General features: G+C 40.8%; 45 protein-coding genes and 1 pseudogene (2 of these 46 cut by a window edge). 20 read left to right on the forward strand and 26 right to left on the reverse strand.

The window, feature by feature from the left end; all coding sequences use genetic code 11:
* Positions 1 to 191: the 3' portion of a hypothetical protein gene (locus tag A5888_RS12150; protein ID WP_086351118.1), read on the forward strand. 136 nt of this gene lie to the left of the window's left edge; only the last 191 of its 327 coding nucleotides appear in the window; its start codon lies off the left edge, out of view; its stop codon occupies positions 189 to 191.
* Between the two features lie 26 nt (positions 192 to 217).
* On the forward strand, positions 218 to 532 hold the full coding sequence (locus A5888_RS12155; RefSeq protein WP_086351117.1) for a YciI family protein: 315 nt from the start codon (positions 218 to 220) through the stop codon (positions 530 to 532).
* Between the two features lie 78 nt (positions 533 to 610).
* On the opposite strand, the gene A5888_RS12160 is transcribed toward A5888_RS12155, so the two are convergent.
* Positions 611 to 1,285 carry an ABC transporter ATP-binding protein gene (locus tag A5888_RS12160; protein WP_086351116.1) on the reverse strand — a complete coding sequence of 225 codons (675 nt, stop codon included), beginning with the start codon at positions 1,283 to 1,285 and terminating at the stop codon, positions 611 to 613.
* Between the two features lie 17 nt (positions 1,286 to 1,302).
* A pseudogene (locus A5888_RS12165) lies at positions 1,303 to 2,384 on the reverse strand (ABC transporter permease).
* Between the two features lie 169 nt (positions 2,385 to 2,553).
* On the opposite strand from A5888_RS12165, the gene A5888_RS12170 reads away from it, so the two are divergent.
* Both A5888_RS12170 and lepB read left to right on the forward strand, forming a co-directional pair.
* Complete coding sequence (locus A5888_RS12170) at positions 2,554 to 3,111, forward strand: biotin transporter BioY (RefSeq protein WP_086351115.1); 558 nt, start codon at positions 2,554 to 2,556, stop codon at positions 3,109 to 3,111.
* Between the two features lie 98 nt (positions 3,112 to 3,209).
* Positions 3,210 to 3,752: a signal peptidase I gene (gene lepB / locus A5888_RS12175; RefSeq protein WP_249274572.1), complete on the forward strand. Its 543-nt coding sequence runs from the start codon at positions 3,210 to 3,212 to the stop codon at positions 3,750 to 3,752.
* A gap of 312 nt (positions 3,753 to 4,064) precedes the next feature.
* Here lepB and A5888_RS12180 read toward each other — a convergent pair whose 3' ends face one another.
* From A5888_RS12180 to A5888_RS12195, 4 genes are all read right to left on the reverse strand, one after another.
* Complete coding sequence (locus A5888_RS12180) at positions 4,065 to 4,763, reverse strand: winged helix-turn-helix domain-containing protein (protein WP_086351114.1); 699 nt, start codon at positions 4,761 to 4,763, stop codon at positions 4,065 to 4,067.
* A 325-nt stretch (positions 4,764 to 5,088) separates the two neighbouring features.
* Positions 5,089 to 6,219 carry a tyrosine-type recombinase/integrase gene (locus tag A5888_RS12185; protein WP_422389723.1) on the reverse strand — a complete coding sequence of 377 codons (1,131 nt, stop codon included), beginning with the start codon at positions 6,217 to 6,219 and terminating at the stop codon, positions 5,089 to 5,091.
* An 874-nt stretch (positions 6,220 to 7,093) separates the two neighbouring features.
* Complete coding sequence (locus A5888_RS12190) at positions 7,094 to 7,708, reverse strand: DUF1054 domain-containing protein (RefSeq protein ID WP_086349853.1); 615 nt, start codon at positions 7,706 to 7,708, stop codon at positions 7,094 to 7,096.
* Between the two features lie 406 nt (positions 7,709 to 8,114).
* Entirely contained in the window at positions 8,115 to 8,891 is a 777-nt protein-coding gene (locus tag A5888_RS12195) for a helix-turn-helix domain-containing protein (protein ID WP_086349468.1), read from the reverse strand.
* A gap of 519 nt (positions 8,892 to 9,410) precedes the next feature.
* Between A5888_RS12195 and A5888_RS12200 the strand changes: the two genes are divergently transcribed.
* Positions 9,411 to 10,616 carry an argininosuccinate synthase gene (locus tag A5888_RS12200; RefSeq protein WP_086349467.1) on the forward strand — a complete coding sequence of 402 codons (1,206 nt, stop codon included), beginning with the start codon at positions 9,411 to 9,413 and terminating at the stop codon, positions 10,614 to 10,616.
* Between the two features lie 278 nt (positions 10,617 to 10,894).
* Complete coding sequence (gene argH, locus A5888_RS12205; protein ID WP_086349466.1) at positions 10,895 to 12,277, forward strand: argininosuccinate lyase; 1,383 nt, start codon at positions 10,895 to 10,897, stop codon at positions 12,275 to 12,277.
* 79 nt (positions 12,278 to 12,356) lie between these two features.
* Here the strand turns inward: argH and A5888_RS12210 are convergent, their stop codons facing one another.
* Both A5888_RS12210 and A5888_RS12215 read right to left on the reverse strand, forming a co-directional pair.
* On the reverse strand, positions 12,357 to 12,845 hold the full coding sequence (locus A5888_RS12210) for a Dps family protein (protein WP_086349465.1): 489 nt from the start codon (positions 12,843 to 12,845) through the stop codon (positions 12,357 to 12,359).
* A 117-nt stretch (positions 12,846 to 12,962) separates the two neighbouring features.
* The gene (locus tag A5888_RS12215) at positions 12,963 to 13,811 is read right to left on the reverse strand and encodes a DUF5105 domain-containing protein (RefSeq protein WP_170924796.1); all 849 of its coding nucleotides are present in this window, start codon (positions 13,809 to 13,811) and stop codon (positions 12,963 to 12,965) included.
* A gap of 156 nt (positions 13,812 to 13,967) precedes the next feature.
* Here A5888_RS12215 and A5888_RS21495 point away from each other — a divergent pair, with 156 nt between their 5' ends.
* Complete coding sequence (locus A5888_RS21495; protein ID WP_086349463.1) at positions 13,968 to 14,663, forward strand: prepilin peptidase; 696 nt, start codon at positions 13,968 to 13,970, stop codon at positions 14,661 to 14,663.
* A gap of 242 nt (positions 14,664 to 14,905) precedes the next feature.
* On the opposite strand, the gene msrA is transcribed toward A5888_RS21495, so the two are convergent.
* Together msrA and A5888_RS12230 are read right to left on the reverse strand one after the other, a co-directional pair.
* Positions 14,906 to 15,436: a peptide-methionine (S)-S-oxide reductase MsrA gene (msrA, locus tag A5888_RS12225; RefSeq protein ID WP_086349461.1), complete on the reverse strand. Its 531-nt coding sequence runs from the start codon at positions 15,434 to 15,436 to the stop codon at positions 14,906 to 14,908.
* A 315-nt stretch (positions 15,437 to 15,751) separates the two neighbouring features.
* A complete protein-coding gene (locus A5888_RS12230; protein WP_086349852.1) occupies positions 15,752 to 16,582 on the reverse strand; it encodes a MurR/RpiR family transcriptional regulator in 831 nt (276 codons plus the stop codon).
* A gap of 155 nt (positions 16,583 to 16,737) precedes the next feature.
* Between A5888_RS12230 and A5888_RS12235 the strand changes: the two genes are divergently transcribed.
* Both A5888_RS12235 and A5888_RS12240 read left to right on the forward strand, forming a co-directional pair.
* Positions 16,738 to 17,427: an N-acetylmannosamine-6-phosphate 2-epimerase gene (locus A5888_RS12235; protein ID WP_086349460.1), complete on the forward strand. Its 690-nt coding sequence runs from the start codon at positions 16,738 to 16,740 to the stop codon at positions 17,425 to 17,427.
* A gap of 29 nt (positions 17,428 to 17,456) precedes the next feature.
* Positions 17,457 to 18,959 carry a PTS transporter subunit EIIC gene (locus tag A5888_RS12240; protein ID WP_086349459.1) on the forward strand — a complete coding sequence of 501 codons (1,503 nt, stop codon included), beginning with the start codon at positions 17,457 to 17,459 and terminating at the stop codon, positions 18,957 to 18,959.
* Positions 18,960 to 19,027: 68 nt separating this feature from the next.
* Here A5888_RS12240 and A5888_RS12245 read toward each other — a convergent pair whose 3' ends face one another.
* Both A5888_RS12245 and A5888_RS12250 read right to left on the reverse strand, forming a co-directional pair.
* A complete protein-coding gene (locus tag A5888_RS12245) occupies positions 19,028 to 21,430 on the reverse strand; it encodes a DEAD/DEAH box helicase family protein (protein WP_086349458.1) in 2,403 nt (800 codons plus the stop codon).
* A gap of 42 nt (positions 21,431 to 21,472) precedes the next feature.
* Positions 21,473 to 22,588, reverse strand: a complete 1,116-nt coding sequence (locus A5888_RS12250; protein WP_086349457.1) for a glycerate kinase — start codon at positions 22,586 to 22,588, stop codon at positions 21,473 to 21,475.
* A gap of 227 nt (positions 22,589 to 22,815) precedes the next feature.
* On the opposite strand from A5888_RS12250, the gene A5888_RS12255 reads away from it, so the two are divergent.
* Positions 22,816 to 23,721, forward strand: a complete 906-nt coding sequence (locus A5888_RS12255) for a magnesium transporter CorA family protein (RefSeq protein WP_086349456.1) — start codon at positions 22,816 to 22,818, stop codon at positions 23,719 to 23,721.
* Positions 23,722 to 23,816: 95 nt separating this feature from the next.
* Here the strand turns inward: A5888_RS12255 and rpoC are convergent, their stop codons facing one another.
* Positions 23,817 to 27,470 carry a DNA-directed RNA polymerase subunit beta' gene (rpoC, locus tag A5888_RS12260; protein ID WP_086349455.1) on the reverse strand — a complete coding sequence of 1,218 codons (3,654 nt, stop codon included), beginning with the start codon at positions 27,468 to 27,470 and terminating at the stop codon, positions 23,817 to 23,819.
* Positions 27,471 to 27,917: 447 nt separating this feature from the next.
* The gene (gene rpoB, locus A5888_RS12265) at positions 27,918 to 31,535 is read right to left on the reverse strand and encodes a DNA-directed RNA polymerase subunit beta (protein ID WP_170924795.1); all 3,618 of its coding nucleotides are present in this window, start codon (positions 31,533 to 31,535) and stop codon (positions 27,918 to 27,920) included.
* Between the two features lie 784 nt (positions 31,536 to 32,319).
* On the opposite strand from rpoB, the gene A5888_RS12270 reads away from it, so the two are divergent.
* From A5888_RS12270 to A5888_RS12280, 3 genes are all read left to right on the forward strand, one after another.
* Positions 32,320 to 33,303, forward strand: a complete 984-nt coding sequence (locus A5888_RS12270; protein WP_249274487.1) for an ABC transporter substrate-binding protein — start codon at positions 32,320 to 32,322, stop codon at positions 33,301 to 33,303.
* A 155-nt stretch (positions 33,304 to 33,458) separates the two neighbouring features.
* Positions 33,459 to 34,397, forward strand: coding sequence for an ABC transporter permease (locus tag A5888_RS12275; RefSeq protein WP_249274486.1), 939 nt, complete (start codon positions 33,459 to 33,461; stop codon positions 34,395 to 34,397).
* On the forward strand, positions 34,397 to 35,200 hold the full coding sequence (locus A5888_RS12280) for an ABC transporter ATP-binding protein (RefSeq protein WP_086349451.1): 804 nt from the start codon (positions 34,397 to 34,399) through the stop codon (positions 35,198 to 35,200). Before A5888_RS12275 ends, A5888_RS12280 begins: the two co-directional genes overlap by 1 nt.
* An 81-nt stretch (positions 35,201 to 35,281) precedes the next feature.
* Here the strand turns inward: A5888_RS12280 and A5888_RS12285 are convergent, their stop codons facing one another.
* A complete protein-coding gene (locus A5888_RS12285; RefSeq protein ID WP_086349450.1) occupies positions 35,282 to 35,494 on the reverse strand; it encodes a zinc ribbon domain-containing protein in 213 nt (70 codons plus the stop codon).
* 200 nt (positions 35,495 to 35,694) lie between these two features.
* Between A5888_RS12285 and A5888_RS12290 the strand changes: the two genes are divergently transcribed.
* Positions 35,695 to 36,666, forward strand: a complete 972-nt coding sequence (locus A5888_RS12290; RefSeq protein WP_086349449.1) for a biotin--[acetyl-CoA-carboxylase] ligase — start codon at positions 35,695 to 35,697, stop codon at positions 36,664 to 36,666.
* Between the two features lie 116 nt (positions 36,667 to 36,782).
* Here A5888_RS12290 and menA read toward each other — a convergent pair whose 3' ends face one another.
* From menA to pplA, 3 genes are all read right to left on the reverse strand, one after another.
* Complete coding sequence (gene menA, locus A5888_RS12295) at positions 36,783 to 37,739, reverse strand: 1,4-dihydroxy-2-naphthoate polyprenyltransferase (RefSeq protein WP_086349448.1); 957 nt, start codon at positions 37,737 to 37,739, stop codon at positions 36,783 to 36,785.
* 12 nt (positions 37,740 to 37,751) lie between these two features.
* Positions 37,752 to 38,831 (reverse strand): FAD:protein FMN transferase, encoded by a 1,080-nt coding sequence (locus tag A5888_RS12300; RefSeq protein WP_086349447.1) that lies wholly within the window; start codon positions 38,829 to 38,831, stop codon positions 37,752 to 37,754.
* A gap of 309 nt (positions 38,832 to 39,140) precedes the next feature.
* Positions 39,141 to 40,076: an extracellular electron transfer flavoprotein PplA gene (gene pplA, locus A5888_RS12305; RefSeq protein WP_086349446.1), complete on the reverse strand. Its 936-nt coding sequence runs from the start codon at positions 40,074 to 40,076 to the stop codon at positions 39,141 to 39,143.
* 479 nt (positions 40,077 to 40,555) lie between these two features.
* On the opposite strand from pplA, the gene A5888_RS12310 reads away from it, so the two are divergent.
* The 4 genes from A5888_RS12310 to A5888_RS12325 all read left to right on the forward strand — a co-directional run bounded on the left by A5888_RS12310 (position 40,556) and on the right by A5888_RS12325 (position 44,775).
* Positions 40,556 to 42,484 (forward strand): NAD(P)/FAD-dependent oxidoreductase, encoded by a 1,929-nt coding sequence (locus A5888_RS12310; protein WP_086349445.1) that lies wholly within the window; start codon positions 40,556 to 40,558, stop codon positions 42,482 to 42,484.
* A gap of 293 nt (positions 42,485 to 42,777) precedes the next feature.
* Positions 42,778 to 43,194, forward strand: coding sequence for a NusG domain II-containing protein (locus A5888_RS12315; RefSeq protein WP_086349444.1), 417 nt, complete (start codon positions 42,778 to 42,780; stop codon positions 43,192 to 43,194).
* A gap of 17 nt (positions 43,195 to 43,211) precedes the next feature.
* Complete coding sequence (locus tag A5888_RS12320; protein ID WP_086349851.1) at positions 43,212 to 43,766, forward strand: Gx transporter family protein; 555 nt, start codon at positions 43,212 to 43,214, stop codon at positions 43,764 to 43,766.
* 22 nt (positions 43,767 to 43,788) lie between these two features.
* Positions 43,789 to 44,775, forward strand: coding sequence for a polyprenyl synthetase family protein (locus A5888_RS12325; RefSeq protein WP_086349443.1), 987 nt, complete (start codon positions 43,789 to 43,791; stop codon positions 44,773 to 44,775).
* A gap of 64 nt (positions 44,776 to 44,839) precedes the next feature.
* Here A5888_RS12325 and gor read toward each other — a convergent pair whose 3' ends face one another.
* The 5 genes from gor to A5888_RS12350 form a co-directional block, all read right to left on the reverse strand.
* Complete coding sequence (gene gor / locus A5888_RS12330; RefSeq protein ID WP_086349442.1) at positions 44,840 to 46,192, reverse strand: glutathione-disulfide reductase; 1,353 nt, start codon at positions 46,190 to 46,192, stop codon at positions 44,840 to 44,842.
* A 163-nt stretch (positions 46,193 to 46,355) separates the two neighbouring features.
* Positions 46,356 to 47,597: a peptidase U32 family protein gene (locus A5888_RS12335; protein WP_086349441.1), complete on the reverse strand. Its 1,242-nt coding sequence runs from the start codon at positions 47,595 to 47,597 to the stop codon at positions 46,356 to 46,358.
* A gap of 19 nt (positions 47,598 to 47,616) precedes the next feature.
* Positions 47,617 to 48,537 carry a peptidase U32 family protein gene (locus A5888_RS12340; protein ID WP_086349440.1) on the reverse strand — a complete coding sequence of 307 codons (921 nt, stop codon included), beginning with the start codon at positions 48,535 to 48,537 and terminating at the stop codon, positions 47,617 to 47,619.
* 376 nt (positions 48,538 to 48,913) lie between these two features.
* A complete protein-coding gene (locus A5888_RS12345) occupies positions 48,914 to 51,403 on the reverse strand; it encodes an ATP-dependent Clp protease ATP-binding subunit (protein WP_086349439.1) in 2,490 nt (829 codons plus the stop codon).
* A 2-nt stretch (positions 51,404 to 51,405) separates the two neighbouring features.
* Positions 51,406 to 51,873, reverse strand: coding sequence for a CtsR family transcriptional regulator (locus tag A5888_RS12350; protein WP_086349438.1), 468 nt, complete (start codon positions 51,871 to 51,873; stop codon positions 51,406 to 51,408).
* Between the two features lie 181 nt (positions 51,874 to 52,054).
* On the opposite strand from A5888_RS12350, the gene A5888_RS12355 reads away from it, so the two are divergent.
* Together A5888_RS12355 and A5888_RS12360 are read left to right on the forward strand one after the other, a co-directional pair.
* Positions 52,055 to 52,516, forward strand: a complete 462-nt coding sequence (locus tag A5888_RS12355) for a MerR family transcriptional regulator (protein WP_086349437.1) — start codon at positions 52,055 to 52,057, stop codon at positions 52,514 to 52,516.
* Positions 52,503 to 53,174 (forward strand): MBL fold metallo-hydrolase, encoded by a 672-nt coding sequence (locus A5888_RS12360; RefSeq protein ID WP_170924794.1) that lies wholly within the window; start codon positions 52,503 to 52,505, stop codon positions 53,172 to 53,174. The genes A5888_RS12355 and A5888_RS12360 overlap by 14 nt, the downstream gene beginning before the upstream one ends.
* Positions 53,175 to 53,470: 296 nt before the next feature.
* On the opposite strand, the gene A5888_RS12365 is transcribed toward A5888_RS12360, so the two are convergent.
* The 3 genes from A5888_RS12365 to A5888_RS12375 all read right to left on the reverse strand — a co-directional run.
* The gene (locus A5888_RS12365) at positions 53,471 to 55,216 is read right to left on the reverse strand and encodes an ABC transporter permease/substrate binding protein (RefSeq protein WP_086349435.1); all 1,746 of its coding nucleotides are present in this window, start codon (positions 55,214 to 55,216) and stop codon (positions 53,471 to 53,473) included.
* Positions 55,209 to 56,429, reverse strand: coding sequence for a quaternary amine ABC transporter ATP-binding protein (locus A5888_RS12370; protein ID WP_086349434.1), 1,221 nt, complete (start codon positions 56,427 to 56,429; stop codon positions 55,209 to 55,211). The genes A5888_RS12365 and A5888_RS12370 overlap by 8 nt, the downstream gene beginning before the upstream one ends.
* A 266-nt stretch (positions 56,430 to 56,695) precedes the next feature.
* Positions 56,696 to 56,848, reverse strand: partial view of a GntR family transcriptional regulator gene (locus tag A5888_RS12375; RefSeq protein ID WP_086349433.1) — the end only. It continues 489 nt past the right edge of the window; the window shows 153 of its 642 coding nt (coding positions 490-642); its start codon lies off the right edge, out of view; it ends in the stop codon at positions 56,696 to 56,698.

The following is a 56,848-nucleotide window of genomic DNA, read 5'->3' on the forward strand; positions in this document are numbered from 1 at the left end:
CCTATCTCCCATTAGATTACCTTAACAAGGACATACTGACTCGTGACTACAACCCTACTGAGCTTGTAGCATCTGAAAACAGCATCGTCGAATTACTTGAAGTCGTCTACGAATGGGCTTTAGTAAAAAATCAGGATGGATCGATTGGTTGGCTGCCTTTTGAAATCCTAAAGTCGTTGGATTTTACTTGAATCAAAATGGTAGGAGACACGAACCTATGAAAAAATATATTGGTTCTCTAAAGGAGAAAACACCCAACCTTTTGACAGAGGAGCTGTTAACTGCTCACGTCAGTCATCTTCAGTATTTAGAGCAGACTGGCGTACTGTTATTGTGTGGCCCTTTGAAGGATAGCGACCAAGCGTTTCAATTATTGCAGGCCGAGTCTCTTTTAGAAGCTCAGCTACTCTTTTTCAGCGATCCCTTCATCCAAAACGGTTACTATAGAAACTGTACAATTCATGAGCTGATCGAAGCCAATCCAAGCAATCATTTTCTACTTTCGGATTCAACAGTGACTAATCATCTTTGACATTTTCAGAAAAAATAAGAGAAGAGACACGGAAATTTATTAACTAATTTCCGTGTCTCTCATCTTATTTTCTAAGTGTCACCCTTCTTTTAGCTGTAACACGCCATCCTTCATCACAAAGACTTGATCGCATTGCTTAATCAATCGTTCATCATGCGTGACCATGATTGTTGCTTTGTTTTTTTCCTTTGTTTCTTTCGCTAAGATATCAACTACCTCAAACGCCTTCTCAGAATCTAAACTCGCTGTCGGCTCATCTGCTAAGATAATCGAAGGATCATTATACAAGGCTCTGGCAATCGCCACCCGTTGCCGTTCACCACCTGATACTTCATCCGGATATTTATTCTTCAGCTTATCTACACCTAATTGCTCCAACAACTCCTGAATCCCAGAAGATGTCCCTCTAGCCTTTTTTACCTTGTCCACCAGACGCAGCTGTTTTTCAATCGTCAGAAACGGTACCAAGTTAGAGGCTTGTAAAATGAACCCAATTTCAGAAAAGCGAAGCATAGAACGTTTCTTTTCACTCACTTTACTAAAGGGTTGCTCGTTGATTCGAACCTCCCCTTTTGTCGGCGTCTGCAAACCTCCGGCAATTGTCAAAAACGTACTCTTCCCTGAACCACTAGGCCCGATTACTGCCGCAAACTTTCCTTTCTCCAGAGAAAATTCGGTTGTCTTCAAAGCAGCGATCATCGCGTCTCCATCTAAAAAGCTTTTTTCAACTTGTTTAAACTCTATTGCTTTCATCCAATGCTCACCATCCTTTATCCAATCGCTTTGAGAGGATCGACCTTCACGATCGTCCGTACTGAAAACAATGCCCCCAGCACCGCAACTATCAACATCGCGCCACTAATCCCTGCAAAAAACAGCCAGTTTACTTGGAACGGAACAGCTGCCGGCAGAACGGCCGATGTCCCTACAGTTCCAATGAACCCTAAACCAATCCCAATAACTGCCAACAGGAAGGTCTGCATAATCACAGAAGTTGAAATATAGCCGCTTGATATCCCTTGCGCCTTCATCACACCGAAAATACTGATTTTCTGTAGTGTCAGCACATAAATAAAAATACCGATGACGATTGCAGCAATGACAATCAGAAAGCCAATCATAAAACCAAAGGTCAGAACCTGCGCATTATACCCAGGGAGTTCACTGATAAACTCCTGAATGCTGTACACGGATAAGTCATCACTAGTGGTTTTTACTTGCTTAATTTCATTCTCTTTCCCTCTCACGATAATTCCGTTGATTCGCGCCTGATCTATCGGTACACGCTTTTCAAATCGAAGCAGCTGGAAATCTTCGACCGATACATAAAGAACCGGTGCCACCGTATAGCGTGCGTTTTCCGTGAAACCTACGATTTTCAACGTCACATCACTACCCGATAAAGTCACAGTATCGTTCAGCTTTACACCGTCTTCCTCTTTTAGCGTAATATCTGCTACCGTTTCATTTTCATTTTCGAACATTCGACCTTCAATAATCGAAGGTGCTAAAAATTCATCTTTGTTTATTCCAAAAAAGCTAATATCCACCTTAGCCTTCGCTCCATCTGTCTTGATGATTCCTGCCGTTTGAGCAAACGCGGCCTTTTCTTCTGCCTTCACTTCATCCAATGACTTAATAGGCAGCATAGACATATTCAGATTTACATTCGATTCCTCTGACAAGACGATCCCATCCGCCTGCCATTTATCGATCGCCATCCGATAATCTTGAGATAACCCATACGCTAGACCCGTTAGAAAAAAACGAGATACGCGATCAAAAACATGACGCCCACAATCAAACTGTATCTTAATTTGGCATGTATAATTTCATTCCATGCTAAAAACATGCAATACCCTCCTCAATCTTCATCAAAACGAGTATAGCAAATGAAGGATTTTCTTACAAAATAACTGCCTCCTTCAAAATTTTTCAAATTTCTTCTTTACTTTTTTTCCGTTATCCTTTATATTTTTCGTTAACCAGTTTTAAAAATAAGTTTACGAAGAGGTGCACAAATGAACCATTCTCTACGATCAATGATTCTAGCTGCTGAATTTGCAGCCATTATCGCTGTTCTTTCGCAGTTAACGATTCCACTGGGGATCATTCCCTTAACCGGCCAGACATTAGCTGTTGGCCTTGCAGCAACCATTCTCGGTCGCAAAACCGGAACCAATGCAATTTTAATTTACTTACTTCTCGGTTTGATCGGGCTTCCCGTATTCGCTGGAATGAGCAGTGGATTTTCTGTCCTCTTTGGACCAACAGGTGGTTATTTGATTGGTTTCATTGTCAACGGATTAGTTACTGGCGGCATTTTGGAGCGTGCCGGTTTTACCTATAAATGGGCATTGTTCGCTAATCTAATCGGTGCTGTGCTTACTCTGTTGTTTGGTACGATCTGGCTAAAGCTATCCGGTAGCATGTCTTGGCCTGGTGCTTTTCAAGGTGGCTTCCTGCCTTTTCTTGCTCCCGGAGCAATCAAAGCTATAGCTGCAGCCTATCTAGGTATTTTATTGAGACAACGACTTCCATTTTTTTCAGAAAATTCTAAAAGTTCCGTTCAAAAATAAAGAAAAACAAGGTATACTTATCTATGAATGGGATAAAATGAATAGGGAGAAACACACCTATAATGGTTCCTATGAACAAAGAAATCGGAGGGGTAACGGTGAATAAAAATAAAAAGTTTATCCGTACTGTAGCAGAATTCGCACTCTTAATTGGTTTTGTTTTTCTTTTGAGACTCTTTGTTTTCAATCCTGTTGAAGTTTCCGGTACTTCAATGGAGCCAAATTATCACAATGCAGATCGCTTATGGCAAACGTCGATTGTTTCTCCTCGTCGTTTTGATGTCATCACATTCAAGAGTCCCAGAAATGGAAAATCCCTGGTTAAACGTGTGATTGGTCTATCTGGAGATACTATTCGCTACGAAAACGACCAACTCTATATTAATGATAAACCTTATGACGAGCCTTACTTAGACGAGTTTAAAGAGTCCAAGGAAACAGATGTACTAACTGATGATTTTACTATTGAAACAATAGTAGACAGCACTACAAAGACCGTTCCCGAAGGAAGCTACTTTGTTATGGGCGATAACCGACAAGAGACTGACGACAGCCGTTATTTCGGCTTTGTTCCTGAAGATGCTATCACTGGAGTAGTTTTCTTCCGATTTTTCCCACTCGAAAAAATCGGTGCTCCGTGATAAATAAAAATACAGCACACGTAGTATGAAACATACGGTTGCTGCTTTTTGTTTATCCATTTTCAATAGTAGCACAAATAACCCTCTTTCAAGATTATACCGAAAAGACAGGTACAGAGTTGCTTTTTCCTCAATTAACCCCCTATACTGAGAGAATAGGGTGGCGGTTTTCTATCATTATTTCCTATATGCAAATAAACGGCGGACCAGTTTTGTATGCTTTCATGCCTATTCATTCGCGGCTATGCGAAATGTGCATTCAAAAAGACCTCTTTATCAGAGTTACTCATATTTGGTCCAGCCTTTTGCAGATTATACATTCAATACATACCCTCTTGAACGTACTGTTTTGATATATTCTGGTTTCAATGGATCTTTTTCAATTTTTCTTCGTAAATGGAAAATTAAATTCGCTACACGAAACTTCAGATTTTCAGATTCTTCTTTATTGTTCCATACTTGTCGATAAATCGCTTGATACGGAATCGCTTCCGATTTTTTCCGATACAATAGTTCAATTGTCTTGAACTCAAGCTTTGTCAGTCCAACTTCTCTGTTCCCATCGACCATCACACTCAAGTTGCTCGGAATTAATTTGAAATCTTTTGGTCCTTCAACAGACTCACTTAGCGAATGTGACATATTTTGCACTGCACCATGCCGCAATGAATTTTTTAGCATCAATTGGTACTCTTCCGGATCAACCTTAGAGTTAATAATTCCATCTGCTCCTAGTTGTAAAAGAATAATCCGTGTCGTTTTAGGCAGTTCATCTGAAAAAATCCAGATTATTGCACTCGTCTGCTTTCTTATTTTTATCAGCAGTTCGCAAACTTTGCCAACTTCTCCTTCTGAATCACTTTGAATAATCAGTGCATCCATCTCTCCGATTTCTTCAATATCTTCTTTCAGCGACATTTCCAACAAATTAAATGTGTCATCGCCTTTCAGAGCTTCTACATGTTTATTGTCTGGAAGCCCATTATTTGAAACAAATCCGATTTGATACATAACTTCTCCTCCTCATATGAAAACAGTATTATTTTAAACCTTTTTCAAAGCATTATTCCCTATTTACTGCTATAATTACAGCAAAAGCTCGTTTTTTTAATCAGTAAAAAGCAGATTACAATCTTTCTCAACCATAAAAAAAATGCTTGTTTTAAGCGAATTTTCCTAGTTGCTTTTTTCATAAAATAATTAGTTCTAAGAAAAAAAGAGGAAAAAGTAGATAAATTAATGAAGTATTTTTAATTGACGGTTTAATTGACGGCTTTTTCAAATTTTGAAGTATTTTTAATAAGGTGAAAAATAACAAAAAAGCTTCATGAAAAAATCATGAAACTTCTTTTTTTGTACTATTTAAAATCAATTTAGCATCTAATTTAGATATGGCGATCTGTCTATTTTCCCACATTGAGTCTGTATATGTGTCCAAAGTCATTTTAACAGAAGAATGCCCAAGCAACCTACTTAATGTTGCTACATCAACCCCTTCTTCAATACAGCGGGTCGCAAAGGTATGGCGTAGAACATGAAAATGGATGTCTAGATCGGCTTTCCTGATAGTTTTTTTGAAACGATAATTAATGACACGAGGTTCTGCAAAACTGTTTTTACAGGAGATTAAAAACTCCGAATTTGCTTTGTTTCTATTTTCCAACAAATATTCCTTGAGGTTTTCCGCTAATGGGATGTCGCGTCTGGATGTTTCTGTTTTAGGTGTGCTCAAAATCAATTTTGTTTTCTGTATGGAGTCGTCACAATTAACTCTTAGAAGTGTTCGCCTGACCCGAATAATATTATTACCAAAATCAATATCTGTCCACTTTAGCCCACTAATCTCACCAATACGCATGCCCGTATACAAAGCAAGAATTACCGGAGAGCATGATTCTTCTTGAAGTGCCGCTTGTTCCAATCGCTTCTGCTGCTGAATGGTCATTGCACTCACTCGTTCATTTCTATTTTTCGGAAGCACAATATCTTCACATGGATTTTCCGAGAGATAGTGTTCCTTGCAGGCTTGATTCAAGGCATGCTTCAATACTGTTATAATTCCCTTGATTGTCGTCGGTGACAGTTCTTTATGCTGTAAGTAATGAACAAACTCATTAATATCCGCATGTCTTAGCTCACCCATTTTTTTGTTTCCTAAAAATGGCGTAATATGCTTCTCTACCCGTCCTGAATATGCAGCATATGTTGTGACTTTGACCCTTCTTTTTACTGTATATTCAAGCCAGTGATTCAGCCAGTCAGCAAGCCTACCTTGAAAAAGCAGTTGTGCTCGATTCGCTTGACTGTATTGTGATTTCAGCACAGTGAGCTTGTTTTTCACTGTATTATATTTTTTCCCATATACATATCCAAAAATTATTTTCCCATTTTCTGTTCTTTTTTTTATATAGCGGCCTTCATAACGACCATCTTTTCTTTTATAGATATTTTCGCCTTTTCTGGCCAAAAAGATCACATCCTACTGTTAGTTTTGACGGCTTTTGTGACGGCTTATTAATTATTAGAAACAAATTTGTTAAATTTGCCCATTATTTGCCATTTAGAAAGCTTTTCCAGTCTGTTTTTATCATTTTTTTCACTTTTTTATAAAAAGTATGAAAACAAAAAGACAAAAAAATGATAGACTACTGAACTGATTTCAGTTAAAATATTACTGAAATCATAATTTTGATCATATTTTTCAGTGAAAACAGACTTTTTCTCAAAACTAATTATTTTATGAAATATTTTTTTATTTTATGGTTAAAAATAATATATAATATTTATTCATTTAAAACAATAACATATATCTATCCTATCTGTAAATCATCGATAATAAACCGTTTTCTTATCCAATTCCGATCCCTTTCGTACCAAATCACTCTCTTTATCTGGTTTTGATTAAAAACCACAACAGTTCAATAATAATTATACGCTATTATTATTAATAGATACTATTAATTCTATTAATTTATATTATTTTTCTACAAAAAAAATCCATTTTTTTATGGATGATTATCGCTAATTCACTAAAAATAAAGTTCTTTTGGAAATGCACCCTCGCATTTCTCTAATAGTCCACCAATTGAATCTCCTCCCCTCCAATTGATTCACCTTCAGATAAGCATGAGAATATTAGCTTTTATAGTCGCTTAGGGACTCTTTCCATCTTTTGAAGCATGCATTTTTTTGTCAAAAATCAGAAAAATGAGTAGTATTTTTGATTCCATAGAAACTAAGCCAAACAATACGAAAATAGTTGCTCATATTTTCAGTATTGTTTGGCTTATTCATCCGTTCTATTCTCTTCGTCCAAGCCTTCCAATCCATTTATAATTCAGTTATTCTTGTGCTATTGCCAGCTTGTATAACGGAAGCAACTGTTGATATGTTTCCAACATATACGCTTTCGTTTTTTTCTTATCCTTTAGTATAGGAGCGTCTCTTTTGATTATTCTCCCTATTTGAAACTCACCCTTTTTTATATTACAAAACCGAAGCAAGCCTCTTTCTATATCTGCGTCGAGTAATTTTTCAACATCAGGGCGTGTATGATCCAATGACATATAGAAATCCTCTGGTAGTTGGTCAAACAGTTCTTGATTGTTTAAAAATGCTTCCGCAATTTTCTGTTCATTCTTAGGATTATCAATTAGTGACAACCACATAAAAATATAGTCCGGCCATATCCCTAACTGGAAATGAGGGTCCATTTTATAACCACGCTTTTTTTGGCTCAACGCTGACCATGTATTCTCCGGCGGATAGGTAGTTCGACGCCGATGTTGGGCAATATGAACAAAGAATTCTGTTTCAAGTTCCTTGCCTAACTCTAACGCAAAGTAATCATCTAACTCTTGAAATACCGGCTGAATCTGGTTGCGTATCCCTTCCATTCTGGGTTCCAAGCCTTCAATCTTAAATACGTCAAAACTTTTTTCTGTAAACATTAAAATAGTAGTTCCTCCTTTAGCGATACAGGCAACCTTTCTATTCAAGCAAGTCGAAAAAACTGCTGTATTTCTTCTTAGAGAACGATTGTTGCCAATTTTTTTAAACGGTATTCTTCTATTATATGTTTCCTTTCAATCGTATCTTTCGGGTAAAACCGATAGACCAACCAGTCAACTATCCATTTTTTCAAGATTAAGAGTAACACCTCTCCAAAAGAAATACAACTCCAATAATTATCATATTTTTCAAGATTTTAAGCTCTTTAAGAGAATTCGTTTTCTTATTAGTATAGGATCACAGCAAAACAAAGAGAATTGCTAGGTAAAGTAACAGATGTACTATCAAAAATAGGCAAAAAAAATTGCCAAAAAGCTTTTTCCACTTCTTGGCAACTGTACATATTTACTATTATGTTTTTCTATACCCAGCTAAAATCTTGTCCATTCGTCCCCCATCTATTTTCATCGTGCCACATACAATCAAGCCTACTAGAACAAAAACCTCGACTATGTTCTGAAGCATAAAATCTGTTGGAATAAATGTTGGTTTTGTCAAAACGATTGAAGCTGCTTCAACACCAAAGCTTAACATTAACGCCAATGCTGTCAACCACCAAAATCCAATTGATGTAAAACGCCACATCAGCACGATCAGCCAACTATAGCTCACCCAAACTGCGGTTACTACCAGAAGCTGCTTTAAATCAAGCTGTGTATGGTATCGCTGAATAACTACCATTAACAGCACCAATAAAATACTGACCAGAAATCCCGCTTTGACTACTCGTTCTCTTTCTGCATATCTCCACACTGAGAAAATCGCTCCTGCGATCATGCAACCTACAACGACTATTGGTGACCAGGTAAATCCCCGACTATAAATAAAATCGATTGTCAGACAAATCAATCCACTGACCGTCAATGTACTCATAAGCACCATATAAAGAACTTCCCATATATTTTTTCTTTTCAAACTGCTGACCATTTTTTTATCCCCTTTCAATAATGCATCTAAAGAGATTGAAAAAATTTCACTTAACTGGATCAGGCTTTCAATATCCGGATAGCTTCGTCCCACCTCCCAATTTGAAATCGTCTGTCTGGATACATGCATTTTTTCTGCCATTTCCTGTTGTGTAAAATGATATTCTTGTCTTTTCTCTTTTAGCTTTTCGCCTAAATTCATTTCGTTCTCCTTCTGTTTTCACTATAAGAAAATCATACCATTTTCACAAGAAAAGAAAATAAGCATTGACGAAAAACTAGTCGCAAAGATTCTAAGCATGTTGGTATAACAGGGTTTGTACCCTTTCTGCATTTTTTAAATTTCTGACGTGTATACTAAAAAATCTGCTCCTTAATCAACCTATAACCACTACTCTCAAGAAAAAGCTGAAGCGTCGTCAGTGCGAAATGAGAATGCTTCGACTGAAAATAAATACTTATACTTATTTTTTACACCTTAGCTAACAAACGCAGGAGCTCTAGTATTCAATTTTCTCCTAGCTTCTGAATCAACATCTGCTGCATGAGTACTAATCCTCCCTATCAACTATCATGGTTAAAACAGGCTATTTTTTGCATATTTTATTAAATAATAACCAATTAATGCATATTTATTTATAAAAATGGTTGATTTTTGCATTTTCAGGTGCTATGATAGATTCAATTCAATTTTTGAGATTAAACAAGGGGTGCATTGTAGATGAAAGAAAAAGTAGTATTAGCATATTCCGGAGGACTTGATACCTCTGTGGCAGTTAAATGGTTGGTGGACGAAGGCTATGACGTGATTGCCTGTTGTCTGGATATTGGCGAAAAGAAAGATTTGGATTTTATCAAAAATAAAGCATTATCTGTGGGAGCATCTGCTTCTTATACAATTGATGCCAAAGAAGAATTCGCTCAAGAGTTTGCCTTGATCGCTTTACAGGGTCATACATTCTACGAACAGTCCTATCCATTAGTTTCCGCATTGTCCAGACCTTTGATTGCAAAAAAACTGGTAGAGCTGGCAAAAGAAACCGGAGCAACAACAATCGCTCATGGCTGTACAGGAAAAGGCAACGACCAAGTTCGTTTTGAAGTAGCAATCAACGCATTGGCACCTGAAATCAACGTCATTGCACCCGTGCGTGAATGGAAATGGTCTCGTGAGGAAGAAATCAAATACGCGTTGGAAAAAGGGGTTCCTGTTCCGGCTGATTTAGATAATCCTTATTCTGTAGATCAAAACCTTTGGGGTAGAGCAAATGAGTGCGGTATTCTGGAAGATCCATGGGCAACACCACCAGAAGGCGCCTATGAGCTGACTGCAAGCTTAGAAACAGCACCTGATCAAGCAGATATCATTGAAATCACATTTAAAGAAGGGGTTCCAACAGCAATCAACGATGAAGAGATGCTGCTCTCTGAGCTGATTCTTCACCTAAATGATTTAGCCGGAAAACACGGTATTGGCCGGATCGACCATGTAGAAAATCGTTTAGTCGGAATCAAATCACGGGAAGTATATGAATGCCCGGCAGCAATTACATTGATGACTGCTCACAAAGAACTGGAAGATTTAACCTTTGTACGTGAGATGGCTCACTTTAAGCCAGTCATTGAAAATCAGTTGTCGCAAGTTATTTACGATGGCTTGTGGTTCAACCCACTGACAGATGCTTTAATTGCCTTCTTAAAATCCACACAGAAATACGTCAATGGTATCGTTCGGGTGAAACTGTTCAAAGGACACGCTATTGTCGAAGGTAGAAAATCTGCGAACAGCTTATATAATGAGGAGTTGGCAACTTATACCTCTGCCGATACATTCGATCAGGATGCAGCAATTGGTTTCATCAAACTGTGGGGACTGCCAACAAAAGTTCATGCAGAGGTACAGGCACAAGTAAAAACCAAAGAATAGAATGTGTCTCTTAGAGAGATGACTTTTGCAGTGTGCTGCAAATAAGGGAATCCGGCACGTTTTTTCGATACTTGCGTTAAGAGAGACTCCTTTTGCTCTGCGGAACGAAATAAGGAGTACCGCAAGACTTTCATCAATCATAGTCATTCTATAACAGGACGGTTATCTGAATGACTATGGTTACCCCTAATCTATACAGAGGCGGCTCGTCTATGAAACAGGAATAGATGGATCGCCTCTTTTCTTTAATGAAAATAAATCAAACTGAGGTGACAAGCATGAAAAAATTATGGGGTGGGCGTTTTGAAGGGAAGAGTGAGAGCTGGATCGATGAATTCGGCGCATCGATTTCTTTTGACCAGGCATTAGCCGTACAAGATATCCAAGGAAGCTTGGCGCATGTAAAAATGCTGGGGCATACTGGAATCATCAACGAAGAGGAAGCAGAAACCATCAAAAACGGGTTACTGGCTGTTCAGAAAAAATTAGCAGATAACGAGCTGGTATTCAGTGTTAAAAATGAAGATATTCATCTAAATATCGAAACCTTTCTTCACCAAGAAATTGGTGCAGTAGCTGGGAAGCTTCATACAGGTAGAAGTCGGAATGATCAGGTTGCCACTGACATGCACCTCTACTTGAAAACAATTGTTCAACAAACAATTGAAAAAATCCATACGTTTCGCCACGTACTTGTAGAAAAGGCCGGCAACCATATTGAAACAATCATGCCGGGGTACACACATCTACAGCATGCACAGCCCATTTCGTTTGCCCATCATCTAATGGCCTACTATGGAATGCTGACAAGGGATCAGGAACGTTTTTCAGAAAGCTTAAAGCGAATTGATATCTCGCCACTAGGCTGTGCGGCATTAGCCGGAACAACTTTTCCCATTGATCGAGAATATTCTGCCAAAGAGCTTGGCTTTTCAGCTATCTACGACAATAGCTTAGATGGGGTCAGTGACCGAGATTTCATTTTAGAATTTCTGAGCAACAGTTCAATCATGATGATGCACTTGACTCGGTTCTGTGAGGAACTGATTTTATGGTGTAGCCATGAATTTCAATTTATTGAACTGACGGATACTTTTTCTACCGGAAGCTCTATTATGCCCCAAAAAAAGAATCCGGATATGGCGGAACTGATTCGTGGGAAATCTGGGCGGGTCTTCGGAAATTTATTTGGTCTGTTGACGGTTCTTAAAGGGCTACCTCTTGCGTATAACAAGGATCTACAAGAGGACAAAGAAGGGATGATCGATACCGCCCACACGATTTTGACTAGTCTGGATATCATGGCCGGCATGATTGACACGATGAAAATCAATGAAGAAACCATGGAAAGCTCGACAGAAAAAGACTTTTCCAATGCCACTGAGCTGGCAGATTATCTTGCTGCAAAAGGCATGCCGTTCAGAGAAGCACATGAAGTTGTTGGAAAATTAGTATTGGCTTGTACAAAAAAGGGAATCTATCTGCAAGATATTGCTCTGAAGGACTATCAAGATGTTACGCCTCTTATTGAAAAAGATATCTATGAAGCGTTGAAATCTCGAACTGCTGTTAAACGCCGGAACTCTCATGGCGGAACTGGATTTGAGCAAGTCAAAGCTACCGTAGAAAAAGCTACTGCCCAACTGGAAAAAGAGGAATAAAAGAACGAGAGCGAGACATACTCCATCTGGAGTTCCTGTCTCGCTCTCGTTCTAGCTATATCTATTGTTCAAGTCTTAATTATCTGGTTTTTGTACGTGTATCTGCATCAATACCGGGAGCCTTGCCTAATTTTGCTTGGATCATCCAGATTTTCTTCTCGATATCTGTTTTATTGGCAATAAAAATATCTTGTGTAGAATCGTCGCCTTCGTCTCCGGAAACATCGATCCCTTTTTGATATAAGTCTGCTAAGTAGCGGTAGCCCTCTACTAATTTTTCCATACGCTCAGGAATTGTACGGTCCCAATTTCCTACTTCATCTTCGATTCCTGTGTTGTCTGCAAATTCTCGCAGTGTTGAATATGGCGAACCATCCAATGTAATTAGGCGTTCAGAAACAACATCCAACTGATCGTTGATTTCATCCATGAATTCGTCCATTAACGGATGCAATGTTAAAAATTCTGGTCCACGCATATACCAATGTGTTTGGTGGATAACCACTGAAAACTGACTTAAATCTGCAACCAATTGATTCAATACTTCTTTTGTTTGTTCAAATTTCATATTCCCATCCTCCTGTTTCTATTATAAATCTACAATACCATTGTATTATGAAATGAGGTGAAAGTACAATAAAATCACTCAAAATTAGAATATTTATTTTTTAATAATAATTACATTCTAATTAGATGGCTGCGTTGAAGATTCCTGTGTAGAGGATTCTTCCGTACTTTCCTGCGCTTCCTTCAAAAGATCGTCAACAGCATCTTTCAGGTCATCATCCGATGTATTTTCATCCAATGCCGGTTGGCTATAGAGATCATTCAGCATCTCGTTCATCACTTCATCCGTCACTTCATTAAGCGCCTCGTCCAGCTCCTCCGGTTTTTCAGTACCAGAGATAAACGCCATAAAGATATTGGAAACAACCTCTTCCTGATCCTTAGGGATAAACCATTTTCCCTTTTCTTTTTTCAAGGTTAAGTCCATCTCAATTGAATCATTCTCGATTTTGATGACTTGTATCCGCTCGGTAAAAATAGTGATTGCTGATTGAAGCGTTTCTTCCCCATCCAGCTCCTCATCAGATGCTTCTGCTGCCTCACTTGCTTCTTTGATCAAGGTACGAGTCATCTCTTTTACTGCATTTACTAAATCCAACCCGGTAATAAAATAGGTGATCGTTGCTGCGTCCTTTTCCTCTTTGATTCCCGCAACCTTGAAAGTGGTCTTCTCTCTCATCTGCTTCAACAATTCTTGCGTCAATCCAGTAACATCTCGTTCAGATACATCCTCTTCACTAGCTAAAAGCCCCTCTAAAAAGTCATCTTCAAATTTTTCAGCATTTTTATCCAGTTTCTCTCCCGTTTTTACACCATCTTCAAATGCATCTGCAAACTCATTGGTTCTTTCTTGATAAACCAACCGATCAATAAACAGCTCTCCTGCTTCTTCAGCAGGGATGGCCTTATTACAACCGGTAAGCAGCAATGCAGTCAAAGCAATGATCAGTACCGCTGTTTTTTTCATATGTGTTTTGTCCTCCATCTATGTATGTCGCCCATGTTTCGATTTCCATTCACTTCTGATCCTCTATCTTCTATTATTCCTAAAAGATTCAGAAAAGTCTACCTGAAATAAAAAAAATCACAATTTTTGCGTATTTTCTTTTGAAGGGAGGAGAAAATGACCCATATATTACCATTCATCCTAGGATGCTGTCTGGGATCATTCTTTTGTTTGATTGCTGAACGAGTGCCGAGAGGAGAATCTATTCTGCTGCCGGCGTCTCACTGCCCCTATTGCAGCCACCAGCTTTCATTCTATGAATTGATTCCGCTACTATCTATCATAACCCAAAGATTTCAATGCAGACATTGCTCGAAACAACTTCCTATTATCTATTTTATCAGCGAACTGGCAGGCGGGCTACTTGGTGCGTTTTGCTTCGCTCAGGGACTGCATCCCTCCTCCCTTTATGCTTTTCTCTTTTTGAGTATGGGACTTCTTCTGTCACTGACTGACAGTTTTTATATGATTGTCGAACCAAAGATTCTTTATTCTTTTTCGGCGCTCTTACTACTTTGGCATGTTTCATTTTCATTGCCTCTTTATTTCTGGAGCAGCTTGATTATCACAGCCCTTCTCTATAGCTTGAATCGCCTCATTCCTCAAGCGATAGGTGGGGGAGATATTTTACTCTTAGCTTGTTGGAGTTTATTACTTGGTTGGGAAAACATATTACTCCTTGTATTCTCAGCTAGCACTTGCGCACTTTGCTATAGTCTGCTTCAATGGATTTTTTTGAAAAAAAGAAACCGGCAGATTCCCTTTGTCCCGTTTCTGACAATCGGATTATTTTCCATTTTCCTACTCAAATAATCCAACACCTATCGAAGCGATTTAGACATTGCTCGAATCTAAGCTCTTTTGTACTAAAAAAATGAACTGGCTGGAGCGGCGAATAATCAAAAGCAGCGTCTTCAACAATAAGCCGGAACTCAGCAAAAATTAGAAATTTTCGTGAATTCCGGCTTATGTTTTCTCGTACAAGTTCCCTACCGTAGAATAGACTCTGCATACTTCGATCTTAACTTCAATCTAATGGATAATTTCCTTATTGGCTACTTTTGCCAATGATCTTTGATAAATTTAGCACGACCGGACCCTTGTCGATAGAGGTTATAATGCAAACGATTCTTTTGATAGTAGTCCTGATGGTAATCCTCAGCAGGATAGAAGGGATGCGCCGACTCGATGGTCGTGACAATCGGCTTGTTAAAGCGACCACTGGCTTGCAAAGCGGCTTTTGATGCCTCTGCCACTTCTTTTTGTTTCTCATTACTATAAAAAATCACTGGACGATAAGAATCTCCCCTATCCGCAAATTGACCTAACGCATCCGTTGGATCTGTCTGCTGCCAATAGATAGCTACCAGATCTTCATAGGATAAAACAGTTGGATCAAAAGTGATTTCTACTGCCTCTGTATGACCTGTCGTTCCTGTTGTTACCTGTTCATACGTTGGATTTGCTACATGTCCTCCTGTATAACCGGACACAACCGAGATGACTCCTGGCTGCTCATCGAACGGATGGACCATGCACCAGAAACAGCCTCCGGCAAAAATTGCTTTTTCATATTGCGTATCCATGATTTTCCCTCCTCTTTTTCTTCATGATACGCTTTTTCCGAAAAGAACAACAATTATCTGCATTTCAAAGAGGTCATGGAAAGAATGTCTATCCTATCTAGCAAATAGGAGAAGGAGAACTGGCAACACGGGGCAAAGCAGGCCACTTGAATCTCTTTTCTGTCCCACCATTTATTTGGTTTTAGTTTTAAATATAGAGTGAGCGTAGGATTTGAGTTATGTCCCACGCTCACTAATAGATATTTCACCAGAGTGGTTCACTGCCACTCCCTATTTCATTTAGATCGGCTATACTCCATGCACAAGTGACCAACGCTAGTTCAACTGTTTGTTGATAATCGAACGAGCTACCTTTTCTCTCATCTGGAGTTCATTAATTCCATATGTTTTTTCATAGTAAGTAATCAGCAAATCGATCGCAAAGACTTGTGAGACTTTCCCTGTCAAGGAACCACCATTCAGTAAGTATTCTTCGATGGCCGTTTGCAGTATGACATCACTGATTTGTGCAATCGGAGACAGCACATAATTTGAAATAGCAATGATTGTTGCTTTATTTTCTTTTGCAATTGATAGTGCATCATAGATATCCTTCGTTTTTCCCGTAAGACTCAGAGCAATCACCACATCCTTTTCTGTAAATAAAGAAGCACTCATTGCCTGATAATGAGAATCCGTGATTGCTTTTGCCTCAACACCACCTCGTAAAAACCGAGATTCCATATCTCGAGCAGTAATCCCGCTGGACCCCACACCGAATATATATATATTCTTAGCTTTGTGAATATATTCAACCGCTAGTTTCAACTTTTCTTCATCTGCGAGTACACTCGTTTCCTGTATCGCCTTTATCAAACGATTTTCAACTACTTTAACAAACGTTTCTTCCGAAGAAATTGAATGGTTTGAGATGGATGATGGAAATCCTTCTTTCGCAATATCGATTTTCAAATCCGAAAAACCATTATAGCCCAGCTTCTGGCAAAATCTGACGATTGTCGCATCTCCGACCATCGTTGCTTTTTTTATATCTACCAATGTTTGATGAAGGACTTTTTCCCCCGAAGAAACAATATAATCAGCCACTTTCTTTTCTGATTTTGTCAGGTAGGTGTAATTGGCATGTATATTTTCTAAATAGCTCATAGGTACACTCCGCTTTTCCATGTTTTCTCTATTTTCCATTGATTTACAAAATTTGTCAAATTTCTCACTCCTCCATATTTACATTTACGGAGGAGTGTAGTATATTAGAGTCGAATCAGGAGTTTTGCTCCAAAAATAAAATAACGGAGGAGAAAATGGAGAAAAAAGACTTTTTATCCAGTATAAAGGATGGCATCATCGTTTCTTGTCAAGCGCTCCCTGGTGAACCGCTCTATTCTGAACAAGGAGGAATCATGCCCCTTATGGCAAAAGCAGCAAGCGAAGCGGGCGCTGTCGGTATAAGGGCAAACTCTGTACGCGATATCAAAGAAATTCAAGCAGTCACAGACTTGCCTATCATCGGTATCATCAAGCGGGAATATCCGCCTCAAGAGCCTTTCATCACTGCAACAATGAAGGAAGTCGATGAACTCGCAGCAACAGGAGTGCCCGTCATTGCTTTGGATTGCACTGCAAGGGCACGGTTTGATGGAAAATCTGTTAGTCAAAATATACAGGAAATCAAGCTAAAATATCCTGATATTCTTTTGATGGCAGATATTTCTACAGTAGATGAGGGTGTCAATGCTTGGCAAGCAGGAGTGGATTTTGTTGGAACGACACTTGCAGGCTATACAAAAGAAAGTACATCTTCAAAAGGACCAGATATCGATCTAATCCAGCAATTAGTTGCTGCAGGAATAGATGTCATTGCAGAAGGGAAAATTCACACGCCGGAACAAGCCGCAGCCATTCATAGAATGGGTGTTGCCGGAATTGTGGTGGGCGGAGCAATCACACGCCCGAAAGAAATTGCTGCACGATTTATTCAAGCACTCAGTTAAATAATCAAGAAAAAATAAGGAGGATTTTTATGTTTAAGAAGTTTTCACAGTTAGGGAGAGCCTTCATGCTGCCCATTGCCATTTTACCTGCTGCCGGTCTCTTACTAGGTATAGGTGGTGCATTGTCTAACGCGAGTGCGATTCAAGCCTACCCCTGGCTGGATCAGCAATGGCTACAAACAATTCTAACCGTCATGAGCAATGCAGGAAATGCTGTTTTCAGTAATTTAGCACTTATTTTTGCCATCGGTTTAGCTGTTGGGTTGGCAAACGGAGACAAAGGAACTGCCGGTCTGGCCGGTGGTGTATCTTTTCTTGTTTATACGGCTACTATCAGCGGCTTACTACAATTATTCTCTCCAGATAACACCATTGATACAGGCGTTGTTGGTTCTATTGCTATTGGTGGAACCGTCGCATTCCTTCACAATCGTTATCGTAAAATCGAACTACCCAGATTTTTAGGCTTCTTTGGAGGATCTCGTTTCATCCCGATCATCTCTTCATTGGCCGCAATTGTAATCGGTGTCATTTTCTTTTTGATCTGGCCGCCAATTCAGCAAGTGATGACCAGTGCTGGTGAAGCTGTAGCAGGAATGGGAAGCTTTGGTACATTTCTTTACGGCTTCTTACTTCGTTTGACAGGAGCAGTTGGTTTACACCATACTATTTATCCCATGTTCTGGTACACTTCTTTGGGCGGTGTAGAAACTGTAGCTGGTGAGCAGATCGTTGGAGCACAGAACATTTTCTTTGCCCAATTAGCAGATCCGAATCATACAGGTCTGTTTACTTACGGTACTCGCTTTTTTGCAGGACGTTTCGCTACAATGATGTTCGGTCTTCCAGCAGCTTGCTTTGCTATGTACCGTGCTGTTCCTAAAGAAAATCGTAAAAACACAGGTGGATTATATGCCAGTGGTGCATTGACATCCTTCTTAACAGGGATTACCGAACCAATTGAATATATGTTTTTATTTGGTGCCCCTTGGCTTTATGTAATCCATGCCTTTTTAGATGGTTGTTCCTTCCTTGCAGCAGACTTATTGAATATTCGAATTGGGAACTCTTTCTCTGGAGGGTTGATTGACTTTCTATTGTTCGGTGTTTTTCAGGGACAGGATCGTACGCACTGGTTGTACGTGATTCCGTTAGGTTTAGCTTGGGCAGCTATTTACTATTTTGTCTTCTCATTCTTTATCAAGAAGTTCAAAGTAGCAATTCCAGGAATGGAGAGCGGTGATGAAATCGAAGCCACAACAACACCCGCTTCCACAGGAACAAATGCCTTATACGATGATTCTCTGATTATCATTGAAGCTCTTGGCGGAGAAACAAATATTGACTCTGTCACAGCCTGTGCGACTCGTTTAAGGGTAGCTGTTAAGAACAGTAGCTCTGTGAACAAAGAACAAATCAAACGTTTAGGCGCAGTAGCCGTACTGGAAATAGACGGCGGTATTCAAGCTGTCTTCGGCGGAAAAGCAGACTTGTTTAGTCAGGAAATCAATCAAATTTTAGGTAGCGAGTAAAAAAGTGAGCGCTCTCCGGTGATTTTTCCATCCGGAGGTCGCTCACTTTTTCCAATGAAATTGCTATTCTATTGCCAGATTTTCTCTTGGATAACCGTTTCCTTTCTTTCATGAAACACAGTTTGCAGCCGGCCTTCTATTAATAACTTTCGGCCTTCGATATTTTTAGTATAGCAAATCATTGCGGATGTTTGTTGCTTTTGAACCTCTTTCAAAAATCGTTCCGCTTCTTGCCTTTTCTTTCCATAGCATTCAGGAATCGCGTATCTTTCTGCCCCGATGACCAGTAAATATCTTGGATTTTGAATCTCTCCCAACAGTTCTCGGGCAGCTTCAATAAATAAACGCTCATTGTGGTAGCTATTGGTTTTCAGTTCACAGCAAAAGCTATCTGGCGTAGTCTGCAAGCATAGTTGATCTTCTTCAGTAAGCCAACCATCCCTCCTCATTAGGGCTACTAGCGCCTGCAATAGGTGCTCCTTTTTTCGACATGCTTTACGCCAAATTTTCTCACGTTTTCTTTCACTAAAGTAACTGGACAGTTCCCCTGTGGTCAAGGAGGCCCAGAACCCCTTTCGAGGCTGATTGTTGATTACGAAAGATGGGGACAGCTTCTTGTCCGAGCCCTCAGTTCCAGCCTTGAAAAAGAGCGGCATCGATAGCCTTGTGCCCTGTGCTAAAGCCGCCTGCCACATCTCATTGTAACGTTTTCTATCCGCTGCCATGAATAACTGCTGATGCGTGTATGTATTCAACTGCTCCACTGTAGCTTCTTTTGGAAAATCAAAGCGATCATATCCTGTCGTGATTCTAGGCGTTCCTTCCATTTCATTAATTCCCTCAATAAAAGATAAACGTTTGATAATAGGGATGACATCGGGCTGCTTTGCTAATAGAACATTGGGAAAAGCCAGACCTAGATGCCAAATATTTGTCAACTTCTCTTCTGAGGTTCTTCGCAACCCTCGTCCACGGATTTGTTGGATCTGTACATACGAAGCTGAACGATTGCCCAAGACCACCGTATTAACAGCTGGACAATTCCAGCCCTCGCCAAGCAAACTGATTGTACCAACTAAAATATGAATGCTGTTCTGATCTAAAAGCTGTGTTGTCAGCGCTAGAATTTCCGCTTTATTTTTATCAGTCAATGGTAGGTAATAATACCCATCACACAATGGGTGCTCCTGTAAAAAATGATTAAAAGCTTGATAGTGAGCAACACTTAACCTGTGGCTGATCAATAAAAACTCGCCGCAAATCGCTGCCATTTCTGTATTAGAGCCAATCAATTCTTTTAGCATCAGAAAGATCGGAACTACCCCGTAAGCCCACTGAGCATCTCCACCATCCAGAATTTCCTTTTGGATTCGATCCATAAAAATGACACAGGAAAGTGCCTGTTCCAAATAGCTTTCTTCTTTGATTACGATGTGACTGATTGCTTCTTTCAGTTGGGGGATATGCTGCCGATATGCATTGTTCAATACATACTCTGGAAACAAATGCAGTGCATCCTCACACAACCATTTCTGCTTTTCCAAATACCTAAAAATCGCTAAACCAGGCTGCTCCTTATAAAGCTGTGTATACAGATCAGTCAGTGACTTTTTCGACTGCCTGGGGATCTCCATCTTCTTATCCAGCCCCAACACAATCCAATGCTCATTATCCAACTCATACCCTTGCTCATTCAAATAGAAGAGACAACTAAGATAGTAATCAAACTGTTTATAGATAAATTCGCTATTTTCTAAAGGCTTCTGCAAAAAAGATTGCTGCAATAAATAATCAGTAACCTCAGAATTGCTGCAAAGCGTTTCGAAAATATCACTTTGCTCATATAAAAATCGGTTAAACTGCTGACTGCTCTCGTCTGTAGCCGAAACAAGATAGACATAATCCTGATAGGGGGCTAATACCTGCTCCTTGATCAATTCTGAAACAGAAATCTCTTCATCGATCTCCCCATTCAGCGCCAGATAACGTTGCCATTCTTTGCGATTAGCATCAAACGGCGGCGTAGCAGTTAATGACAAAGTTTGTAGGTTTGACGTGTTCTTCTTTAGTTGAAGCAAGAGCTCTGACCAGTTGTTCTTTAAATGATGGGCTTCATCCAACACCAAAAACTGAATCCCCTGTTGCTCAAAATAAAGCGGCTCTTTGTTTTTCTTACTGTACAACTCTTGATAGGTTGTAACAGTGACCTTTTTCAATACAGACAGGTCCGTAGAAACATCCAGCAAAGAATCATAGGTGCTTAAGGTTGTCAGCCATTGTTCCTTTAAAATCAAAGAGGGAACCAAAATCAATGTCTTTTTCTGTAGTCGTTGAACGATGCCTACTCCTAGTAACGTTTTTCCAGAACCAGGAGGTGCAATGACATGAAGACTCTGGTCATTCAAATATTTTTCCATACTGTCAAGCACTCGCTTTTGATAGCCCCGCCATTGAATCTGCTCTTTCTTCATACCATTCCTCCTTTTTTGCATTCTAATTACTGAGTAAACGCATCATTCTCTCGCGAGCTTCAGCAATGCAGCAATATTTGCCGCCGTTCGTTCAAGATTTATTTCAGCCTCTGCTAAAACCGTCTGCAAATCAGCTGGTTCGTTGACGGTTGAAAAGACCGCTCCAATACCATACGCAGAGGCTCGCTCACTTCCTGCGCCAAGACTGCCGCAAATAGCTACGATAGGTATGCCCATCGGTACTCTGCGTGCAACCCCAATCGGCGCTTTCCCTTCCATGCTCTGACCATCCATTCTTCCTTCCCCAACAATCACCAAATCAGCAGAAGCTACATGCGCATCAAAGTGCAGCAAATCCAAGACATAATCGATGCCCGATACAATCTTCCCTTGCACAAAACACGCTAACCCGGCACCCATACCGCCTCCGGCTCCACTTCCCGGCTCAGCAATCAGCTCCGGTGCAACAAGTGAATAAAAATGATGCATTGCTTGGTCTGTTTTCACCAAATCAGATTTGGCTAGACCCTTCTGCGGACCAAAAACATGTGTCGCTCCATTGTTGCCACACAAAGGATTCGTCACATCGGTAATTACCGTAATCGTCAGTTGCTCCAGCTGTTCTGAATACGGAGGACGTTGGACAGACGTCACGTTACCAAGATTCTCTCCTATCGCTTCCAGCTGATTCCCGGCCTCATCCAAAAACCTATAGCCCAAGCCCTCAGCCATCCCGATTCCCCCATCATTTGTCGCACTGCCTCCGACACCAATGAACAGCTGTTTGATTCCGTCTTCCGCCAACAATAGAATCAACTCCCCTAACCCTCTTGTTGATAGGCTTAGCGGCGCTCTTTTTTCTTTCGGTATATCCTGCAGCCCCACCAAAGCCGCCATCTCAACTAGAGCTATTTGCCCATCGGTAGTATAAGAAACAGCTATTTCTTCACCGAAGGGCCCCGTTACTGTCTTACTTGCAGAGCTCAATCCCATATTCGCAGAAAGAGCGGCAACCGTCCCTTCCCCGCCATCACCGACAGGCAACAAGTCATATTCAGCTGCTGGAAAACTTTTTTTGAACCCTCTCTGGATGATTCGTGCTGCCTCCATGGCGGACAAGCTTTCCTTAAAAGAATCCGGCGCAATCAAAATACGCATATCCACTCCTCCAATCATTGATGCTCTTACCTATCTACCATTACTATTGCCAGAAAAAAATCTTTCGAACATTTCTCTCTGATTTCTTCATACTATCAGTTCCTATTCTATGGCTAAACCACCTCTCATACAAGTAAATTTACACGTAATGGTTTTTCCTCTTGTCTTTTCTTTTTAAAGACTGGTACACTATGGATGGCTTTCATATCGTAGCAGGAGGAAAAAATATGATCAAAAAAACATTATTTAATAACAAACAAAATAGCTGGACGACTATAAATACCGAGGATAAAGAGGAACTGAAGAAGCTGTATACCGAATACGGGATCGATGATGAAATCGTCGAATATTCTTTGGATAAGAATGAGCGGGCGCATTTAGATTATGAAGCAAAAACAAACACTTTTGTTCTTATCTTCAATGTACCAAATCGACAAAAGATCGATAATCACTATGAAACCATCCCGATGACATTCATCATCAAAGACAATCGCTTCATCACAATCACAAATAAAAAAAATCAGTACGTTGTTTCTGCAATGGAAAGATACTTAGATGGAAACCCGGACATCACCCTTTTCAAATTTTTGTTCAGTAGTTTATTCTTAGTCACTGATTTCTTTTTCCCTTATATCGAGGAAATGAACGCCGGACGAAAAAAAGTAAATGATAAATTAAAAGAAAAGACCAGCAAGCAAAACCTGTTGCTATTATCTGATTTAGAGACAGGGATCGTCTATTTCGTTTCCGCCTCTAAACAGAATGTTGTGCTATTGGAGCAGGTCAAAACCCATCAACTCTACAAAGGGTTATCAGATATTGAAAAAGAAGAACTGGAAGATGTAGTGATTGAAGCAAAACAGTTAGTTGAGATGACCCAACTGTCCTCCCAAATTTTGCAACAGCTTTCGGGTACTTATACCAATATTTTGAACAACAACCTGAATGAAGGGATGCGCATCCTAACAGTCCTTTCTGTTTTACTGACGATACCCACAATCATTACCGGTTTTTTCGGAATGAACATGCCGTTACCTTTGGAAAACAATACTTCCGGCTGGCTCATCACGATCATTCTCAGCGTGTTCCTTTGGTTCGCCCTGTCCTTTGCATTAAGGAAGATCATGAAATAAACCTATTTACAAAGCAAAAAACCATTCGACCGAATCTAACGATTCAATCGAATGGCTTTTCTATTATAAGAAACTATTGGCTTTCACCAGTCTTCTTATTTATTCAACTCATTTAATGCATCTTCTGCAGCCATCTGCGCTTCAATATCAGAGATACTGTACACATTCTCGCTAGCTACCTTCACCTCTTTTGGTTCCATGTTACGGTAACGAGCCATACCTGTACCAGCAGGGATGATCTTACCGATGATAACATTTTCTTTCAAACCAAGCAGAGGATCTTTCTTCCCACGAATCGCAGCATCTGTCAGTACACGAGTTGTTTCCTGGAAGGACGCAGCAGATAAGAAGCTGTTCGTTTCCAGAGAGGCTTTCGTGATACCAAGTAATACTGGACGACTTGTCGCAGGAACGCCACCGGCTACCAATGTATCGTAGTTACGGTCTTTAAATTCAGCAATATCCAATAATGTTCCCGGCAAGATTTCTGTATCACCTGGGTCCATGACACGGACTTTACGAAGCATTTGGCGAACCATTACCTCGATATGCTTATCGCCGATTTCCACCCCTTGCATACGGTAAACACGTTGTACTTCACGCAGCAGGTAGTTTTCCACTGATAAAACATCGCGAACCTGAAGCAATTGCTTCGGATCGATCGATCCTTCTGTCAACGGCTCACCACGGTGGATCGTATCTCCTTCTGCCACCTTCATGCGGGCAGTATATGGAACAGTATACGTACGAGTATCTGTTTTCCCTTTGATCGTTACTTCTTTTTGACGTGTTGCAGGATCTTCAGAAATATCGATAACTTCACCGGTAACTTCTGTGATGACCGCTTGACCTTTCGGATTACGGGCTTCAAAGATTTCCTGTACACGGGGCAGACCTTGAGTGATATCGTCCCCGGCAACCCCGCCGGTATGGAATGTACGCATTGTAAGCTGTGTACCTGGTTCTCCGATAGACTGAGCGGCAATCGTACCAACTGCTTCTCCGACTTCAACGCCTGAACCAGTTGCCAAGTTACGTCCGTAACAGTGTTTACATACACCATGCTTCGTGTTACATGTAAATACGGAACGAATCGTTACTTTTTCAACACCAGCATCAACGATTTCTTTCGCAATATCTTCTGTAATCAATTCATCCGCACCGATGATCACGTCTTTTGTTTCAGGGTTTAGAATAGCCTTACGCGTATAACGACCCAACAGACGTTCTTCCAGTGCTTCGATGATTTCATTGCCTTCTTTGATTGCTGCGATTTCCAGACCACGATCTGTTCCACAGTCGTCCTCACGAATGATTACATCCTGTGCCACATCAACCAGACGACGAGTCAGGTAACCTGAATCGGCTGTCTTCAAGGCTGTATCGGTCATCCCTTTACGGGCTCCATGGGTAGAGATAAACATTTCCAAGACAGATAGTCCTTCACGGAAATTCGAGATGATCGGCAATTCCATGATACGTCCGTTTGGTGCGGCCATCAATCCACGCATCCCAGCAAGCTGAGTAAAGTTGGAGATGTTACCACGGGCTCCGGAATCTGACATCATGAAGATTGGATTTTTTGCATCCATACTTTCAATCAGTTTCAACTGGATCTCGTCTTTTGCACCGTTCCAAACAGCAATAACACGTTCATAACGCTCGTCATCTGTAATTAGACCACGGCGGAATTGTTTCGTAATTGTTTCTACTTGTTTATGTGCTGTATCAATAATTTCTTCTTTTTCACTAAGAACACTGATATCAGCGATACCAACGGTAATACCGGCATGCGTAGAATGCTTGTATCCAAGGTCTTTCATACGGTCAAGCATTTTAGAAGTTTCAGTGATATGGAATCTCTTGAAGACTTCTGCAATGATATTTCCAAGGTTTTTCTTCTTGAACGGCAGAACCAGTTCTTGCTCTTTAATGTAAGTTGGGACATCTGTTCCAGCTTCCACAAAGTATTTATCCGGTGTCTGAACAGTCAAGTTGTAATCTGTCGGTTCATTCAAGTAAGGGAACTCTATAGGCATGATCTCATTGAAAATAATCTTCCCTACAGTAGTAATCAACAGACGTTCTTTTTGCCAGTCTGTAAACGGTTTGTCACCCAATAACGTTGTTTGAACACCGATACGAGAATGTAGATGGACATAACCATTACGCCATGCCAGTACAGCTTCGTTCATATCACGGAAGACCATACCTTCACCTTCACGATCTTCTTCTTCCATCGTCAAGTAGTAGTTACCCAAGACCATATCCTGAGACGGTGTTACAACTGGTTTTCCATCTTTCGGATTCAAGATGTTTTGAGCAGCTAGCATCAGCATACGTGCTTCTGCTTGAGCTTCTTCATTCAACGGTACATGGACCGCCATTTGGTCTCCATCGAAATCGGCATTATACGCTTCACAAACCAATGGATGCAGACGAATAGCACGCCCTTCGACCAATACTGGCTCAAATGCTTGGATACCCAGTCTGTGCAATGTAGGTGCCCTGTTCAGTAAAACTGGATGTTCTTGAATAACTTCTTCCAGAATATCCCATACTTCATCTTCACCACGCTCAATTTTACGTTTTGCATTCTTGATATTCGTTGCAATTTCGCGTTGAACCAATACACGCATAACGAATGGTTTGAACAGCTCGATCGCCATTTCTTTCGGTAGACCACACTGATACATCTTCAAGTTTGGTCCTACTACGATAACTGAACGACCAGAATAGTCAACACGTTTACCTAGCAAGTTCTGACGGAAACGTCCTTGTTTCCCTTTCAACATATGAGAAAGAGATTTCAATGGACGGTTACCCGGTCCAGTAACAGGACGACCACGACGACCATTATCGATCAACGCATCAACCGCTTCTTGAAGCATCCGTTTTTCATTTTGAACAATGATACTTGGTGCATTCAGATCCAATAGACGTTTCAGACGGTTGTTACGGTTGATTACACGACGGTATAAGTCGTTCAAATCACTTGTTGCAAAACGTCCACCTTCCAATTGAACCATCGGACGAAGATCCGGAGGAATAACTGGGATAACATCCATGACCATCCAGCTCGGCAGATTGCCAGAGGCGCGGAACGCTTCCAGAATATCCAAACGGCGGATTGCACGTGTTCTCTTTTGTCCTTGAGCTGTTTTCAGCTCTTCCTTCAATGAAGTAACTTCACTATCAGGATCAACAGCATCTAGTAACTGTTTGATTGCTTCTGCACCCATTGCAGCTGAGAATCCTTGACCATACTGGTCACGTTTTTCACGATACTCACGCTCTGTCAGCAGTTGTTTTTTCTCCAAGCCTGTATCGCCTGCATCGATTACAACATAAGAAGCAAAATAGATGATTTCCTCCAGCGCACGGGGACTCATATCTAAAACAAGACCCATACGAGACGGAATACCTTTGAAGTACCAGATATGTGAAACAGGTGCAGCTAATTCGATATGACCCATACGTTCACGACGAACTTTAGAACGAGTCACTTCTACACCACATCGGTCACAGACGATACCTTTGTAACGAATACGTTTATATTTTCCACAAGCACATTCCCAGTCTTTGGTAGGACCGAAAATCCGTTCACAGAACAAGCCTTCACGTTCAGGCTTAAGAGTACGATAGTTAATCGTTTCAGGTTTTTTTACTTCCCCGTACGACCAGCTTCTGATCTTCTCAGGCGAAGCTAAGCCGATCTGCATGCTCTCGAATTTATTTACATCGATCAAAAGGGGTTCCCTCCATTTCTTAATAGGAAAAGCTAAACGAGTCGCCTAACTCCTGAGCAATAAGCTCGAACGAAACACAAGATGCTCTTTATCTTGAGGTTCGTTTGACTTATTGTCGATAGAGTTGACTCGTAGAGCTAGACAATGAAAAGCTGAACGAGCCATCAAACTCATTTGACTTATCGTCGGTTGGGTTGACTCGTGGAGCTAGACAGCGAAAAGCTAAACAAGTGATTTTAGGAAAAACCAGACAGATTACCGAACAGCTCTCTATCGAAAAATCAGCTCATAAAGCCGGCTGATAGACTATCTTCCAGACCAGATCGTGACAAAGAGCGAAATGCTTTTTGTCACAACCTCGATCAAAAATCTAAATCATCAGTAATTGAATACCTAAGATATAGCTGAAAAATTTAAATACTGCATCCTTTTCCAGGCTTATTCTTATTAGTCTTGACGGTCTTCGGCAGTTTCTATACTTTGAACAACTTCTGCTTCAGCTGCTTCTTTCGCTGCTGCCGCTTCTTTTTCTAATTGTTTTGCGGACTGCTGTTCAGCAAACTTCGTTAATGCATCGACAGTGATCAAATCATCGTCGTCATCATCCATGTCACGCAATTCAATTTCTTGTTCCTCGATATCAAGGACACGCATATCCAGACCAAGTGACTGCAACTCTTTCACCAATACGCGGAATGATTCCGGTACGCCTGGTTTTGGAATTGGCTCACCTTTAACGATAGCTTCATATGTTTTCACACGTCCGACAACGTCATCTGATTTATAAGTTAAGATTTCTTGAAGCGTATAAGCAGCACCGTAAGCTTCCAGTGCCCATACTTCCATCTCACCAAAACGCTGTCCACCGAACTGTGCTTTACCACCCAATGGTTGTTGTGTAACCAGTGAGTAAGGTCCGATTGAACGAGCATGCAGTTTATCATCAACCATGTGGGCAAGTTTGATCATGTACATCACACCGACAGAAATTCGGTTATCAAATGGTTCTCCTGTACGTCCGTCGTAAAGAACGGTCTTCGCATCGCTAGCCATACCAGCTTCACGAACAGTTTCCCATACATCATCATCATTTGCTCCATCAAATACAGGAGTCGCAACATGAATACCTAATTGACGGGCAGCCATACCTAAGTGCAGCTCCAATACCTGTCCGATATTCATCCGTGATGGTACCCCTAGTGGATTCAACATGATATCGATCGGTGTTCCGTCAGGTAAAAATGGCATATCTTCTTCCGGCATGATGCGGGAAACAACCCCTTTGTTTCCGTGACGTCCGGCCATTTTGTCCCCTTCGTTGATCTTACGTTTTTGAACAATATAGACACGAACCAGCATGTTCACACCAGGAGACAGCTCATCGCCGCCTTCACGAGTGAAAATTTTCACGTCGTGAACGATACCGCCACCACCGTGAGGGACACGTAGTGATGTATCACGAACTTCACGTGCTTTCTCACCAAAGATCGCATGCAACAGGCGTTCTTCTGCAGATAGTTCTGTAACTCCCTTAGGTGTCACTTTACCTACTAGTAAATCGCCATCTTTTACTTCCGCACCAATACGAATGATTCCCATTTCGTCAAGATCTTTCAGAGCATCTTCACCAACGTTTGGAATCTCACGAGTAATTTCTTCAGGACCTAATTTTGTATCACGAGCTTCTGATTCATATTCTTCAATATGGATAGATGTATATACGTCATCCTTCACCAGACGACGACTCATGATGATCGCATCCTCATAGTTATACCCTTCCCATGTCATGAAGCCGACCAGAACGTTTTGTCCTAAAGCCATTTCCCCTTCTTCCATAGATGGTCCGTCAGCCAGAATGTCCCCGCGCTCGACTTTTTCGCCAAGTGTCACGATTGGACGTTGGTTATAACTTGTTCCTGAATTGGAACGACGGAATTTTGTTACCATATATTTATCCAAAGCGCCATTGTCACGACGGACACGGACTTCAGAAGCATCAACAAATTCTACAACACCATCATGTTTACATAACAGGGCAGCACCTGAGTCATGCGCTGCTTTGTATTCCATCCCAGTTCCGACAAATGGAGAACGAGGTTGAATCAAAGGAACAGCCTGACGCTGCATGTTCGCACCCATCAAGGCACGGTTGGAGTCATCATTTTCCAAGAACGGGATACAAGCTGTCGCTACAGCAACTACCTGTTTTGGTGATACATCCATGTAATCGACTTGGTCGATCGCAATTTCCAAGTTTTCACTTTGCAGACGTGCCATTACGACATCTTCCGCAAATGTGCCATCTTCGTTCAGCTTAGAATTCGCCTGAGCTACGATGTAATGGTCTTCCGTGTCTGCTGTCAGGTAATCCACTTCACTGGTTACTTGACCAGTAGCGCGATCCACACGACGATACGGTGTTTCGATAAACCCAAATTTATTGACTTTCGCATAGCTTGATAAGCTATTGATCAGTCCAATATTTGGACCTTCAGGTGTTTCGATCGGACACATACGGCCATAGTGGGAATAGTGAACGTCTCGAACTTCATATCCGGCACGGTCACGTGTCAACCCACCAGGTCCCAAGGCAGATAGACGACGTTTGTGCGTCAACTCACCCAATGGGTTGGTTTGGTCCATGAACTGTGACAACTGAGAAGAACCAAAGAATTCTTTGATACTTGCTACAACAGGACGAATATTGATCAACTGTTGCGGTGTCAGTGTTTCAGTATCTTGAATCGACATTCTTTCACGAACCACACGCTCCATACGAGCAAGTCCGATACGGAACTGATTCTGTAGAAGCTCACCAACAGAACGGATACGACGGTTTCCTAAGTGATCGATATCATCTACATTGCCGATATCTTCCATCAAGTTGAAGAAATAGCTCATAGAAGCAATGATATCTGCAGGACGAACTGTTTTCACACTCGAATCAGGATAGCCATTACCGATCACATTCACGATACGTTCAGGATCTTTTGGTGATTCCACCTTGATTACTTGAACAGTCATCGGCTCTGTTACCACAGCATCTTCACTCGGATAGTAAGTCACGCTGTTCAAACCTTTGTCGATATGTGCGCCTAATGTTTCCATTACTTGGTGTGTTAGGACAGTGCCTTTTTCAACCAAAATTTCGCCAGTCTCAGCATCAATCAGCGTTTCCGCCAATGTCAAATTCAACAAACGAGTTTTCAAATCTAATTTCTTATTTACTTTGTAACGTCCAACATTCGCCAGATCATAACGTTTTGGATCAAAGAAGCGAGCCGTCAGTAAGTTACGAGAGCTGTCAGCTGTTTTTGGTTCGCCAGGTCGGAGTCGCTCATAAATGTCTTTTAGACCTTCCTCCGTACGGGAATCACTTGCATTTTTGTGCAAGTCCTTCTCAATCGTATTTCTAAGCCCTTCGCTTTCGCCAAAAATCTCAAAAATCGTGTCGTCTGAACCAAAACCTAATGCACGAACTAAAACAGATAAAGGAATCTTACGTGTACGGTCGATACGAACATAAGAAATATCCTTTGCATCAGTTTCCATTTCCAACCATGCACCACGGTTAGGAATAACGGTTGAGCCAAAGCCTTCTTTTCCGTTTTTATCCACTTTTCCATGGAAATACACGCCTGGGGAACGCACCAACTGAGAAACGATAACACGTTCCGCACCATTGATGATGAATGTTCCCATCTCAGTCATCAACGGGAAATCGCCGAAGAATACTTCCTGAGATTTGATTTCTCCTGTTTCACGGTTTGTCAAACGCAATGTCACATGTAAAGGCGCTGAATAGTTTGCATCATGCGCACGTGCTTCCTCTACAGTATACTTAGGTTCTTTCAATTCATAATCTACAAATTCCAGGGACAGGTTTCCTTGAAAATCTTCAATTGGCAGAATATCCTCAAACATTTCGCGTAACCCTTCATCTAAAAACCACTGATAAGAGTCTGTTTGGATCTCGATTAAATTTGGTAATTCCAACACTTCACTGATACGCGCGAAACTTCTACGTTCGCGATGTTTTCCGTATTTTACTACGTGTCCAGCCAAGCTCTTCACCCCTCTAGATATAAGTCTGTCAAAACTCTACCCAAAAATTACATTTAAGTTACGAACATTAAGTTGACGTAACAAAAAGCATTTTTTGCGGTTTTTAGGCAAAAAAAAACCAAAAATAGAACGTCCTCATGATCAAAAAATCAAGTGTTTCTACTTTTGTTTCCCTATTTAAAACCGGAACGGACAATATTTCGCTCCTGCTTCGTCATTTTTTTAGATAGTTTTTGCATCTATATATTCTACTTTCTTCTATAGTAAAAGTCAAGTGTTTTATTGCCTTACTTTCTACTATTTCATTATAGAAAAGTACTACCTTCTTCATTCTTCATTATTCCCTTTTCATTACACATAGACATTCTTTCTAAATATATGTTTGTTTTTTGATTTCACATTGAAAAACAATCGTTCTTTAATTCGTCTGAAAATTCTAAAAATCTGTTGACATTTTTCTCTTGTCTGTATATACTAGGAGCAATTCAGTCTTGCGGAGGAGAATTCCTATGACACATTTATCAAATCACGCACAATTGAATAGTTACTACTTTAGCTATTTTAGATAGGTTTGTATTCATACTTCATGGGTACAGACGGCAAACTCGTTTTTGTATCTATGATGGCTAGAGCAATTTGTTTTGAACAAACAGCCGCGTAGACGATATTTCTAAGTGGCTATGACTATAAGAGGCATTTAATCTGTTCTTATCATCCATTTAGGCATATTGTCTAAATGGATTTTTTGTTTCATTGAGGACTAAAAAAGAAAATGGAGGAACTAATGATGAAAAAGAAATTAATTGGATTAAGTTTATTAGCAACAGCAGCAGTCGTTCTTGGCGCCTGTGGCAACAACGATGAGAAGAAAGACAGCGGCAGCAATAGCGATAGTGTCACGATCGGCGTATTACAGCCTGTTGAGCACGGTTCTTTAGACGCCGCTTACGAAGGGTTTAAAGAAGGCCTTGCTGAAAATGGCTATACCGAAGGTGAAAATGTGACGTTTGAATACAGTAACGCCCAAAATGACCAGTCACAATTAAAATCAATGAGCGAAAAACTGGTGAAATCAAAGCCTGAACTGCTCCTTGGTATCGGAACACCAGCAGCTCAGTCATTATTGAACGAAACCACTGATATTCCCATGGTCGTGACAGCAGTGACTGATCTAGTCGGTGCCAAACTAGTGAAATCAGATGACAAACCTGGCGGCAACGTCACAGGGACAACAGATATGGTTTCGATTGAAAAACAAATCGAATTGCTTTTAAGCATCGTACCTGATGCTAAAACCATCGGGATCATGTATAACGCCGGTGAAGCAAACTCGAAAATCCAAGCAGATTTAGCTGAAGAAGCGCTGAAAAAAGCAGGCGTCAGTGTTAAAGTATTGACGGCGAACTCAACCAATGATGTGCAACAGGTAACGACTAGTTTGGCAAAAGACGTAGATGGCATCTACATTCCTACAGATAACACCTTCGCCTCTGCTTCCGCAGTAATCGGTGATGTTGCGAAGGAACAAAAAATCCCAATCGTCCCTGCCTCTATCGACCAAGTAAAAGAAGGTGGACTGGCGACTATCGGGATCGACTATCATTCTTTAGGAAAACAAACAGGCGCAATGGCCGCAAAAATCCTGAAAGGCGATGCTGAACCAGCAACTATGCCTGTTGAAAGTGCGGATGAACTAGAGCTATATGTCAATGAAGATATGGCAAAAGCTTTAGACATTGACCCAGAAAGCATCCAAGCACCCAAATAACCTATTTTGAATTTTGTCCGGAAGCTAGAGTACCAAGGGGATATGTAGTGTCTTTTTAACTCTAAAGCTGAGATAAACTCTTTTTACCTCGGCTTCAGATGCTCATTCCCCGCCGGGCGCTATACATAAACTTAATTGGAAAGAAGCTGATTTTTTTGATAGATATTTTACTTTCTTCAACCTCACAGGGACTCTTATGGTCGTTATTGGCAATTGGTGTTTTCCTGACTTACCGTATTCTTGATATTGCCGATTTAACAACTGAGGGTAGTTTCCCTTTAGGCGGAGCGGTGGCAGCCGTGATACTAGTCAAAGAGCCAGAAACCTGGCCGTCCTTTCTACAACCGATTCTAACAAGTCATCCATTGGTGCTTCCCGTATTAGCCCTTATTATTGCTTTCATTGCAGGCGCGTTGGCTGGCTTAGTTTCGGGTATTCTGCATACAAAACTGAAAATTCCCGCTTTACTGGCTGGGATTATTACTATGACCGGTTTGTATAGTATCAATTCCCGAATCATGGGTGCACCAAACATTTCTCTCTTAGGTGCAGAAACGATTTTTTCTCAAGCGCAAAAGCTTGGCGTTGATAAAGTAACGAGCGTCATCCTCGTAGGTTTGGTTGTTGTCATGCTCGTAATCGGACTGCTGACACTATTCTTCAAAACAGAAATTGGTTTGGCGACTCGTGCAACGGGTGATAATATCGACATGAGTCAAGCCAATGGAATCAATACAGATCGAATGAAAATGATCGGCTACATGCTGTCCAATGGCTGTATCGCGTTATCCGGTGCTCTACTGATCCAAAACAATAACTTTGCCGATCTGAACTCTGGAATCGGAACAATCGTTATTGGGCTGGCTTCTATCATTATTGCGGAAGTATTACTTAGAAACAGACCGCTATTTTCCCGTATGCTCACTATTGTTGTGGGTGCGATTTTATACCGCTTCATTCTGGCATTGGTACTGGAATTCAATGTCGATCCGACAGACCTGAAATTATTCTCTGCACTGATTCTTGTGTTGTGTCTGTCTTCACCACTTATCCAGAAAAAACTGAAACTGCCTAAAAAAGGAGGTGCCCGCTAATGGAAGCTGTATTGACCATTGAAAACCTGCATCAATATTTTGAAAGAGGAACGGTTAACGAAAACCATGTTTTGAAAGGGATCAACCTAACAATCAACAAAGGGGAATTCATCACGATCATCGGTGGAAATGGTGCTGGAAAATCCACCTTGCTTAACAGTATTGCCGGCACGTTACCTATAGAAGAAGGCAAAATGATCATGAATAAAAAAGATATCACTAAACAAAAAGTCATGACTCGCTCAAAACAAATCAGTCGTGTCTTTCAAGACCCTAAAATGGGGACCGCTGTTAGATTGACTGTGGAAGAAAACATGGCACTGGCAATGAAACGTGGAAAAAAACGCGGCCTGGGTAGCGGCGTTCGTAAAAGTGATCGTGCATTTTTCAAAGAGCACTTAGCCAAGCTGAACCTAAATCTGGAAAACCGTCTGACTGCCGAAATTGGGCTCCTTTCCGGCGGACAGCGTCAGGCAATCACATTACTGATGGCAACCTTGATTCAGCCTGAGCTGATTTTATTGGATGAGCATACAGCCGCTTTGGACCCTAAAACATCCGTCACAGTTATGGAACTGACTGATCGACTGATCAAAGAACAACAACTGACGGCGTTTATGGTTACGCACAACATGGAGGATGCTATTCGGTATGGTAATCGTCTGATTATGCTGCATCAAGGAAACATCGTCGTAGATGTTCCGGCAGAAGAAAAGAAACATTTAACGGTCAATGAATTGATGGAGATGTTCCACAAAAACAGTGGTACAGAACTGAAGGATGACCAGCTCCTGTTAGTTTGATTCTCTCAACCAAAAAATTCCAAACAAAAAACTACGAACAAGCATCCAACTGGAACGCTTGTCCGTAGTTTTTTTCATTCATTAGCCGCCAATCAGGAAATCCAGTACATTCCAGCCGTCTGAGGTTTGTCCTCTATATAGCTCAGTAAAACCGCAACGCGTGCAGCTCACGGTAATAAATTTCTTGTTCTGGACATCGAAAATCTTTGCAAAGTTCCCACCAGTTGCCTGAAATTGATCTGATACGTAGTGGGTATTTCCACATTTATCACAAACATATTGCTTTTTCTCCATTTTTGTCTTCCTCTTTTCTGTTGTTGTTGATAAAATTATAGCAAATTCAAACGAATGACGCATACATCTAAGGAATGAATTTTACACTTTATTTCACCGCTTTTTCATGACTACCAAATACATATTGAAACGGCATAAAAATGGTTATTCTATCGGAACTAAATAAAATACAGAAGAAAAACAACTAAGGACGTGACAAAATGACGATAAAAAGCAGCATCCTCTCTTTGCTAATGAGGCAATCTCCCGCCTTCATTTCAGGAGAAGAAATGGCCCAGCAGTTAAATGTCTCAAGAACAGCAATTTGGAAAGCCATCAACGAGCTAAAAAAAGATGGCCATGTGATCAATAGTGACCGAAAGGGCTACCAGTATCAGCCATCAGATATTTTATCCGTAGAAGGCATACGCCTACGCCTTGCAAAAGAGACGCCTGAACTGGCAATCAAGCTACTCAGCTCTTCTGCTTCAACGATGAAAGATGCCAAGCTTGCAGCGCTCAACGGCGAAGCTGAAAATACCTTAGTCATCGCAGACATGCAAGAAGCGCCCAAAGGCCGATTCGGTCGTCCTTTTTTCGCCAGCGAAGGCGGTGGCATCTACATGAGCATTTTACTACGCCCCAATCAAAGCTTTGAAGAGATGGCCCAATACACGATCATTATGGCCGTTGCTATCGCAGAGGCGACTGAGGCGATGACAGGAATTTCTCTGGAAATCAAATGGGTCAATGACATCTATAAAGACGGAAAGAAAATCTGCGGCATCCTATCAGAAGCAATGAGTGACGTTGAATCCGGTCAAATTACCAATATCGTCATCGGCATGGGAATCAATTTTTCCATCCGGCAGGAAGAATTCCCAGCGGATATCCAAGAGAAGGCAACTTCTCTATTTAGCGACCGACAACCGACACTTACTAGAAATGAACTGATTGCGGCGATCTGGAACCGATTCTACGAAATCCTAAGCCAAAATAATACAGATTTTCTTGATTACTATCGAAAAAAATCCTTTGTTCTCGGAAAAGAAGTCACCTTCACACAAGCCGGAACACAGTTTCAAGGAACCGCCGAAACAATCACCGAACAAGGTGAGCTGATTGTTCGACTAAAAACCGGAGCACAAAAGATACTATCCTCCGGTGAAATAAGTCTAAGCAGTATTAAATAGAGACAAAATCAAACATCCACCCTGAAAAGCTGCCATAAGGAACCTTTCAGGGAGGATGTCATTTGTTTCGACTATTTTTTTCCAAACAACATACTTCAATAGTTGCAGAAAAAATTTTACGAAAATTTGTTCAAAATAATCATAGCTAATAAACCAATCAAATAGCTGCCGTTGAACAGTATCAGATTATTGATAGAAAAACGGAAGCTTTTCGGCTGTGGCAATTCCTTTTTGAACTGCTGCAGATTTTTTCGGATTTTCGGAAAAGAAAGTAGCACGAGTAGAATCGGCCAGTCGTATACGCCAAATAGCATCCCTAATAAGATTACTGCATAGCAAAACAGCTGCAATAGCTGAAATAACAACACACCTTTTTTACGCCCAATATAATAGACTAATGTGTATCGATGATTTTCTATATCCGTATCCAAATCCCGCAGGTTATTCGCAAGCATAATGTTGGCGATCGTCAACACCATAGGCAATGATGCCCAAACAACAGCCAATGTTTGCCAGATATTTCCCGTCAAGGCAAAGGTTCCTTTTATAAACGATATATCCAGATAAAAGGGTGGATTTTGTCCCACATTCAGATAAACCGTCATTGCAAAAATCCCCAGCCCCATTGTCACACCACTGAACACTTCCCCTAACGGCATCCGGGACAAAGGGATCGGACCAAATGTATAAAAAATCCCAATCAAGCAACACACACCACCCATAAACAGAAGCAGCCAGCCTGTCTGAATCGCCAGAACCAAACCAATTACCGCTGTGAAACCAATCATTCCAAAAATCATATTCCTCACCAATAGTGGGGACACACCGGAAACACCGATGATATTTTCTTCATATTTATATGCTTCTGATTTTGCTTTATGGAAGTCCATATAATTATTGATTGCTGTTGTCGCCATATCAAAGACGACCATTCCTACAAAAAATAGCAACGTGTGCACCCATGAAACCTGATCAAAGTAAGCGATCGAAAATAATACACCCACAAAAAAAGGAAACAGACTAGCAAGTTTGGTACGAATCTCCACTATTTCTAAAAACACCTTTATTGTCATACACTTTGCCCCTTACTCCAATTCTGAACGATCCCCCATGGTATAGCCGGAATCTTCTCCCAGTACAAAGGTCTCTTCTATATCTTTGCTGACATAAACCTTATCGTCCTTCGTTACAAAAATCACATCCACATCTTTCAGTCCTTCTGCGTATTCCAATCCTTTTTTCACACCCATAGAAAATACAGCCGTAGACAAGCCATCCCCATCGATGGACTTATTAGTAATAATTGTTACACCGGCAATATCATTATCAAAAGGATAGCCTGTTGTCGGATCAAACAAATGATGGTAGGTTTCCCCATTGACTTTCAGATATCGTTCATAGATACCGGAAGTCACTAATGTTTTATCCCGTTCTTTCACCGTACCGATCACGGTATTTCTCGCTTTATTTGGGTCTTGAATCCCGACATTCCAGTCCTCGTCCTCTCCTCTTGGACTGTGCCCTAAAACATACACATTCCCGCCGAGGTCGATGATTGCTGTCGTTACGCCATTGTCCTTCAACACTTCTACTACTTCGTCAGTGATATAGCCCTTAGCGATAGCCCCAAGATCGAGCGCCATCCCTTTTTCTTCAAGATAAACCGTCTTTTCTTTATCATCTAATACGACTTTATGATAATCAACCAGCTTCAATGCTTGATCGATTTCTTCCTGTGATGGTTTTCGGGCATCATCAAAGCCAATATGCCACAACTGAGTAATTGGACCGATCGCCATATCAAAACCACCGTTGGAGTCCTCACTATACTCATATGCGCGTTTCAATAATGTATAAACATCATCGGAAACCTTGACTGGCTCAATCCCGGCTTTTTCATTGATTGCATCGATTTCTGAGCCGGATTCATTAACAGTGATTTCATCCCCCAGTTTTTTGATTCGATCAAAGGCCTGATCCAAAACATCCTTTTTCCCATCATCGTAAATCCGTATCTGCACATACGTCCCCAGTAATAGCTCCTGCTTTGAGTACGGCTCTTTATTTACCTTACTTTCTTCTTTCTGATTGCTTGAACAACCGGCAATTACCAGTACTAAAACAAACAGTAAACTAAAGGCTGCCCATAGTCGTCGGTTTCTCATTGTTATACCACGTCCTTATCAAAATCTATTCAACAAATCTATTTCTTCCATTTAACAAAACACTTTCAAGTATAATGCAGAATATCAGATTTCACTAGCAAAATCTCTTCTTATTTGGTGGAACTATGTAAATTGTCAGCCATCCTTTTAGGGGAATCCCGAAATCTATATCCCCATTTATTCCGAACAAAAAAAGCAGGACAATCATTCAAGTGAAAATTGTCCTGCCAGCTACTTTTTTAGAACTATTATATTTCTATGCCTGCTCATTATCTGTATAGGATAGACAGACATTTCCATCATACGTTCTTATTTTTTCATTACAATGTTGTCAACAGTGATTTCAGCTGTATCGCCTTTTTCAGCAGCATTGATCAACTGTTCTGCATAGATAACAAATGAATGGAAGCTATGAGTTGCACCAGTTACAACATCCATTCCGGCAGGAGAACCGTCTTCTTCACCCATCGCTTTAACAAACTCTTCGTTGAAGGTTGGAATGAATTCAGATGGATCTGTACCAGCTTTGTCTTTCATCATTTCGTTGTATTCAGTATCATCTTGTTTTGATTTGCCTTCATCATCCACATTGTCATACTTAGATTCAGCTACCTTGCCATCTTTTACAACAATCGTAAATTCTGTGTGGTACCCATTTGAGTTGTTTTTCTCTTTCAATGTATATGAACCATCTTTCAGGTCAGCGCCATTGTCGATTTCAATTGTTTCAGTATTGCCAGCTTGAGCCGCTTGAATCAATTGTTGTGCATAGTTTTGGAATGACTCAAATGAATGTGTCGCGCCAGATACAACATCGATATCAGAAGGTGATTGCTTTGCAACAAGCTCTTCATTGAATTTAGGAATAAATTCTTCTGGACTTACGCCAGCTTTATCTTTCATATTTTTATTATAGTCTGCGTTATCAACTTTTGATTCACCGGCTTCATTGATGTTGTCATACTTAGATTCTACGATTTTCCCGTCTTTTACAGTAATTTCAAATGATACACGGTAATCATTAGAATAGTTTTTCTCTTCTAACTTATACGTACCATCCTGCAAATCTCCGCCTGCTTCTTTCACAGCTTCAGTTGAAGATTCTTCCGTTTTTGAAGAAGACGCTGCTGTTGATGATGCACTTGACGAATCCGCAGTATCCTTGTTGTCAGATCCACACGCAGCTAAGACTACTGTTGTTAATGCGATTGCCGCAAAGCTCTTGATAAATTTGTTCGCTTTCATTTTTTTCCACCTTTTCCTTGTATAATACTTTTGTTTTGTATGAACTCTGTTAAAACCACCACAAGAAGCAACGATTCTATTACCCAAATAATCGTCCATAATCACTTCTCATGAGAGAAAGGGCTCGACAATGTTCATCATATGAATACTACTTAAGCAAGCCAGACAACGAAGAATCCTTATTGATAACAGTTATTCTTTGTGCAAGTACTGATTCAGTAATAGCCATATAGTCACAAATTTTTTCACAAAAACTTTGTGATTCAATTAACATTCTAACGAATTATCTTTTTCTGTCAACTACACATTAGAATAATTCGTAAAACTTATCACATTTTCATACTATTTTAATCTGAAATCAGTTATTTGATTCATTATAAGAATTGGTATTAGACAAAAGGCTAAAGTCGCTATATAATGAATTCGATTGCGAAATTATGATCAATTATACTTTTATATTTTTAAGGAGCGGATTACCAATGACAAAGCAAAAAATTGTCGTTGTAGGTGCTGGGTATGCTGGAGTGTCAGCAACCAAATTTTTAGCCAAAAAGCTAAAAAAGGATGATGTAGAGATCACTTTGATCGACCGTCATTCTTACCACACTATGATGACGGAGCTGCACGAGGTGGCAGGCGGCCGCGTAGAACCAAGTGCAATCCAATATGATTTGCAACGACTATTCTCACGCAAAAAGAATGTTACACTTGTCACAGATACTGTAACTGGAATCGATAAAGACAAAAAAATTGTTAAAACAAAACTGGGATCTTATGAGTTTGACCAACTAGTCATCGGTATGGGTGGCGAGCCAAACGACTTTGGTACACCAGGCGTTAAAGAGAACGGCTTCACTTTGTGGTCGTTCGAAGATTCTGTAAGAATTCGTGAACATATCGAGAAAACTGTTCAAAAAGCAGCTATTGAACCAGATGCTGAGGTTCGAAAAGCTATGCTGACATTTGTTGTCTGTGGTTCTGGATTTACAGGGATCGAAATGATTGGTGAGCTGATCGATTGGAAAGACCGTTTGGCTAAAGAAACAAAAATCGATCCAAATGAAATTACTTTGATGGTCGTCGAAGCAATGCCTACAATCTTGAACATGCTGACACGTAACGACGCAGCGAAAGCAGAACGTTACATGGAAAGAAAACAGGTTAAACTGTTGAAGAACTCTCCTATCGTGGAAGTTGCAGCGGAACACATCAAATTAAAAGATGGTACACAAATACCTACGCATACCCTTATTTGGACTGCTGGTGTTAAAGCGACTACTGATGCTGCTGATTTCGGTCTGGAAGCAGCACGTGGCAATCGTTTGATTGCCAACGAGTTCATGCAAGCAAAAGGATATGAAGACAAAAACATTTATATCATTGGTGACTTGGTTTATTACGAAGAGTTTCCTGATACACCAACACCACAAATCGTTCAAGCTGCTGAACAAACTGGACACACTGCAGCTGCAAATATCGTTGCTGGTATCAAAGGCGGCGAAAAGCATAAATTCAAAGGAAATTATCAAGGCTTCATGGTTTCTATCGGCTCAAAATGGGGCGTTGCAAACCTATTTGATAAGATTCACTTAAGCGGATTTTTAGCTATCATTATGAAGCATATCGTCAATCTGAAATATTTCTTCGATATTCGTTCAGGCTACTATATGTTCCAATACATGATGCATGAGTTTTTCCATATTAAAGACGATCGTAATGTAGCAAGAGGACATTCTTCTCGTTACGGCAACATCCTATGGAGCGTTCCTCTACGTGTTTTCTATGGGCTAATGTGGTTTGTCGAAGCTGCAAAGAAAGTCGTTGGTAATGGTGAATACCTGAAACCTGGTACGTGGTTCGGTGAAGGCTCATGGTTCTCTGATACAGTTGTCTTCCCATTCCCGTGGCTGCAAGAACAAGCTACGACAGGCGCATCTGCAGCAGCTGATGCAACAACTGCTGCAAGTGGTGCCGCTGATACTGCTACTGAAACAGTAGCGCAAGCCGCTCACTTCGGATTGAACTATGCTTATGGAGAAGAACCAATGCTCGTATTCGATCACATGCCAAAATGGTTCGAAAGCGTGATGAAGTTCATGATGCCAAATCAGGAAGTTGCATTATTCTTCCAGAAATTTATGACAATCGTTGAAATCCTGATTGCCTTAGCACTAATTGCTGGTTTATTCACTTGGTTATGTAGTGCAGCGACAATTGGATTGGTTGCAGCATTCAGCTTATCTGGTATGTTCTACTGGGTAAATATCTGGTTCGTCTTTGTCGCATTTGCTCTAATGAACGGCTCTGGTCGTGCATTAGGATTGGACCGTTGGGTTATTCCTTGGGTGCAACGAACAGTAGGAAAATGGTGGTATGGTACACCTAAATCCAGATATGGCACCAAATAGCATCATCTTATAATCAGTAAAAGAAAGAGGTCGGGACAGAAGTACGCAGCTCCGGAACATAAGAAGAGATTTCAGAAAATTTTCCTTTAAGTTTTCGTGAAAGTTCGACTTATCTCTGAGAGAAGTACTTCTGTCCCTCCGTTTTTTATTAGAGAAGCCGAAAACTTCATACTATTTCTCTAATGGTAGTCTCTTGAGAAATAGTGCAGCTTAGTTACATAAACAGTGTTTTCTGTACTGACTTTTTCTTCAAATATGTTAAAATTAAGAACTACAAAGGAGAGGAAAGAACAATGAACGTGAAAGATTTCATCAAGAAAAGCTACATACGGCCATGGGATGTCATCATCATTGTGGTTTTGGCTGTCGGTTCTTTTCTGCCCCTTGTTGTTTTTAGCATGCAAGACACAGAATCTATAACTAAACAGGCTGTTTTGAAGGTAGATGGAAAAATCATCAAGACTTTTGAACTAAAGGAAGGAACACCTGCCTATACATACAAATATGAAGATTCGGATGGCGACTATAACCTCATTGAAGTAGACGGCGACCGAATTCGAATAAAAACTGCAAACTGTACTGACCTAGCCTGTGTCCGACGCGGTTGGATCTCCAATTCCGGTGAGACACCGATTGCCTGTCTGCCTCATAATTTATTTATTACGGTCGAAGCTTCCGACGGAAATGAGGATGGCAGCCTCATCTATTGATGCTGCCTATACCAATGATGACAAAATTACAAAAAAACATCTATATTTCTATGTTAGTCGCTCAAGGTGTCATCCTTTCTTTGCTTGAGAATATGATTCCTTACCCGTTCGCCTTTGCTCCCGGAGCAAAACTGGGACTGGCTAACCTAATAACGATCATCGCCATTTTTACGATGAAAAAGAGTGAGACTGTCTTTCTGGTCTCTATGCGCCTAATTCTAGCGACGCTGTTAGGCGGAACAATTTCTACCTTCTTCTATAGTGCAAGCGGCGCATTTCTTAGCTTTTTAGGAATGCTGCTAGTCAAGCAACTCGGACCAAAGCGGGTCAGTATTATTGGAATTAGCGCAGCTGGTGGTTTTCTTCATAATGTCGGACAGCTGTTGACTACCTCATTTTTTGCTCAATCATGGGCACCCATGCTCTATCTGCCATTTCTTTCAATTCTGGGCTTATTGTCAGGAATTGCAATCGGAATTGCAGCGAACTATTTGTTAAAACATGTACAGACATTGAAGAAATTTCAACTGGATTACGAACAGACTACCAAACAAAAATGGGAAATTTTTTAAAAAGAACTGAAGGAGCTATCCTATGAATATCCATCAAATGTGGGCACCTTATCCTCAACTTGCAGAAGAACTCGAAGTAACACTGCAGCTTATGGAGGACAGCATTCAAATCGAAAACAAAGAGATTGAACAAGCAATCTTAGCCATGATCCACTCCGGTGGAAAACTGCTACGCCCAGCATATCAACTGTTGTTTTCTCAATTCGGACCGACAAAAGATGAGCAAAAGGCCATTGCCTTGTCAGCATCAATTGAAATGCTTCACACAGCAACTCTCGTTCACGATGATATCGTCGATCATGCAGATACCAGAAGAAACCTGCCAACCATCCGTTCGCTGTTCGGCAACCAGACGGCTGTCTACGCCGGTGATTACCTGTTTATCTGCTGTTTCAAGCTCTTAGCAGACTACTCTTCTTCTCTGAAAAGTATTCAGCTGAATTCAAAGAGCATGGAAAAAGTACTTTCCGGAGAACTGGGACAAATGGACACCCACTACGATTTTTCTATGACGATCGATCAATATATCGATAATATCTCTGGAAAAACAGCAGAGCTGTTTGCTCTTAGTAGCTTTATTGGTGCATATGAGAGCGGCTGTTCTGATCAATTTTCGAATAAATGTAGAGAAATTGGAAAAAACATCGGAATTGCTTTTCAGATTATTGATGATATTTTAGATTATACACAGTCTTCTGGTCATATCGGTAAACCTGTACTGGAAGACGTCAAACAAGGCGTCTATTCATTGCCGCTATTATATGCATTGAAGAAAGACAGAAAAAAACTATTACCTTACCTTGAAAAGCGAGAAAACTTATCCACAGAGGAGACGCAAGAAGTCTATCAGCTTGTCCACAGCCTCGGTGGTGTGGATAACGCGCAGAAACTGGCAGAGAAATATACGCAAAAAGCTTTGAAGGCCATTAATAAATTACCTGAAAATGATTTACACACGAAAGACTTGTTATTCGAAATCACTAGTAAGATTTTGACTCGGACAAGTTGAAAAATTTATAAAAACCCCTGAGATCATCGTAATCTCAGGGGTTTTTCTCTATATCAATCAATCATCAACGCATCGTCACGAACTCTTCAGCGCCTGTCGGATGAATCGCGACAGTATTATCAAAATCCTTCTTAGTGGCACCCATTTTAACTGCAACTGCAAAGCCCTGAAGCATCTCATCCACACCTAGACCAATTGCATGAAGGCCAACGATCTTCTCTTCTTTTCCAACACAGATCATCTTAATATCGCATTTTTGACGGTATTCGCCTAACGCAAAATACATAGGAGTGAAGCTCGAAGTGTATAGTTTTATCTGCTCTTTCCCATACTTATCCACAGCCTCTTTTTCGGTCAATCCTACAGTCCCGATTGGCGGATGAGTAAATACCACTGTTGGGATTGTCTCGTAATCCAGATGTTCCTCTGTTTTTCCATTAAACAATCGTTCAGAAAGACGACGTCCAGCTGCAATCGCCACTGGTGTCAAATCAATCTTTCCAATAACATCACCCACGGCATAAATGCCAGCCTGTGTAGTGTTCTGATATTTATCTACCTTTACATAGCCCTTTTCATCCAGCTCTACAGAAGTATTTTCCAAGCCAAGCTGATCTGTGTTCGGCTCTCTCCCGGTACCAAAAATGATACAATCCGCTGTAATATCCATGCCATTTTCAAAACAAATAACCAATTCACCTGATTCTTTTTTCTCAATAAATTTCGGTACAGAATTTGGATGGATCACCATTCCGGCCTTCTCATAGTGCTCAACAGCCTTCATTGACAGCATATCATCAAAGCTGCGCAACGGGTGGTCATTACGGAAGGCCCAATGCGTCTTACTGCCTAAGCCCAGCACTGTTCCTGCCAACTCTGCTGCCACATACCCAGCTCCGATTACAACGATTCGCTTCGGCAGCTCTTCCAATGCAAAAAATCCATTCGAATCGATTGCATACTCTTCTCCTGGTATCCCTAGCTTCTTCGGACGGCCACCAGTAGCAATCAAAATATTCGGTGCTGTATAGGTTTCATCCCCTGCCTTGATTGTCTGCGCATCAACAAACGTACCATATGCCTGTACTCGCTCGATATGATTGCTATCCAAGCCACGATTGTAGGCTGTATGTAGAAAATCGATATAGCTCTCTCTATTTTGAACGAGCTTACGAAAATCAAAATTTTGCACAGAAACATCGTAGCCGTAACCAGCCATATCTCGATGCATCATTTCCATCATCGTGCTTGCTTGCCACATAACCTTTTTAGGAACACAGCCCACATTGACACATGTCCCACCAATAACTCCTCCTTCAAGAAGCAATACCTTTGCGCCGTACATCCCGGCACGATTTGCTGACGCGATCCCGCCGCTTCCGCCGCCAATCACGATATAATCATAATGCTTTACCATTGTCTTCCTCCTTATTTCTATGCTTATTCCAGTTATCCAGCTATAAAGAGAACGAGACAAAAGCTATCGTCTAAGAAATAAGGCGCCTCTCAAACCCAACATGTGAATGCAAGGATTTACCATTATTTCTTAAACAAAATACTTCTGCCTCGATCGTACGTTATTATTTTTTCTTTCGAATCATATCACCGACAGAAACTGGCTGAACAACCGGCATCGTCACGATCATCATCGGATTCGGTGCCCGATCGATCGACTCGCCATCTTCATTGTACATTACTTCCACCGTTTGATAAAAGTGATTGAACCCGGGACCATAGAATTCGATCTCATCTTCGACACTGAAATGATTTCGCTGACGGATCGTTGCAATTTTTGTTTCAGGATCATAAGCCATCACTTCACCGATAAATTTATACTCAGGAATCTTTCTTCGTGGTCCGAACAACTGCTCTTCTTCCGTAGGAGTGTGATAATAGAAACCCGTTGAGAGCTCACGCTGCGCCACCTTCCACAACTCATCGATCCATTCCTGCTTGCATTCATAGTTTTCCGGATCTGCCATATAAGAATCGACAGCTTTTTTATAGACATTTGCAACAGTCGATACATAATGAATTGATTTCATGCGTCCTTCAATTTTGAAACTGTCCACACCATTTTGGATCAGCTCCGGGATATGCTCGATCATAGACATATCTACCGCACTCATAGAAAACTCTTCTTCGACAGCACCCTTGGACGTCAGACTGCGTTTTTCCGTCCCAAAGGGCATATCATATAAATCATATTTCCAACGGCAAGACTGGGAACAGCCTCCACGATTCGCATCTCGCATAGACATATGGTTAGAGAGCGTACAACGGCCGGAATAAGAAATACACATCGCACCATGGATAAATGCCTCAATCTCTACATCTGTATTTTTACGTATCTCAGCGACTTCCTCCATAGAAACTTCACGCGCTAGTACTACTCGCTCAAGCCCTTCATTTTTCCAAAATTCCAAAGTCTCATAGTTTGTTGCTGAAGCCTGTGTTGAAAGATGGATTGGCAATCCCGGGGCTTCCTCTGCACATATCTCGATTAACGTCGGATCAGAAACAATCACTGCCGAAATCCCCAAGTCTCTCAACTCACGGAAAAACTCTCCGGCACCTTCTTCGTTTCCTTCATGAGTGACCATATTTGCCGCAACATACACTTTCGCATTGTGTTCCTTGGCAAACGCCACTCCTTCCTGCATTTGTTCATACGTAAAATTACCTGCACGACTTCTCAGCCCATAGGCATTTCCACCAATATATACAGCGTCTGCGCCGTAATGAATTGCTACTTTTAGTTTTTCCAGCGTCCCGGCTGGTGCAAGCACCTCAGGACGCTTCAATGTTCGTTCTTTTTCCATCTTTCTGTATGCCTTCTTTCTACTTGATTTCTTTTGGATCTAAATGGAAGAATCCTGTATCTAGTGCACGATTTTCAGGATGCAGCGTTTGAATTTGCTCGCTCCATGCTATCGCCTGTTCCTCTGACCATGAAGTTGCTTCCAAAGCCGCTTTTGCTTCAACAAATAATTTGCTGACCTCAACAAAATTTTCCCCCGGCGCATAAATACCGTCGAGCTTCCATGTCCTATACCCATGCTCATGGAGTTTACTTAGCTCATTCATCATGTTGATATCATTGTCCGCAAAAATATGCGTCCCGTGGCTATCCTCATAAATGGAGTAATGGGTCTCTTCTTTCTTAGGCTCTGATAAGAACAAGCCACGTTCTTTGCTCTTTTCTTCACCAAGTTTCGTATAATTGTAGTAGTTTTGCAGTAATGGACGCTTTGATTGATGAATACAGCTTGCGCCATAAACCAGTACCTCGACAGGAACCTGCAGATTTTCCGACATTGCCACCATTTCTTCAAATGGTACTTCACGGGCTAGAACTGCACCTGAAGCGCCCTTCTTCGCCCAAAAATTGATTTGACGAGAACTTGTTACCATCGTCTCCCCATCATAAATGAAAGGAATCTCGATGCTCTTCTGCTGCAACATGAAAATCACGCCTGGATCTCCGACAACTAGCTTATCCGGTGCTGCTTTTCTAAGAAAGTCCAAATATTCAGGGAGTAGCTTCATTTTGTCCGGATGCATGATGCCGTTCACAGCAATCATCACTTGCTTGCCAGCGTCGTGCGCCAAATCAATGATTACTTGTTGTTCCTCTCTAGAAAAAGAAGCGGGTAATCTCAGACCAAACGTTTCTTCTCCAATATATAATGTGTCTACTCCTGCAGTCAGCAACAGCTTTGCCTGATCGATCGACTCTGCTGTAGCAATAATTTCTATCATCACATTTCCTCCTTTAGCGACTGTTTCATAGTATCACAGGTTCACAAACTTTCCAATAGCATCAAGGACTTTCATCATTCTTTCACAAAGTTTCTAATCACTCACGATTGCCTAAACCATCACCTAGCAAGTCCAAGTAAACAACTAAAGCTCTAGATACTGCTGATAGTATAGAAACAATTCCAGCCTGCAAAAGCAGAGTGATACATTCTAGAACAGACTCACTTTCTAATATTGCATGCGCCTCTATACACGGAATGTCAAGACGCCCAGCGGCCTGCGATAAGAAATACCCCATGATTACGAATGGAGCAACCATTGCAATCACAGGGTATCGTGTATTTGATTTTTGTTTGTTTCAGAAAGGTTTCTTGCCTTAATTGGCTGGCTGCAATTCTTTTTCTTCCTTAGGCGCCTTTACACTCAAGGTGATTTTCCCTTTGCTGGCACCGATCGTTACCTTATCTCCCAGATGAATCTGACCGGAAAGCAATGCTTCACTCAAACGATCTTCAACCTCTTTCTGTAGGGCTCTGCGAATCGGTCTGGCACCATATTCCGGATCAAAGCCAACCTTACCAATGACATCAATAGCCGCAGCAGTGATTTTCAGATAAACATCCTGCTCGGTCATACGAGTGATGATCGCTTTACTCATGATCTTCACGATTTCATGAATCTCATCCTGATCCAGAGAACGGAAAACGATGGTTTCATCGATACGATTCAGGAATTCCGGACGGAAAGCTTTCTTCAACTCTTCTAAAATCCGTTTCTGCATGGCATTGTGATCTTTCGTCAAATCCTGTACATTAAAGCCGACATTCTTTTCTTCACGAATCGCCGTAGCACCAATATTCGACGTCATGATCAAAATTGTATTTCTAAAATCAACTTTGCGGCCTTTAGAATCAGTCAAATGACCGTCGTCCAACACTTGTAATAGAATATTAAACACGTCTGGATGGGCTTTTTCCACCTCATCCAACAAAATAACTGAGTAAGGTTTTTGACGAATTTTCTCCGTCAGCTGGCCGCCTTCTTCATAGCCCACATATCCTGGAGGTGAACCAATCAATCGGCTGGTACTATATTTCTCCATGAATTCTGACATATCTACTCTGATCAGTGCATCTTCACTACCAAACATCGTTTCAGCCAATGCTTTCGCCAGTTCCGTTTTACCTACACCGGTTGGCCCTAAGAACATAAAGGAACCAATTGGACGATTTGGATCTTTCAAGCCACTTCTCGCTCTACGAATAGCGCTGGACACTGCTTTGACAGCTTCGTCCTGACCAACCACTCGATGATGAAGAATCGCTTCAAGCTCCATCAATCGTTCGCTTTCTTTCTTCTCTAGCTGTTGTAGCGGCACACCTGTCCACTGTGAAACCACGGATGCCACATCTTCTTCTGTGACTCTATTAGTATATCCGGAAGCCTCTTTTTGTTCTAAAAGAAGAAGATTTTCCAACTTCTTAAGTAATTTCTTTTCTTTGGTTCTCAATCTAGCCGCACTTTCAAAAGACTGCTCATGAATCGCTTCTTCTTTTTCATCTGCTAGCTCTTGAATTTCATTTCGTAGAGAATTGACTGCTGATGGTTCATCCGCCAAGTCCAAACGAACCTTCGCTGCTGATTCATCCATTAAATCAATTGCCTTATCCGGCAGCTGGCGAGAGTTGATATAACGAACAGAAAGCTGTACGGCCGCATGCAGAGCCTCATCTGTGATCTCCACCCCATGATGGGCCTCGTATCTCGAACGTAACCCCTTAAGAATTTCATTTGCTTCTTCCGGTGTTGGCTCATCAATTTGCACACGAGCAAATCTTCGTTCCAATGCAGAATCCTTCTCAATGTATTTTTGGTATTCGTCCAAGGTCGTTGCACCAATTGTTTGCAGTTCACCACGAGCCAACGCTGGTTTCAGAATATTCGAAGCATCGATTGCACCTTCTGCTCCACCAGCACCAATCAAGGTATGCAGCTCATCAATAAATAGAATAACCTGACCATCCTGATAAATTTCATCAATGACCTTTTTCAGTCGGTCTTCGAATTCCCCACGATATTTTGTACCAGCTACCAATGCACCCATATCCAACATCATCAACCGTTTTTCATGCATTGCTTTTGGCACTTCACCATTAACGATTTTTTGCGCTAATCCTTCAGCGATAGCTGTTTTACCTACACCCGGTTCTCCAACTAGAACAGGATTATTCTTTGTCCGTCTGCTCAGAATTTGAATGAGACGCCTTACTTCATCAGAACGTCCTACGACTGGATCGAGATTGTTTTCTCTTGCTAACTTCGTTAAATCTCTTGCTAAAGAATCCAATGTTGGTGTACCACCTTTTGGCGCCCCACCTTTTTGATTCTTTCTCTTATTCCCAGACATTGCCATTTGAGGATCATTGACTCCAATTTTTTTCATCAGCAATTGTCTGATCTTGATTAAGCTCAAGCCTAAATTTACTAAAATACGTGACGCGAGAATATCTTCATCTCTCAACAAGCCCAATAACAAATGTTCCGTCCCAATATTTGGTGCACCCAAACGTTTTGCTTCTTCTCCGGAATAAGCAAAAATTTGTTTTGCACGAGGAGAGTATGGTAAATACGCACCTTTAGGGTAAGATTTCACTACACCATACCCCATTAAATGTTCAATTTCTTCTCGTATATCATTTTTGTCAACATTCAGTTGTCGCAGTGTTTTTCCTGCAATCCCTTTTGACTCAATGACTAAAGCAAGTAATAAATGCTCAGACCCTACTGATTGATGTCTGAAGTACTTCGCTTCTTCTTGCGCAATGGCTAAAACTGCCTTGGCGCTATCTGTAAATAACTCATCCATAACTATTCCTCCTCATAGCTCAAGCGTTCCAAAAAGGCATACATCAATTGAGCCCGTAAAAAATCTTCCTTAGCGCCAAATTTTCCAAGTACATTCTTACCTAAAGCCGCCAGCATAATATTTCCCTCGCGCTTTGTAACGACTTTTTCTTCATATAATTTCTGAACAAAAATCAGTGCATCTTTTTCTGACAGCTGATCACCAATAAACTTTTCAATTTGTTCCAATAGCTGTGTATTGTCTGATAATGTAACCTTAGCGATGCGAATATAACCGCCCCCGCCTCGCTTACTTTCAACCGAATACCCGCGTTGAATCGTGAAACGAGTGTTGATCACATAATTTATCTGGGAAGGGACACAATTGAATAGGTTTGCCATCTCTGCACGACGAATCTCAATCTTACTATTATCTTCCAAAATCTTCTTTAAATATGCTTCAATCAAATCAGAAGTATTTTGATTGTTCATAATATCCATCCTTCTCCCTTGACTATTACTGACCATAATTATATCGAATTTGAGCGTGTAAATAAAGGAGAAAGCTTCCTCTTTATAGAAAAACAAGGAACTTTTCAAAATAAAATCACTTTTTTTCTACTTGACCTTGGAGTTCTATCCAATGTTATCATTGCACTAGGAGGTCGATACAATGACAACAGCATGGACCATCAACGAGATAGCCAAAAGAACGGGGTTATCAAAAGACGCTATCCGTTTTTATGAAAAAGAAAAACTCATTTCTCCTAAAAGAGCGGACAATAATTATCGTATATACTCGGCTGAAGATCTTTTAAAACTAAAGTACATTTCAGTCATGAAATATGCGCACTTTTCTGTAAAAGAAATCAACAGCTTTATGGTCCTCTTCGATCAAGAGCTATCACAAGAATGCAACCAAGAAGGAATGGCCCTTCTAACCAAAAAAATCAGTGATTTAGAACAAATCATACAACACTATCAGTCGATTTTAGTTTTACTGAAACAGCTTCCTTATCCTGGAACATTTCAACAACTGACTGAGGAGCTTGGAACTGGAAATGCCCGACGTTTAGACAGTTTTGTAGAACAATTATTTGATGAAATCAAGGAGAAATCACATGAAAATTATTGACCATTCAGATTCAAATGCATTACAGTTGATTACCATGCCACGCATTTTTCCAATCAACTGCTACATTATTAAAGAAAGAAACTTCTGCACACTAATCGATTGTAGTAAAAGCGGGACAGCAAAATCAATCATCAAAGCCATTGAACACACTCAGCTTCCTTTAAAATATATTGTCCTTACTCACGCTCATTCCGATCATACTGGGGATATTCAAAAAATCAGCGCGCATTTTCCGGAAGCAGAAATATGCATAGGAAAAAAAGAATTTATCGACAGCCAAAACAACGTACAGAATATCCGAATGCCTATTAGGCCAACACTCCTAGTCTCAGAAGGTGATTACATCGGCTCTTTGATTGTACGAGAAACGCCTGGGCATACCAATGGATCGATCTCTTTGATCGATCCAAGAGTGAATGCCGCCTATGTCGGTGACCTTCTTCAATCAAGAGGCGGGTTAGCAATCTCTGGGGATATTCGTTGGCTATTCCCGTTTCCAGCATGGGCCACTGCTGACAAACAAGCTGCAATTGATTCAGTCAAACACCTTTGTCAAAAGGAAACCATACATCAGATTTTCTGCGGTCACGGTCCTACTATCACCTACAGCAAAGAAAGGTTTGAAAAGATAGTCACACGTGCACAAGAGAAAGATTGACAGTAACGGATTGCGAGACAAATAGATGACTCCAATTACTTACTTCTCCTAAAACTCTGCTCACTATTACTGATAAGAAACTCCTCTTATTTATTACTAAAAACCCACCTAGTATTTTGGAATTTGGTGCTATGCTCATCTCGCACGATTCAGCAAAAAGAAGAGGATGAAGACTTTTTGTCTCCCTCCTCTTCCTATCTGCTCATTAGTCCATGGCACGGACAATCTAAACACGAAAACTAGCAGGTACTGCCGATTAAAACTTACAACGAATTGACATGTTGTTGTTTCAGTCTCTATTTTTCAGTCACATTAGACGCTTTTTTCCAGTTTTCTACCGTTTGCTCATGCGTATCGATCCATTCTCTAGCAGCTTCTACCGGGTCTGTCCCCTGTTCAATTTCAAACATAACTGTCTCAATATCTTCAAGCTCCCACGAAAAATTATCTAGTAAATGATAGACCTCAGGCATTTCCTCCTTTAATCCTTTTCGAACCATCGTTTGAATACTTTCTTCTCCGCCCATCGTTCCCATTGGATCTTCAAGATATTTCAGGTCATAACGAGAAAACATCCAATGTGGAGACCATCCAGTAATCACAATAGGTTCTTCATTTTTGATTGCATTCTCTAATTGTGTCGTCATTGCACCACCAGAAGAAGAAACCACTTGCCAATCAGATAAGTTCGAATAAGTAGCTACTGTTTCTTCTGCAGTAGCTACTACTCCTGCCCCAGGCTCGATTCCTATTATTTTTTTATCTACTTGATCCGATAAGTCTTCGATAGAATCTATATCCATATATTGAGGTACAACTAATCCTAATCGAGCGCCTCCGTCTAAATTTGGGCCTAAATCCTCTAATTTATCTTTAAACCTTTCATACTGTGCTCCATGTGTTGCCGGTAACCACGCCGAAACCATTCCATCCGCTTCACCATTCGCAATAGCTTCCCACATAACTGCATTATCCAGTGGCGTCATTTTCACATCATAACCCATTTCCTTCAAAATCTCAGAAACAACCGTAGTAGATGCAATTTCTGTATCCCACTCAACATACGCCAACTGAACCGTTTCTGTTTTTTCTGCACCACTGAATACATTGAAACCAAAAACCAAGCACACCGCTCCAGCAACGACAGCTCCCACGATAAATTTACGCTTGCCATCTTTTGCAGTTACTTCTTTCTTCCTCTTATTGGGTTGATTGATATTTTGAGTGAATCGGTCCAAAATAATTGCTAATACAACCAACGCCAGACCATTAACAAATCCATTCCCCACCTGTGATCGCTGAACAGCCGATAGTACCCCTTGGCCTAACCCGGGTGCACCGATCATTGAAGCAATGACCACCATGGATAATGCAAGCATAATTGTTTGGTTTATCCCAGCAAAAATCGTACTTTTAGCCAAAGGTAGCTCCAATTTAAATAATTTCTGCTTCTCAGTCCCGCCAAAAGAATCGGATGCCTCTACTAGTTCAACAGGTACTTGTCGAATACCCAAGTTTGTCATACGAACCGTTGGCGGTAATGCAAATATCACAGAAGCAAATACCCCTGGAACCATACCAATACCAAAAAAGGCAACTGCAGGAATGAGGTAGACAAAACCAGGCATTGTCTGCATAAAGTCCAAAATAGGTGTAACGATACTCTGTGCGCGATTGCTCTTAGCCATCAGAATCCCTAAGGGAATACCAATTACAATCGAAACCAGACTTGAAATAATTACCAAAGTAACAGTGTTCATCAGATTGTCCCACAGTCCCTGATTATACACAAACAGCAATCCCAGTGCTGTGAATATCGGTAATCCCCATTTTCTGTCAGAAATAAGATATGCTGCTATACTAAGGAGAATGATCAAAACGATTGGTGGAAAAATCAATAAAAAATCGGTCATACTTTCCATCACGATTTGCCCAAAGCTCTGCATGACAGAAAACAAACCAGAAAAGGTTTCCGTTATCCACTCAGTCGCACTTGTCACCCACTCAGAAACAGGAATCGGTTGTTGTAAAAAATCAAACATTTATCTTTTTCTCCCCTTCAATTACATCTTCATTTATCTCATGATCTGCTAACGCACCAATTACACTTCCGCGGATAACGACACCCATCAAATGATCTTCATCATCCACCACAGCTAAAGGAGCTGGAGAATCATGAATCAGATTAAAGATATCGGTCACTAATGTATCCTTGTGAACCTTCTTCACATTTTTATAGATAACATCCTTTAATGGAATACTCGCTTTACGCGCTTCACGTGCAGATTCGGCAGTCACACTCCCTTTTAATTGCCTTGAGCGATCAACGGCCAGGAGCATACTTACTTCTTCCTTACGCATCCGTTGTAATGCAACGTTTGGTCCATCTATCTCGATGTTTGTAGTGATTGCCGGTACCATGATATTTTGAGCAGTCAATACTTTGGAGCGATCCACATCCTCCACAAAGTCACGAACAAACTCGTTAGCAGGGTTGGTCAATATCTCCTCACCTGTCCCAATTTGCATAATCTGTCCATCCTTCATCAAAGCAATCCGATCGCCAATCCGCAGTGCTTCATTCAAGTCGTGGGTAATAAAGATAATCGTCTTCTTCACCTTCGCTTGCAACTCTAATAATTCGTCCTGCATCTCTCTGCGAATCAATGGATCCAATGCCGAAAAAGCTTCATCCATTAGTAAGATTTCCGGATCATTGGCTAAAGCACGTGCTAAGCCCACTCGTTGCTGCATACCACCAGACAACTGATTGGGGTATTGATCTTTGAAAGACAGTAACCCAGAGTTCGCTAATGCCTGCTCTGCTCGTTCTTGTCGTTCGTGCTTCGACACACCACGAATTTCTAACCCATAAGCAGTATTTTCCAAAATCGTTCGTTGCGGAAACAAACCAAAATTCTGAAAAACCATATTTACCTTATGTCGCCGAATCTCTCTCAACTCTTCTTTACTAATTTTAGCAATATCTTCTCCATCAATATAAATATCACCACTAGACGGTTCGATCAAGCGGTTCAATAAACGTATCAACGTCGACTTCCCACTCCCAGATAACCCCATAACTACAAATATCTCGCCTTCATTTACCTCAAAATTCACATCATATACACCAACTGTAGCACCTGTCTGTTCCAAAATTTCTGTCTTACTTTTATTTTGTTGGACCATTGATAATGCCTGTTGGCTTTTTTTCCCAAACACTTTAGTAAGATGTTCTACACGAACTTTACTCATTTAATTAGCACTCCTTCATCTCTTTAACTACTTTCTTTGATAACTCACAAGAATTCTCACGAAAAGTGACCATCTAAACTTATCATGAAGTTGTCACTTATGTCAAATTTCCAAAATTTTTTCTGAAAAAACGATGAGTATTTTCAACTATCAGCTCTTTATTGAACAAAAAAGAGAGTAGCTGACGATTTTATCAGCTACTCTCTGGGAGTACGTCGTTATTAATATGAATTTGGTATCAAAAAGACCCCGTACTAATTTATGCTTCACTCCTCTTTAGAATAGAAAAAATTATTCATTCGTTGCAGTGTTAGTTCATTCCCCACAAAATACACGATATTATTCACACTTAGTTTTGCATACGGTCCAGGCGAAAGAATCATCTGCTGATCCGTTTGAATAGCAATAATCGTTGCACC

It is taken from the genome of Enterococcus sp. 9E7_DIV0242, assembly GCF_002140975.2.
GTDB lineage: Bacteria > Bacillota > Bacilli > Lactobacillales > Enterococcaceae > Enterococcus_L > Enterococcus_L clewellii.

What these genes read in the sequence shown, in the direction of transcription:
- A5888_RS12155 (WP_086351117.1), top strand. Translation starts at nt 218, where the DNA reads ATGAAAAAATATATTGGTTCTCTAAAGGAGAAAACACCCAACCTTTTG.
- A5888_RS12160 (WP_086351116.1), bottom strand. Translation starts at nt 1,285, where the DNA reads ATGAAAGCAATAGAGTTTAAACAAGTTGAAAAAAGCTTTTTAGATGGA.
- A5888_RS12170 (WP_086351115.1), top strand. Translation starts at nt 2,554, where the DNA reads ATGAACCATTCTCTACGATCAATGATTCTAGCTGCTGAATTTGCAGCC.
- A5888_RS12180 (WP_086351114.1), bottom strand. Translation starts at nt 4,763, where the DNA reads ATGTATCAAATCGGATTTGTTTCAAATAATGGGCTTCCAGACAATAAA.
- A5888_RS12195 (WP_086349468.1), bottom strand. Translation starts at nt 8,891, where the DNA reads ATGAATTTAGGCGAAAAGCTAAAAGAGAAAAGACAAGAATATCATTTT.
- A5888_RS12200 (WP_086349467.1), top strand. Translation starts at nt 9,411, where the DNA reads ATGAAAGAAAAAGTAGTATTAGCATATTCCGGAGGACTTGATACCTCT.
- argH (WP_086349466.1), top strand. Translation starts at nt 10,895, where the DNA reads ATGAAAAAATTATGGGGTGGGCGTTTTGAAGGGAAGAGTGAGAGCTGG.
- A5888_RS12210 (WP_086349465.1), bottom strand. Translation starts at nt 12,845, where the DNA reads ATGAAATTTGAACAAACAAAAGAAGTATTGAATCAATTGGTTGCAGAT.
- A5888_RS12215 (WP_170924796.1), bottom strand. Translation starts at nt 13,811, where the DNA reads ATGAAAAAAACAGCGGTACTGATCATTGCTTTGACTGCATTGCTGCTT.
- A5888_RS21495 (WP_086349463.1), top strand. Translation starts at nt 13,968, where the DNA reads ATGACCCATATATTACCATTCATCCTAGGATGCTGTCTGGGATCATTC.
- msrA (WP_086349461.1), bottom strand. Translation starts at nt 15,436, where the DNA reads ATGGATACGCAATATGAAAAAGCAATTTTTGCCGGAGGCTGTTTCTGG.
- A5888_RS12230 (WP_086349852.1), bottom strand. Translation starts at nt 16,582, where the DNA reads ATGAGCTATTTAGAAAATATACATGCCAATTACACCTACCTGACAAAA.
- A5888_RS12235 (WP_086349460.1), top strand. Translation starts at nt 16,738, where the DNA reads ATGGAGAAAAAAGACTTTTTATCCAGTATAAAGGATGGCATCATCGTT.
- A5888_RS12240 (WP_086349459.1), top strand. Translation starts at nt 17,457, where the DNA reads ATGTTTAAGAAGTTTTCACAGTTAGGGAGAGCCTTCATGCTGCCCATT.
- A5888_RS12245 (WP_086349458.1), bottom strand. Translation starts at nt 21,430, where the DNA reads ATGAAGAAAGAGCAGATTCAATGGCGGGGCTATCAAAAGCGAGTGCTT.
- A5888_RS12250 (WP_086349457.1), bottom strand. Translation starts at nt 22,588, where the DNA reads ATGCGTATTTTGATTGCGCCGGATTCTTTTAAGGAAAGCTTGTCCGCC.
- A5888_RS12255 (WP_086349456.1), top strand. Translation starts at nt 22,816, where the DNA reads ATGATCAAAAAAACATTATTTAATAACAAACAAAATAGCTGGACGACT.
- A5888_RS12270 (WP_249274487.1), top strand. Translation starts at nt 32,320, where the DNA reads ATGATGAAAAAGAAATTAATTGGATTAAGTTTATTAGCAACAGCAGCA.
- A5888_RS12280 (WP_086349451.1), top strand. Translation starts at nt 34,397, where the DNA reads ATGGAAGCTGTATTGACCATTGAAAACCTGCATCAATATTTTGAAAGA.
- A5888_RS12285 (WP_086349450.1), bottom strand. Translation starts at nt 35,494, where the DNA reads ATGGAGAAAAAGCAATATGTTTGTGATAAATGTGGAAATACCCACTAC.
- A5888_RS12290 (WP_086349449.1), top strand. Translation starts at nt 35,695, where the DNA reads ATGACGATAAAAAGCAGCATCCTCTCTTTGCTAATGAGGCAATCTCCC.
- menA (WP_086349448.1), bottom strand. Translation starts at nt 37,739, where the DNA reads ATGACAATAAAGGTGTTTTTAGAAATAGTGGAGATTCGTACCAAACTT.
- A5888_RS12300 (WP_086349447.1), bottom strand. Translation starts at nt 38,831, where the DNA reads ATGAGAAACCGACGACTATGGGCAGCCTTTAGTTTACTGTTTGTTTTA.
- pplA (WP_086349446.1), bottom strand. Translation starts at nt 40,076, where the DNA reads ATGAAAGCGAACAAATTTATCAAGAGCTTTGCGGCAATCGCATTAACA.
- A5888_RS12310 (WP_086349445.1), top strand. Translation starts at nt 40,556, where the DNA reads ATGACAAAGCAAAAAATTGTCGTTGTAGGTGCTGGGTATGCTGGAGTG.
- A5888_RS12315 (WP_086349444.1), top strand. Translation starts at nt 42,778, where the DNA reads ATGAACGTGAAAGATTTCATCAAGAAAAGCTACATACGGCCATGGGAT.
- A5888_RS12320 (WP_086349851.1), top strand. Translation starts at nt 43,212, where the DNA reads ATGACAAAATTACAAAAAAACATCTATATTTCTATGTTAGTCGCTCAA.
- A5888_RS12325 (WP_086349443.1), top strand. Translation starts at nt 43,789, where the DNA reads ATGAATATCCATCAAATGTGGGCACCTTATCCTCAACTTGCAGAAGAA.
- gor (WP_086349442.1), bottom strand. Translation starts at nt 46,192, where the DNA reads ATGGTAAAGCATTATGATTATATCGTGATTGGCGGCGGAAGCGGCGGG.
- A5888_RS12335 (WP_086349441.1), bottom strand. Translation starts at nt 47,597, where the DNA reads ATGGAAAAAGAACGAACATTGAAGCGTCCTGAGGTGCTTGCACCAGCC.
- A5888_RS12340 (WP_086349440.1), bottom strand. Translation starts at nt 48,537, where the DNA reads ATGATAGAAATTATTGCTACAGCAGAGTCGATCGATCAGGCAAAGCTG.
- A5888_RS12345 (WP_086349439.1), bottom strand. Translation starts at nt 51,403, where the DNA reads ATGGATGAGTTATTTACAGATAGCGCCAAGGCAGTTTTAGCCATTGCG.
- A5888_RS12350 (WP_086349438.1), bottom strand. Translation starts at nt 51,873, where the DNA reads ATGAACAATCAAAATACTTCTGATTTGATTGAAGCATATTTAAAGAAG.
- A5888_RS12355 (WP_086349437.1), top strand. Translation starts at nt 52,055, where the DNA reads ATGACAACAGCATGGACCATCAACGAGATAGCCAAAAGAACGGGGTTA.
- A5888_RS12360 (WP_170924794.1), top strand. Translation starts at nt 52,503, where the DNA reads ATGAAAATTATTGACCATTCAGATTCAAATGCATTACAGTTGATTACC.
- A5888_RS12365 (WP_086349435.1), bottom strand. Translation starts at nt 55,216, where the DNA reads ATGTTTGATTTTTTACAACAACCGATTCCTGTTTCTGAGTGGGTGACA.
- A5888_RS12370 (WP_086349434.1), bottom strand. Translation starts at nt 56,429, where the DNA reads ATGAGTAAAGTTCGTGTAGAACATCTTACTAAAGTGTTTGGGAAAAAA.